The sequence below is a fragment of the Brasilonema angustatum genome (assembly GCF_059505445.1).
Genome location: NZ_JCACKO010000135.1, coordinates 1 through 50,098, shown reverse-complemented (window position 1 = coordinate 50,098; position 50,098 = coordinate 1). Strand labels below are relative to the sequence as shown.

General features: G+C 42.5%; 43 protein-coding genes, 1 tRNA gene and 3 pseudogenes. 25 read left to right on the top strand and 22 right to left on the bottom strand.

Annotation, left to right across the window (positions count from 1 at the left end; all coding sequences use genetic code 11):
- Both AC5JM2_RS24285 and ptsP read left to right on the top strand, forming a co-directional pair.
- A pseudogene (locus AC5JM2_RS24285) lies at positions 1-270 on the top strand (ABC transporter); the annotation flags it as partial.
- A 24-nt stretch (positions 271-294) separates the two neighbouring features.
- On the top strand, positions 295-2,946 hold the full coding sequence (gene ptsP, locus AC5JM2_RS24280; protein WP_495837382.1) for a phosphoenolpyruvate--protein phosphotransferase: 2,652 nt from the start codon (positions 295-297) through the stop codon (positions 2,944-2,946).
- 26 nt (positions 2,947-2,972) lie between these two features.
- Here ptsP and AC5JM2_RS24275 read toward each other — a convergent pair whose 3' ends face one another.
- The 3 genes from AC5JM2_RS24275 to AC5JM2_RS24265 form a co-directional block, all read right to left on the bottom strand.
- Positions 2,973-3,782 carry an alpha/beta fold hydrolase gene (locus AC5JM2_RS24275; RefSeq protein WP_495837381.1) on the bottom strand — a complete coding sequence of 270 codons (810 nt, stop codon included), beginning with the start codon at positions 3,780-3,782 and terminating at the stop codon, positions 2,973-2,975.
- A 39-nt stretch (positions 3,783-3,821) separates the two neighbouring features.
- The gene (locus AC5JM2_RS24270) at positions 3,822-6,251 is read right to left on the bottom strand and encodes a WD40 repeat domain-containing protein (protein WP_495837380.1); all 2,430 of its coding nucleotides are present in this window, start codon (positions 6,249-6,251) and stop codon (positions 3,822-3,824) included.
- A gap of 696 nt (positions 6,252-6,947) precedes the next feature.
- Complete coding sequence (locus AC5JM2_RS24265; RefSeq protein WP_495837487.1) at positions 6,948-7,322, bottom strand: hypothetical protein; 375 nt, start codon at positions 7,320-7,322, stop codon at positions 6,948-6,950.
- A 259-nt stretch (positions 7,323-7,581) separates the two neighbouring features.
- Here AC5JM2_RS24265 and AC5JM2_RS24260 point away from each other — a divergent pair, with 259 nt between their 5' ends.
- Positions 7,582-7,830, top strand: coding sequence for a DUF2087 domain-containing protein (locus AC5JM2_RS24260; protein ID WP_495837379.1), 249 nt, complete (start codon positions 7,582-7,584; stop codon positions 7,828-7,830).
- Here the strand turns inward: AC5JM2_RS24260 and AC5JM2_RS24255 are convergent.
- Positions 7,821-9,299, bottom strand: a complete 1,479-nt coding sequence (locus AC5JM2_RS24255) for a CoA-acylating methylmalonate-semialdehyde dehydrogenase (RefSeq protein ID WP_495837378.1) — start codon at positions 9,297-9,299, stop codon at positions 7,821-7,823. The genes AC5JM2_RS24260 and AC5JM2_RS24255 overlap by 10 nt on opposite strands.
- Before the next feature lie 964 nt (positions 9,300-10,263).
- A complete protein-coding gene (locus AC5JM2_RS24250) occupies positions 10,264-10,638 on the bottom strand; it encodes a c-type cytochrome (RefSeq protein ID WP_495837377.1) in 375 nt (124 codons plus the stop codon).
- A 600-nt stretch (positions 10,639-11,238) separates the two neighbouring features.
- Here AC5JM2_RS24250 and petG point away from each other — a divergent pair.
- Positions 11,239-11,352, top strand: coding sequence for a cytochrome b6-f complex subunit V (petG, locus tag AC5JM2_RS24245; protein ID WP_048871568.1), 114 nt, complete (start codon positions 11,239-11,241; stop codon positions 11,350-11,352).
- A gap of 136 nt (positions 11,353-11,488) precedes the next feature.
- Here the strand turns inward: petG and rsmD are convergent, their stop codons facing one another.
- Both rsmD and hisH read right to left on the bottom strand, forming a co-directional pair.
- Positions 11,489-12,034 (bottom strand): 16S rRNA (guanine(966)-N(2))-methyltransferase RsmD, encoded by a 546-nt coding sequence (rsmD, locus tag AC5JM2_RS24240; protein ID WP_495837376.1) that lies wholly within the window; start codon positions 12,032-12,034, stop codon positions 11,489-11,491.
- Between the two features lie 298 nt (positions 12,035-12,332).
- Positions 12,333-12,968 (bottom strand): imidazole glycerol phosphate synthase subunit HisH, encoded by a 636-nt coding sequence (hisH, locus tag AC5JM2_RS24235; protein WP_210612606.1) that lies wholly within the window; start codon positions 12,966-12,968, stop codon positions 12,333-12,335.
- A 59-nt stretch (positions 12,969-13,027) separates the two neighbouring features.
- Here hisH and AC5JM2_RS24230 point away from each other — a divergent pair, with 59 nt between their 5' ends.
- The 7 genes and pseudogenes from AC5JM2_RS24230 (at position 13,028) to AC5JM2_RS24200 (ending at position 19,803) form a co-directional block, all read left to right on the top strand.
- Positions 13,028-13,540, top strand: coding sequence for a peptidase C15 (locus AC5JM2_RS24230; protein ID WP_495837375.1), 513 nt, complete (start codon positions 13,028-13,030; stop codon positions 13,538-13,540).
- A 40-nt stretch (positions 13,541-13,580) separates the two neighbouring features.
- Entirely contained in the window at positions 13,581-14,969 is a 1,389-nt protein-coding gene (locus tag AC5JM2_RS24225; protein ID WP_495837374.1) for a DUF3370 domain-containing protein, read from the top strand.
- 134 nt (positions 14,970-15,103) lie between these two features.
- Complete coding sequence (locus AC5JM2_RS24220) at positions 15,104-15,805, top strand: class I SAM-dependent methyltransferase (RefSeq protein WP_495837373.1); 702 nt, start codon at positions 15,104-15,106, stop codon at positions 15,803-15,805.
- A gap of 809 nt (positions 15,806-16,614) precedes the next feature.
- Positions 16,615-16,906 (top strand): annotated as a pseudogene (locus AC5JM2_RS24215) (nucleotidyltransferase family protein).
- A gap of 86 nt (positions 16,907-16,992) precedes the next feature.
- A pseudogene (locus AC5JM2_RS24210) lies at positions 16,993-17,241 on the top strand (HepT-like ribonuclease domain-containing protein); the annotation flags it as partial.
- 153 nt (positions 17,242-17,394) lie between these two features.
- The gene (locus AC5JM2_RS24205) at positions 17,395-18,138 is read left to right on the top strand and encodes a class I SAM-dependent methyltransferase (protein WP_495837372.1); all 744 of its coding nucleotides are present in this window, start codon (positions 17,395-17,397) and stop codon (positions 18,136-18,138) included.
- Positions 18,139-18,294: 156 nt separating this feature from the next.
- Positions 18,295-19,803 carry an ABC transporter permease subunit gene (locus tag AC5JM2_RS24200; RefSeq protein WP_495837371.1) on the top strand — a complete coding sequence of 503 codons (1,509 nt, stop codon included), beginning with the start codon at positions 18,295-18,297 and terminating at the stop codon, positions 19,801-19,803.
- A gap of 182 nt (positions 19,804-19,985) precedes the next feature.
- On the opposite strand, the gene AC5JM2_RS24195 is transcribed toward AC5JM2_RS24200, so the two are convergent.
- On the bottom strand, positions 19,986-20,390 hold the full coding sequence (locus tag AC5JM2_RS24195; RefSeq protein ID WP_495837370.1) for a type II toxin-antitoxin system death-on-curing family toxin: 405 nt from the start codon (positions 20,388-20,390) through the stop codon (positions 19,986-19,988).
- Positions 20,390-20,587, bottom strand: coding sequence for a DNA-binding protein (locus AC5JM2_RS24190; RefSeq protein ID WP_495837369.1), 198 nt, complete (start codon positions 20,585-20,587; stop codon positions 20,390-20,392). The genes AC5JM2_RS24195 and AC5JM2_RS24190 overlap by 1 nt, the downstream gene beginning before the upstream one ends.
- A gap of 421 nt (positions 20,588-21,008) precedes the next feature.
- Here AC5JM2_RS24190 and AC5JM2_RS24185 point away from each other — a divergent pair, with 421 nt between their 5' ends.
- From AC5JM2_RS24185 to AC5JM2_RS24175, 3 genes are all read left to right on the top strand, one after another.
- Positions 21,009-22,106: an ATP-binding response regulator gene (locus AC5JM2_RS24185; protein ID WP_495837368.1), complete on the top strand. Its 1,098-nt coding sequence runs from the start codon at positions 21,009-21,011 to the stop codon at positions 22,104-22,106.
- Positions 22,107-22,305: 199 nt separating this feature from the next.
- Positions 22,306-23,685, top strand: a complete 1,380-nt coding sequence (locus AC5JM2_RS24180; RefSeq protein WP_495837367.1) for an aldehyde dehydrogenase — start codon at positions 22,306-22,308, stop codon at positions 23,683-23,685.
- An 80-nt stretch (positions 23,686-23,765) separates the two neighbouring features.
- Complete coding sequence (locus AC5JM2_RS24175; RefSeq protein ID WP_495837366.1) at positions 23,766-24,464, top strand: 2'-5' RNA ligase family protein; 699 nt, start codon at positions 23,766-23,768, stop codon at positions 24,462-24,464.
- A gap of 37 nt (positions 24,465-24,501) precedes the next feature.
- On the opposite strand, the gene AC5JM2_RS24170 is transcribed toward AC5JM2_RS24175, so the two are convergent.
- Positions 24,502-25,095, bottom strand: coding sequence for a sulfite oxidase-like oxidoreductase (locus AC5JM2_RS24170; protein WP_495837365.1), 594 nt, complete (start codon positions 25,093-25,095; stop codon positions 24,502-24,504).
- A 163-nt stretch (positions 25,096-25,258) separates the two neighbouring features.
- Positions 25,259-25,438: a 50S ribosomal protein L32 gene (rpmF, locus tag AC5JM2_RS24165; RefSeq protein ID WP_495837364.1), complete on the bottom strand. Its 180-nt coding sequence runs from the start codon at positions 25,436-25,438 to the stop codon at positions 25,259-25,261.
- A gap of 304 nt (positions 25,439-25,742) precedes the next feature.
- Between rpmF and AC5JM2_RS24160 the strand changes: the two genes are divergently transcribed.
- Positions 25,743-27,476, top strand: a complete 1,734-nt coding sequence (locus AC5JM2_RS24160; protein ID WP_495837363.1) for a caspase family protein — start codon at positions 25,743-25,745, stop codon at positions 27,474-27,476.
- 207 nt (positions 27,477-27,683) lie between these two features.
- Here the strand turns inward: AC5JM2_RS24160 and AC5JM2_RS24155 are convergent, their stop codons facing one another.
- From AC5JM2_RS24155 to AC5JM2_RS24135, 5 genes are all read right to left on the bottom strand, one after another.
- Positions 27,684-28,058 (bottom strand): Mo-dependent nitrogenase C-terminal domain-containing protein, encoded by a 375-nt coding sequence (locus tag AC5JM2_RS24155; RefSeq protein WP_495837362.1) that lies wholly within the window; start codon positions 28,056-28,058, stop codon positions 27,684-27,686.
- 11 nt (positions 28,059-28,069) lie between these two features.
- Positions 28,070-28,204, bottom strand: a complete 135-nt coding sequence (locus tag AC5JM2_RS24150; protein WP_256379305.1) for a hypothetical protein — start codon at positions 28,202-28,204, stop codon at positions 28,070-28,072.
- A 994-nt stretch (positions 28,205-29,198) separates the two neighbouring features.
- The gene (locus tag AC5JM2_RS24145) at positions 29,199-30,971 is read right to left on the bottom strand and encodes a ribonuclease J (RefSeq protein ID WP_495837361.1); all 1,773 of its coding nucleotides are present in this window, start codon (positions 30,969-30,971) and stop codon (positions 29,199-29,201) included.
- Positions 30,972-31,263: 292 nt separating this feature from the next.
- A complete protein-coding gene (gene dapA / locus AC5JM2_RS24140; protein ID WP_495837360.1) occupies positions 31,264-32,148 on the bottom strand; it encodes a 4-hydroxy-tetrahydrodipicolinate synthase in 885 nt (294 codons plus the stop codon).
- 238 nt (positions 32,149-32,386) lie between these two features.
- Complete coding sequence (locus AC5JM2_RS24135; protein WP_495837359.1) at positions 32,387-33,427, bottom strand: aspartate-semialdehyde dehydrogenase; 1,041 nt, start codon at positions 33,425-33,427, stop codon at positions 32,387-32,389.
- 740 nt (positions 33,428-34,167) lie between these two features.
- Between AC5JM2_RS24135 and tig the strand changes: the two genes are divergently transcribed.
- The 4 genes from tig (at position 34,168) to AC5JM2_RS24115 (ending at position 38,906) form a co-directional block, all read left to right on the top strand.
- Positions 34,168-35,628: a trigger factor gene (tig, locus tag AC5JM2_RS24130; RefSeq protein ID WP_495837358.1), complete on the top strand. Its 1,461-nt coding sequence runs from the start codon at positions 34,168-34,170 to the stop codon at positions 35,626-35,628.
- Between the two features lie 270 nt (positions 35,629-35,898).
- Positions 35,899-36,594 (top strand): ATP-dependent Clp endopeptidase proteolytic subunit ClpP, encoded by a 696-nt coding sequence (clpP, locus tag AC5JM2_RS24125; RefSeq protein WP_495837486.1) that lies wholly within the window; start codon positions 35,899-35,901, stop codon positions 36,592-36,594.
- A gap of 9 nt (positions 36,595-36,603) precedes the next feature.
- Entirely contained in the window at positions 36,604-37,944 is a 1,341-nt protein-coding gene (gene clpX / locus AC5JM2_RS24120) for an ATP-dependent protease ATP-binding subunit ClpX (protein WP_495837357.1), read from the top strand.
- Positions 37,945-38,006: 62 nt separating this feature from the next.
- A complete protein-coding gene (locus tag AC5JM2_RS24115; RefSeq protein ID WP_495837356.1) occupies positions 38,007-38,906 on the top strand; it encodes an alpha/beta fold hydrolase in 900 nt (299 codons plus the stop codon).
- Positions 38,907-38,941: 35 nt separating this feature from the next.
- Here AC5JM2_RS24115 and AC5JM2_RS24110 read toward each other — a convergent pair whose 3' ends face one another.
- On the bottom strand, positions 38,942-39,928 hold the full coding sequence (locus tag AC5JM2_RS24110) for a GntR family transcriptional regulator (RefSeq protein ID WP_495837355.1): 987 nt from the start codon (positions 39,926-39,928) through the stop codon (positions 38,942-38,944).
- 200 nt (positions 39,929-40,128) lie between these two features.
- Between AC5JM2_RS24110 and AC5JM2_RS24105 the strand changes: the two genes are divergently transcribed.
- The 3 genes from AC5JM2_RS24105 to AC5JM2_RS24095 all read left to right on the top strand — a co-directional run bounded on the left by AC5JM2_RS24105 (position 40,129) and on the right by AC5JM2_RS24095 (position 42,100).
- Positions 40,129-40,866, top strand: a complete 738-nt coding sequence (locus AC5JM2_RS24105) for a dienelactone hydrolase family protein (protein ID WP_495837354.1) — start codon at positions 40,129-40,131, stop codon at positions 40,864-40,866.
- 171 nt (positions 40,867-41,037) lie between these two features.
- Positions 41,038-41,940 carry a S1 RNA-binding domain-containing protein gene (locus AC5JM2_RS24100; RefSeq protein ID WP_495837353.1) on the top strand — a complete coding sequence of 301 codons (903 nt, stop codon included), beginning with the start codon at positions 41,038-41,040 and terminating at the stop codon, positions 41,938-41,940.
- Positions 41,906-42,100: a hypothetical protein gene (locus tag AC5JM2_RS24095; RefSeq protein ID WP_495837352.1), complete on the top strand. Its 195-nt coding sequence runs from the start codon at positions 41,906-41,908 to the stop codon at positions 42,098-42,100. The genes AC5JM2_RS24100 and AC5JM2_RS24095 overlap by 35 nt, the downstream gene beginning before the upstream one ends.
- Positions 42,101-42,261: 161 nt before the next feature.
- Here AC5JM2_RS24095 and AC5JM2_RS24090 read toward each other — a convergent pair whose 3' ends face one another.
- Positions 42,262-44,448, bottom strand: coding sequence for a DEAD/DEAH box helicase (locus AC5JM2_RS24090; protein ID WP_495837351.1), 2,187 nt, complete (start codon positions 44,446-44,448; stop codon positions 42,262-42,264).
- Between the two features lie 239 nt (positions 44,449-44,687).
- Complete coding sequence (locus AC5JM2_RS24085; protein ID WP_495837350.1) at positions 44,688-44,816, bottom strand: hypothetical protein; 129 nt, start codon at positions 44,814-44,816, stop codon at positions 44,688-44,690.
- A gap of 378 nt (positions 44,817-45,194) precedes the next feature.
- On the opposite strand from AC5JM2_RS24085, the gene AC5JM2_RS24080 reads away from it, so the two are divergent.
- Positions 45,195-45,890 (top strand): Eco47II family restriction endonuclease, encoded by a 696-nt coding sequence (locus AC5JM2_RS24080; protein WP_495837349.1) that lies wholly within the window; start codon positions 45,195-45,197, stop codon positions 45,888-45,890.
- Between the two features lie 9 nt (positions 45,891-45,899).
- On the opposite strand, the gene AC5JM2_RS24075 is transcribed toward AC5JM2_RS24080, so the two are convergent.
- Positions 45,900-46,940 (bottom strand): DNA cytosine methyltransferase, encoded by a 1,041-nt coding sequence (locus tag AC5JM2_RS24075; RefSeq protein ID WP_495837348.1) that lies wholly within the window; start codon positions 46,938-46,940, stop codon positions 45,900-45,902.
- Between the two features lie 113 nt (positions 46,941-47,053).
- Between AC5JM2_RS24075 and AC5JM2_RS24070 the strand changes: the two genes are divergently transcribed.
- Positions 47,054-47,272, top strand: coding sequence for a hypothetical protein (locus AC5JM2_RS24070; protein WP_495837347.1), 219 nt, complete (start codon positions 47,054-47,056; stop codon positions 47,270-47,272).
- Between the two features lie 81 nt (positions 47,273-47,353).
- On the opposite strand, the gene AC5JM2_RS24065 is transcribed toward AC5JM2_RS24070, so the two are convergent.
- Both AC5JM2_RS24065 and AC5JM2_RS24060 read right to left on the bottom strand, forming a co-directional pair.
- Positions 47,354-47,438 (bottom strand) — tRNA-Ser (locus AC5JM2_RS24065).
- Positions 47,439-47,514: 76 nt separating this feature from the next.
- On the bottom strand, positions 47,515-48,474 hold the full coding sequence (locus tag AC5JM2_RS24060; RefSeq protein WP_495837346.1) for a TIGR04168 family protein: 960 nt from the start codon (positions 48,472-48,474) through the stop codon (positions 47,515-47,517).
- 483 nt (positions 48,475-48,957) lie between these two features.
- On the opposite strand from AC5JM2_RS24060, the gene nadA reads away from it, so the two are divergent.
- Positions 48,958-49,932: a quinolinate synthase NadA gene (nadA, locus tag AC5JM2_RS24055; RefSeq protein WP_495837345.1), complete on the top strand. Its 975-nt coding sequence runs from the start codon at positions 48,958-48,960 to the stop codon at positions 49,930-49,932.
- Positions 49,933-50,098 lie beyond the last annotated feature (166 nt).

Genomic DNA, 50,098 nt, shown 5'->3' with positions numbered 1-50,098 from the left:
ACAGTCACAGCACCACAACCGGTAATCCCGTCATTGCCAACACCAACACTACCAACAGTCACAGCACCACAACCGGTAATCCCGTCATTGCCAACACCAACACTACCGACAGTCACAGCACCACAACCAGCAACCCCGTCATTGCCAACACCAACACTACCGGCAGTCACAGCACCACAACCAGCAACCCCGTCATTGCCAACACCAACACAACCGATACCAACAACAACTACTCAACCTTCAGTAACTCCGGTAAAACCAAGTACATAAAATCTATTTCGTGATAGCTATGGGATGAAAGAAGGTGCGTTACACTTCGTTACGCATTCTACGCCTCCAAGCCACGCTCAGCTTAAAGTAGGTGGATACGTACACGCTTCTCAAGGAATTGATGATGTGGCAGCGGTTGGAATTGTCATAGTTTCTCACAGTCGCCAGCTAGCAGAAGGAGTTCGGGAACTGGCAGTGCAAATGGTTCAGCGCAAAGTCTCCCTGGCTGTTGCAGCAGGAATTGACGACCCAAAAAACCCTCTAGGTACAGATGCTATACAAGTTTATGAGGCGATCGCCTCAATTTACAATGATCAAGGTGTCCTTGTCTTAATGGATTTGGGCAGCGCTTTGATGAGTGCAGAAATGGCACTTGAGTTTCTCTCGGAAGAACAACGCCAAAAAGTCCATCTGTGTGAAGCACCACTTGTTGAAGGTGCAATTGCAGCTGCTGTTGCTGCAGCTTCTGGTTGCAACATTCAACAAGTGATGGCCCAAGCAAGGGGAGCATTAGTTGCTAAAGCCACTCAATTGGGTGTAAACGTGAGCCATATCCTTGGGCAAAGCACAGACGTATCTACGTCATTTGTTACTAAGGGACTAATGACAAAAAAAATACGTCTTACAGTCCGTAATCCCTTGGGATTACACGCTCGTCCTGCAGCGAAATTTGTCACAACAGCAGCCAGTTTTCAATCCCAAATCAAAGTACAGAATATTACTAAGGGTACTGAAGCAGTACGCGCTGACAGTATCAACCAAGTCTCTATTTTGGGTGTGCGTCAAGGACACGAATTGCTTATTACTGCTACTGGTTCTGATGCGGATGAGGCGCTGGCAGCATTGCAAACATTAGTCGAAAATAACTTTGGCGAAGAAGATGCCACTTTAGCTCCTCTTACTACTAGTCCAGCAAACCAGATTGTTTCGTCTGTTGATCACTTTATCCAAGGTATTCCTGCTTCTAATGGAGTGGCGATCGCACCCGTTTTTCTCTATCATCCCACTCCGATTCCTATTCAGCAATACCACGTAGAAAATATAGAAGGGGAGTGGCAACGTTTACAAGTTGCCGTGAAAGCGGCTCACGAAGAAATTCAAGCTATATTCTCACAAGCATCTATCCAAATTGGAGACGCTGAAGCTGCCATTTTTGATGCTCATCTGCTTTTTCTAGAAGATCCTGTGGTACTTGAGGCAGTTCAACAACGTATTTTTGAACAACACTTAAATGCGGAAGCAGCTTGGCAAGCAGTCGTCAATGAGTTGGCAAATAACTATCGTAGAATTGAGGACTCTTATTTACAAGAGCGAGTTGCTGATATTGTAGACGTGGGACAGCGAGTGTTACGACTGCTAAGTAGATTTGAATCCCATTTGAGAAATTCTGAGGACAAACTTACTCATTTGAATCTATCTGAGCCAGTTATTTTAATTGCAACTGATATAAGTCCTTCTGATACTGCTAGGTTAGATCCAACTAAAATCCTGGGAATCTGTACAACATCTGGCAGTGCGATTTCACATAGTTCCATAATAGCTCGCCGATTAAATATTCCTGCGATTGTTGGCTTACCACCAGAAATTATGCAAGTCGCAAATAATACTATAGTAGCACTGGATGGAGAGATTGGCAGAGTTTGGATAGAACCAGAACCAGATATCCAAACTGCACTTGAAGCAAAGCGAAATCTACAACAACTTGCTCATCAGCAAGCAATCACAACGGCGGCGAATCCAGCAGTGACTCGTGACAAGACGAGGCAAATCAAAGTATACGCTAATATTGGGGGTATCTCTGATACTGAAGAAGGTTTGAGCTTGGGTGCAGAAGGCGTGGGACTATTCCGCACTGAGTTTCTTTATTTGGAAAGAACAACACCGCCAACAGAAGAAGAACAAATAGCAGTTTATCAAAGAATCGCCCAACTTCTTGATCATCGTCCGTTGATTATTCGTACACTTGATGTGGGAGGGGACAAGCCAATTCCTTACCTGAATTTCCCACAAGAAAGTAATCCTTTTTTGGGTTGGCGCGGAATTCGTTTTTGTCTGGATCATCCTGATATTTTGAAAACCCAGTTGCGGGCAATTTTAAAAGCGAGTCTCGGACATCAAATTAAGATTATGTTTCCGATGATTGCTACTGTGCAAGAAATACAAGCAGCCAAGGCAATATTAGCCCAAGTACGAGCAGAACTACGTCAAGCAGGTGTGCTTTTTGATGAAAAGATGGAAGTGGGGATAATGGTGGAGATACCTTCGGCAGTTGTTCTTGCTGAACAGTTAGCCGCAGAAGTGGACTTTTTTAGTATCGGAACGAATGACCTTAGCCAGTATGTCATGGCGGCAGATCGCACGCATCCGCAAGTCGCAACTTTGGTTGATGCAATGCATCCAGCTGTATTGCGGATGATTCAGCAAACTGTCCAAGCTGCACACAAAGCAGGTATTTGGGTGGGGTTATGTGGAGAACTCGCAGCCAATCCTCTAGCAGCGCCGATTTTACTAGGGTTAGGATTGGATGAGGTGAGTTTGAATCCGCAAGGTATCCCAGCATTTAAGCAGGCGATCGCCCAGTTGACAATGGTGGAAGCAGAGGCGATTGTAGCATCAGCATTGCAACAAGATTCTGCAGATAAGGTCAGGGCATTAGCTTGTCAAGAGTTAGCTTAAAGCTTGTCCCTACATCTACCGAGGTTTCAAGATTGCAAGTACTCCAGCAAGGTTGCGGCGTAAAGTTTGGGGTTACGTAGGTACATTATAGGTGTGCCGTGCAGAACCTTAGTAGTAGCGTGAGGAACTAGCCGAGCCGTATCCTCAATAAAAGGTGTGAACATAGTGTCACCTTCCGCCCACATCAATAAGGTTGGAACTGAGATTAGTGGTAGGCGGGTGGCTTCCTCATACCTCAAAACTGCTTCAATGCCCTCATAACTACGCTGAGTGCGAGACATGACTTCTTGAAAATATATCTCAAAACATTCAGAGGGATAACCTTCCCAAAGTGGTTTAATACGCTGCCAGTTGACGGTGTAGTGACTGCCGTCCTCTTTCACCTCTGGCGGTCCGTAAAAAAGTGGTATTTGACGCAAAGCAAAACGTGCTGCTTCATCTTTCCAACGTGGCATACCAAAAAGCACCAGCTTTTTGATTCGGGCTGGACACATAACCGCCGCTTCGCAAGCAATTGCCGCCCCAGTGCTGTTGCCCACCAGGTAAAACTCGTCAACTTCCATCGCTTCCAATACCTCAAACAGAGCCGAAGCATACTGCGAAATACTCCACTGAGTGGGTGGATTGTCAGACTCGCCCTGACCGGGAGTATCCGGCACAATGACTTGGAAATGAGGAGCCAATAGCGGCATTAACCTGATAAAACTACGAGACGAAAAGTAAGTTTTGTGAGTTAGCACCAGCACAGGACCACTCCCTGCCATTCGGTAATGCACCTGTCCCCACGACTTATCGACAAAACCTCTTTTAATCGCAATTGGTAAATGTTGACTCATTTTAGATTCACTGCTTACCTGTTTGAAACTAATTATGGTTCACCTAAGCCAGATTTTAATTGTTTTGTCAGAACTACCACTAGCAATAAAACGACCATCTGAACTAATAGCAACAGAATTTACTACCTGTGAATGTCCTATGTTAGCGTAGCGTTCCGTTCGCGTAGCGTCTGGGACAGGAGAAGGAAGGGTTTGCAGCAATTCTCCCGTCTGCGAATGCCATATCTTGATGGTTTTATCAGCACTACCGCTATAAAGAGTTTTTCCATCAGGACTAACAGCTATTGATGTCACTTCATCTAAATGTCCAGTCAGTGTATGTAATACTTTACCAGTGCAAAGATGCCAAATTTTGATAGTTTTATCTGTACTACCGCTGAGCAAGAATTGACCATCAGGAGAAATAGCTATTGCTTTCACCTCACCTGAATGCCCGCCCAGAGTACTTAATAGTTCTCCTGTGATTGGATTCCATAGTCTAATCTTATGATCACTGCTACCACTGGCAAGGATTGCACTATCTGGACTAATCGCAGCAGCATAAACTGGGGATGAATGCCAAAGAGTGGAAATGCGTTCGCCCAAAGGGCGGCTAAGAGCTGGAGGATCGCCTGTACGCAAGTTCCAAATTTTAATTTTGTTACTACCACTGGCAAGAATTTGTCCATCTGGACTAATCACTACACAGTTAATAGGTTTTTGATGCCCTAAAAGAGTATGCAATAATTTACCAGTTGCAAGATGCCATACTTTAACATTATTTCTAGGGTGTTCGCAGCTACCAACAACTAGCAAATTTCCATCAGGACTAATAGCCACTGATGAAACTTCTCCGATTTTTCCAGTTAAAGTGCGGACAACTTTTCCTGTACTAAGATTCCAAATTTTTACGGTTTTATCTGCACACCCACTGACTAAAATTTGTCCATCTGGGCTGATGGCTACAGATGTGACTTGATCAGAGTGTCCAATCAGGGTGTGACTAAGATAAACAGATTCGTGTTGACGTTTGTCTTTCTCTTGAGCAATAGCATTCAATAATTCCTCAGCATAGGTGACACTTTGACTATCACCAACGGCTGTAAAATATTCTTTTAACTTTTCAATATATTCTTCATCTTCTATCTTTATAGCTGATTGCATTGCTCGTAAAGGATGGATTTCTCTGTGTTGTGAAACTTGGCGTAGTTGCAACCATGTGTTAACTGAGTAATCCACCTGTTCCTTTGCCCATACCTCATCAAGTAAATGCGATAAAGTCTGCGCCAATTTCAATGCTAAATCAGGAATCCAGTGATGTCGCTCTACTTCCAAGGCTTGGTAAAGTTGTTTATATCCTGTAGCATACATGTAAAGTGGGTTGTCGTCAGACATCGCTTGCAGCAATTTTGAATTAATAGTGTTTGTCAGAAAACTCGGTAGTAATTCAGGTAGTAGTGGAGGAACATCATTATGAACTAAGTGATATGCATCTGCTACCCAACTTGCAGCAAGGGTATGACACGTAATCAAAACCTGGCAGAGTTTTTCAATATCTTGGCGATTCACTTGGTATTGTAAGCCCAATTGACTAATATCAATTCCTTTTTCTTTCCATTTTTCTGCTTTTTCCAAAGTTGCCAAGTTGCTCACATTTTCTCCGCCAAGATGATTAATTTCCTCTAAGCTTTCTCCCAGTGCAATTAGTTCATCTCTTATTGTTTTCCACTTCTTAGCACGACTTATTGCTGACTCATCAACAATTTCCTTGTATGGTAAACGAGAAATCGTTTTATAATAATAATTCTCTTGTCCAATTCCCCAATAACCAATACGAAAATTTAGATAATCTCCATCAGCTTCTGACTCTAAAATTAAAACAGGCTCTGTTTTCAATGTTCCAAACAGAGCCTTAATACTTGATTCACTATGAAAACGCTTACTATCCCAAGCCCCTGCTAAAAACTCTATCGGTCTAACTGGATTGTGTAGAGAATAATGCTGATTAATAAATTCTCGTAAACCTTCAGCTAACATGAACTCGATATCTAAAATATCTTCTCCTCGATTATCAAATTTATCAAACTTTATTTTAGGAGGAGCAAGAAAAATTTTGAGTGGAGTGCGTTGATTCTTAGTGTGAGACTCTAAAATTTGTGAAGGCAATAATCGTAAAGGCCAATTTTCAAAACATTTCTGTACTTCTGGTAATTTGAGCGCTGTTTCTTGCTGTTGTGTTGCTATCTTTAGTTGTGTTTTTTGAACATCAAATGCTAATTGCTGTTGCTGAATTTTTTCTTGCTCCAGTTTTCCCGAATGACTGATACTCTGACTAGCACTGCTAACAGATTGAATAAATTCTTTAATTTCTTGGGAAGCTAAGTATTTTGCGAGTGTCGGACGTTCTTCATTTCTTTTTTGTATTAAAGCTGCAATGACAGGTGTCAACTCTAATACTATTTGAAACAGTAATCTTACTCCTAGATCCATAAAAAGATATCTGCCAGGTCAATACAGTTAATACTGTTTAATGTTTGATGCTCGCCATATTTTGTGTTAATTCTTGCTATCTACACCGAAAGATAGATATAGCATATCCTACTACTAACTGGCGTTTGATTCTTTCTTCCGAAAGAAATAATATGCCATAAATCATCAAAAAATAAGTTATAAAAAAATTTAGTAATCAGATAATAATTATAAATAGCTGATAATTCTAACAATTGATATGAAAACCTAATCAATGGCTTTTCTGTTCACTCAACTATTATAGAAAAATTTTAAATGAGTTGTCAGATAATGCTTTTTGCTTCATCTCTCATAAATTGTGTTTTTTGCATCTTAGTAGTTCATTTGAGAGATAAATCACGAAAAAAATAGAAAAAACATCAATTAGCTTTAAAAAACAATACGGTTCAGTTAAGAATTGATCCTCCCTAGCCCTCCTTAAAAAGGAGGGAACTAAGCCCCCTTTTTAAGGGGAGCCAGTGCGTTGCGGGGGTTCCCCCCGTTGTAGCACCTGGCGTCGGTTGGGGGATCTTAACAAAATCAAACACCATTAACTGAACCGTATTGCTTTAAAAAAGGAGATTAATCATCTATCTTGCTGATTGGGAAAATGTTGAGGTAAGGTACGTGGAACACTATATTTCACATACCTTGGAAAAAGACGTATAGAGACAAAAATTAAAACCTGACTCCGAGTTGTCCGTTTATTCCTCGAACAGAGTTGTAACCAACACCAACAAAAACTTTATCGGTAGCGCTTACCTGAACCCCGCCCGAAAAAGCAACACCTTTATCTGCTGAATAGTATCCCAGCCCTACATAAGGTGAAACCACTGGCAAATTGATAAATTTTAATATATCTACACCTGTAGAACCGTCAGGACCAAATCCTAACTCTGCTCCCAAATTCAAAGCCCTTGCACCTACAGAATAGGTAACATCACCATCTTTGCTACCAACTGATACCCAAGGTTGCGGTATGATTTGAGCATGAGCACTTTGTGGGGCAAATAAAGTTAACAAACTGAGTGATGCGAACAGTGTTTTTGTCATTAACGCTTTTTTCACGTTCCACTCCTTCACGACCTGTGACAATGTAATCTTTTTCATAGAAATACTACTGAGAAAAACTGTTAATTAAAGTTTGTCTAGTATAACTGATGGTGACGAAATGACCCTTACTTAAGTGCCCACTTTAGCAGTGGGTTGAGTCGATTTTCCAAAAAATTGATACGAAATCGTGATTGGTCTTAATGTTTCTTTCTTTGTGACACAGCACCAAAATGATTTATGAATTACACAAGCTATCTTGATGAACACAGGACGTGTGAAAGAGTGGTTCTCCAAGCGCAATAAAGGAAAGTTTCAAAAGTTGGTGTTGGAGTATTTAGCGTCAAAATTTGAGGTTGCTATTTTTTATACAGAAAAAGAGGTGAATGCACTGCTTAATGTGCACCACACCTTTGGTGACCCCGCGATGTTGAGACGAGAGTTATTTGAAAGCGGGTTAATTGACAGAAAGCGGGACGGTTCCGCTTACTGGCGCAATTTTCAAAATTGACGCGACCAATCCTTAGGCCAACGTTCCACGACGACTTTGGTTTGGGTAAAAAATTCTACAGCATGATTGCTTTGACCGTGTAAATCACCAAAAAAGCTTTCTTTCCAACCACTGAACGGGAAAAACGCCATTGGTGCGGCAACTCCTATGTTAATACCAATATTACCAGCTTCTGCTTCATAACGGAACTTCCGCGCAGCTGCACCACTGGTAGTGAACAAACAAGCCATGTTGCCATATTGACCGCTGTTGATCAGGGCGATCGCCTGCTCAATAGTTTCTAAATGTATCAAACTTAGCACTGGACCAAAGATTTCCGTCCGGGCAATTTCACCTGCTGGGTCAACATTTTGCAGAATTGTTGGACGTATAAAGTTACCATTTTCATAACCAGATATATTCGGTTCTCGTCCATCCACTAACACCCTCGCCCCTTCATCTGACCCCTTTTGAATCAAATCCTCAATTCGTGTCTTACTTTGGGTTGTAATCACTGGTCCCATTTCTACGCCTGATTCTAAACCATTACCGACCACACGCTTTTTAGCAGTTTCACTAATAGCTTCTGTAAACGTGTGACGCATTTGTCCCACAGTCACTGCTATTGAAGCAGCAAGACAACGTTGTCCTGCACAACCAAAAGCACTATCAGCAGCAATGCGTGTTGTCATCTCTAAATCTGCATCTGGTAAAACAATCAGGGGATTTTTTGCACCACCTTGGCATTGGACACGTTTGCCATTTGCCGCCGCCCTACTATATATATATTTAGCGACAGGTGTAGAGCCAACAAAGCTAATTGCTCGAATTTTAGGATGATCCAAAATTGCATCTACAGCTTTTTTTGCACCGTTTACCAAGTTGACGATACCTTTGGGCAATCCAGTCTTTTCTAACAACTGGAAGATTTTTTGCATTGTTAGCGGTACCTTCTCCGACGGCTTGACAATGTAGGTGTTACCGCATGCTAGGGCATAAGGCATGAACCAAAAGGGAATCATCCCCGGAAAATTAAATGGGGCTATGACTGCAGCAACTCCCAAAGGTTGCCGAATCATCATTTCATCAATACCTCTGGCAATGTCTTCTAGGTTTGTACCCTGCATCATCATAGGGATACCACAGGCAACTTCTACATTTTCAATAGCACGCTGCATCTCACCTTGGGACTCTGCCAACGTTTTACCGCATTCTAATGTAATAGTACGAGCCAAATCCTCTAAGTTCTCTTCTAGCAGATTCTTAAGTTTAAATAAATACTGCACTCGTTCTGTCGGTGGAGTGCGTCGCCAACTCACGAAAGCTTCTGCTGCTGCTTCTACCGCTTCGTTTACCTCACAAGCAGGTGATAGAGGTACTTTCGCCAGTATCTCTGCTGTAGCCGGGTTGAGGACATCCAAGTATTCCATAGCACTAGATGTACACCACTGACCATTAATGTAGTTGGGTAATGTCATCACTTTTTCCATCAGTTAATTATTAAATCTGCACAGGATAAGTAGGTGGTTTGAATTAAATATAAAATGTAGTGCCAAGAGTTGCGCGTTGCCAAGAGTTGTTTGAGCGGAGGTTTCCTCCGTAGACGCTTTGCGACTTGCCGCAGGCATCAAAGCTTCGGAGGGTTCCCCCCGTTGTAGCGACTTCGGGGCATCCTGCCCGCGTGGGTTATAAAGTAGGAAGCTTTCCGGGTTCCACTACTGCTATCTACGAATCAATTACGGCTACCTGACTTGAAAATAAGGAGTGTTAGCGCAGCGTTAACATTTGCGCAGCGCCCCCTTAGGGGCTAGCGGAACCGCTCTTCGCAGCGTGCCCGCAGGGCATAGGTTCTCCCCGATAGCCGTAAGGCGTGGCGTTAGCCATAGGGTGTACACAGTTCATGATGGCTACTTAAATGCAGGAATTATGAATATCGTAGGGGCAAAGAGCAAAATATTGCAGTCTGGTACTCTCAGCCATAAACCAGAAAGGAAACCAGTTTCTATTAATCAGATGAATAAAGCAATTGAGTTAAAAGATAAGTAGGTCGGTACAAATAAAGTTAACTAGTAAAGGCAGTCATTAGTCATTGGTCATTAGGAGGCAGTACGGTGAGTCCAGCACTGCGGGAGGGTTTCCCTCGTGCCGGCTCTGGCGTATGCGCAAAGCGCACGCCCAGAGGTCTAAAGCGCAGCGAGACCGGAGGTCTTCCCCGTAAGGGTGGACGGGTTTCACAGGCTACAGGAGCCAGTGCGTTGGCCGGGTTCCCCCGCTTGAAGCACCTGGCGTCACCTGCCATTCATTAGTAAGGGTTTGAGGCGCTTTTACATTTCTTAACATAGCTCTGTTTATTTCCACCTATCTACTTAATTCTGTCTGGAGCTGTGGTGTCTTCCATTGAAAACCGCCACCTGAGGCATTATACTTGAAAACTGGCGGAAATTGGCTCTCACGTTAAAGCGTTTCTAAATAACTCAACAAATCTGCCATTTCTTGAGGCTTAGGTTGAAATTTTGGCATGGGTGGGGTTTCACCACTAATGACTTGATGAATGAGACCATATGGGGATTTATGCTTTGAGACTCCTTGTAAACTAGGACCAACGCGCCCATCTGCTTCCCAGCCATGACAGCCGGCACAGTTGATTTGAAAGATGGCGTGTCCGAGTGCTAGGTCCCCTTTGAGCGATAGAACGCTTTTGACATATGGATCGGCAGTTTTCATAATCCGAACAGCAAAAATGCTCACAAGGACTACTAGCAGAATCGCCAGCGCCGTTAATATGATTCGCCAAATCAAAGTTTCAGTTTTGGTAATCTGGTTATCCAAATGTTTACTTTTGAAGTCAAAGTGTACAAAAAGTTTTCATTTCATACACATAGCTTAAAAGTTCTTGATGGTGTCTGCAAGCACAAATGTTTTTTTGCTAACTCAGCAGGGGGATGAACGAGGGAAGGAATGAGAAAAGAAGCGGTTATTTGCTGCCTTCGGTGAGTAGTGACAAAGCTGCTTTGACGGCATTTCCAGTTCTACCTGGAAACGATATTTGAAAAGGGTTTTGGCTTAAGTTGACGTGTGCAGTATGCCTGACCGGAACGCGCGGGTGTAGGGGTATAGGGGTGTAGGGGTATAGGGGAGCCAGTGCCGTGGGCGGGTTTCCCGACTTGAGGCACCTGGCGTGGAAGAGGGGATCTTCTTTGTTGCCACGCCGCCGAACCCAGAAGGACTCAAGCCCTTCGGCTTATTTGGGCTTCTATCGGCTTATTTGGGCTTATTTGGGCTTATTGGGGATCCCCTACACCCTTACACCCTTACCCCCTTACACCCCTAGTTTGCTAACTCCTACTTTGGAAGAAGCAATTATGCCAAATTTGGTAGAATCAATAATGGGAAGAAAATATTGAACAGTAGCACCAAAGGAGATTTAACGTGGTTGAACCCTTGCTTGACGGCATTGTACTGGGTCTAATCTTTGTAACCTTAGCTGGGTTGTTTTACAAAGCTTACGAGCAATACAAACGTGGCAATCAACTCGGTTTATAAAGTCATCCAAACCGAGGACACAGGGATATAGCACCTTCAGTTGGAGGTAGGGGAGATCATAAGAAATTTTGAATTTTGTTAGCGCAGCGGTGCGCAGCACATTTTGAATTTTGAATTGATTTATCTCCTTGTCCCCTCAATCCACTACCCTGTAAAAGGTCAAAGCCGTGTTTCCGTAAACTTTTTCACGGCAAATTTCCCAATTCGGAATGACTAAAGGATTCCAATCTTGAGGATTATGTTCGATCGCTATTTCACCATTAGCATCTAGAAGCCCAGACTGAGCGATCGCCTCTATCACTGGCTGGTATAATTCACTTGCATACGGCGGATCGAAGTAAATTCTGTCAAATTGCTGTCCTGATAATTTTGGCAAAAGCTGTACAACATCTCCCCGCATTACCTGAAATTTCTGTTCAGCACTCGCTAAGTCTTGCCAATTCTGTTGGATTGTAGCACAAGCACGATGGGATTTATCAATTCCTACAACTCGGCTGGCTCCTCTACACAAAGCCTCCGCGCCCATTGAACCACTTCCAGCACACACATCCAGCCAACGACAACCTTCTATTGTTCCCTGCCAAATATTAAAAACGGCTTCGCGTACCCGCGCACTGGTGGGTCTGGTTTCTTTTCCTGGTAAAGTTTTTAATGGTCGGTTTCCGTAAATTCTTAAACTCATCAGTTATTTATAGCAGGGAACAGTGAACAGTGAACAGTGAACAGTGAACAGTGAACAGTGAACAGTGAAAACTGGTAACTGATACTGCGGGTACTTGGTAACTGGCAACTGCTATATCATTCATCATTCATCATTAGTTAGCAACCTTTTTTATAGGGTAAGCATTACCCACCAGTCACTTATCGCGGTAGGCAATGCCCATCGTGTATTCAAGTTACAAATTTTAACAATCAATTCTTAACAAACCTTTTGACTACGAACAAGAAACAATGGACTATAAACTCAACCACAATTGTATTTAGGCAGCAACTTGTGTCCAAACTTGGGAGACAAAATTAGACAGAATTTGCAGCCCAATATTGGAAGATTTTTCGGGGTGAAACTGAACAGCCATTAAGTTATCGCGGGCGATCGCAGCTGTTACCGTTTGATGTCCGTGAGTGATAGTTGCTGCACAAACTTGCGGATCTTGCGGTTCAACATAATAGGAATGAACAAAATATACCCAAGGTAGAGAGGGTAAATACTCCCACAAATGACTTTTTGGTTGAGTCAGTTCGAGTTGATTCCAACCCATATGAGGAATAGCAATTCCTGGTTCTCTACGAAATCGCCTGACTCTTCCTTTTATAATTCCGAGTCCTGATTCAGTCCCTTCTGCGCTTGATTCAAAAAGAATTTGCAGTCCTAAACAAATTCCTAAAAAGGGTTTACCGGATGCGATAGCTTCTTTTATTGGTTTTTCTAAACCACGCGATCGCAGCTGTTGGACTGCTGGATCGAACGCACCGACTCCTGGCAAAACGATCGCATCTGCCTTTTCTAATTCTTTTGGAGAATCAGTAATCTTGGGAGTTGCCCCAGCTTTTTCCAGTCCTTTACAGACAGAGTGCAAATTTCCCATGTCGTAATCTACAACTGCAATCAACGTCATTTACTCGCTCCCTGTTAACTTTATTATGGAGAGTATCTCTATTTTAAATAATATTTCTTATGAAGAAAAGCATTCTATTAACATCTTTTGACACTTGGCTACCTGAACAAAAATCAAATTCTTCTGATGATTTGTTGATAGAAGTTTCCCGACTTAACTCGTTACCTTATGATTTAACCTTCTTGCGACAGTTGAGAGTGGATGTGCAGCTTGCCAGTTTTCGGGTTATAGAAAAAATCCACCAACTGCAACCAGACTGCATCATTTGCTGTGGGATGGCGCGAAGACGAACATTATTAAGTGTGGAAGTTGGTGCTAGTTCTGGGGAAATTGTGTTGCAGACAACAGTTAATTTAGAAAAGTTAGTGGCGGGGGCAAGGGCAGTTGAGATTAGTCACGACTGCGGTAAATTTGTTTGCGAAGGACTTTACTATTCTGTTTTAGATGAACTACGCCAACGCGAACTCACAACCCCTTGCATTTTTGTCCACGTTCCTATTTTGACTGAAGAAAATCTCCCTTTAATTCTTGATGATTTTTTATTGATTATTCACAGGCTGGCACTTTGGTAAATCTACTTACGTCTGTTTGAAGAAAAAAATATGTACACAGATGTTTCCATTCTTACTAATTTTTCCGCTCGCTCAAATTACTCCTTCTGCACCACCGCCGCCTGAAGAAATTGTCCAACAGCAACAAGTACGCCCTTTACTTGGGACTGTGGATAGCATCCCAGTGTTTAACAGCAATAGTCCTGAAAAAGTTCTCAAGGAAGGAATTTTGCTTTCCACCTTTCCAGCGTCAGGCAAAAAAGTCCCAACCGCACACTTGAATTTTCCTTTTAAAGGACGATTTGATGTTTTCGCTCACCATGTTGCCCAAGCACCCACACCACAAGACTCGCGGACACTTTATCTGGGGATAATCCTGCATAACCCAGGAAAACAACCAGTGACAGTGAATATCTTGCAGGCGGCGAGTTATTTAAGCCAACCAGATGCACCATTTATAGAGTTGCCATCTAGGAGTGAGAATATTTTAGGTACAATTTTTGCTGGACCAGGCGATCGCGTGGTGGATAATGTTCTGCGAGGACAACGACAAGATACCTTTCCTCCTCAAATTATCATTCCACCTGGTGAAAGCCGGATGTTGTTGAATGCACCCATTCCTGTCAGTGGACTGACACCACCTTTAAATGGTCGATCTACACTCATGCGACTGTGGAGTAATGACACAGTGTATGCAGCCAGCCTAGCAATGTTTGCACCAAAAAATCCTGATGAGAGTGAACGTGTGCCTACTTTAGAAGACTGGCAAAATTTGCTCAATAATGGTGATTTATCCGGACCACGCGATAAAACACCAACCCCTCTCGAAGAGACTAACAAACCAATAATATATGGTCGCGTTGCCGGAGTCACACAAGGATCTGAATGGAAAGCCTTACTCATAGATGATCCAAAAGCTCAGCATTTAACCATACCCACTTCCGGACAAGCCTTTTCCTACCCTCTGGGTGCCCTAGATCGCGGTACCTTAGGAACGAGTCAAATACAAAGTGCACCGATGATGGTGCGCTATCCTGACACAGCATATCGTGCTCATGGAAACTACGCTTTACAATACAGTTTAACGCTACCATTGTATAACAATACACAAAAACTGCAAACAGTTATTGTGTCAATGCAGACACCAATAAAAGAAGACAAATTAACAAAATCCGGATTGCGCTTTTTGAATCCACCAGCACCGCAAGTATTATTCCGGGGTTCTGTCAGAGTACGTTACAAAGATGATCAGGGTTTACCGCAAACCCAGTACTTGCATTTAGTGCAAAAACAAGGACAACAAGGAGAACCATTAGTAGTACTCAATATGAAACCAGGCGAAAGAAGACTTGTAGAAGTTGACTTCCTCTATCCGCCAGACGCCACCCCGCCACAGGTGCTGACAGTGCAAACTTTGGATAACGCTAGTTCAACGAGCTCTGTGAAATAACTACCACTTTTCTTATTTTATGAAGAATAGACCACAAATCGTAGGGTGGGCATTGCTCAGAAAGCCATGTAATGGACATTTGAGAGATTAGTGAGCAATGCCCACCTTACAGAAAACCAGTATAAATACATCCCATGAACAAACGGCGAGATAACGTCCCCTTTGATCCTTACTACTTCGAGAAACAGGCATCGCTAGATGTGACCTTTTCACTCAGCAACACGTTCCGCCACATCTACCAAACTAATCATTGGTGTGGACTCGATTCAGTTTCAGGGGAGGGCGCGAGTAGCAGCCAAACACAACAGATAGAAGCTAAACTTCCAGCACTACTTAAGACATTACAGGTGGACGTACTCCTCGATCTACCGTGCGGAGACTTCAGTTGGATGCAGTTCATTGACTTACCTGTTTCAGGTTACATCGGTGCAGATATTGTGTCCGAACTTATCCTAGAGAATCAGAAGCGGTACGGAAGCCATAATCATCAGTTTCTGACACTGGATTTGACAAGTGAACCTCTACCAACAGCAGATCTATTGTTATGCCGAGACTGCTTTGTGCATCTTTCGTTTAGAGACATTTTCTCTGCTCTCAATAACATGAAAAGGAGCCAGATTACTTACCTACTGACGACTACTTTTCCTAATTGTGAGGAGAACGAAGATATTACCACAGGTGACTGGCGTTTACTAAATTTAGAAAAACCCCCTTTTTCTTTTCCGACACCACTACAGCTGATCAATGAGCAATGTAGTGAGGGAGGTGGTATTTTTCGAGACAAAAGTTTAGGATTATGGCTTTTACAAGATATTCGCTTGGTGAAGGGACTGTAAAACTCGCCGTATTTAATTGCCCGATTTAGATGATTATGAAGTGAGTAAGAAAATAATGATTGAGAAAATCAATAAATAGGTTTACTCGTGAAGAAAAAATCCTACGCTTTCTAAGCGTGGGATTATCAGTCTGACCTTTCGTTTACTACAACTCGGACCTTGACAACAACATCATCATTGACTTTGACATAGACCTTTACCACTAACCCAAATGTGGAGTTGACTTTCACTAAAACATTAACCTTGACCACAATTAGTAAGGAACCCCGGTAGTTAACCGGGGGAAAAGGGGTTTTGTCGTGTACTTTGAGTCTTTTGTGCAAGACCGCATTAATTAATAAGATAAGCTTGTTTCAACCTCATTAGTTGCCAAATTGCCAAATGAATTAGGTAACAATAGACAAAATAAAACCCCAGGTTTATGACCTGGGGGACGGTGTTTCAACCACGATGTGCATGACGGCTTATTGCCCTAATCTATCTTTTCATGCTTTAGAAAAGTAGCCAAAATGCCAATAAAAGTTAATACAGATCGCTAGTAAGTTCAAAATAATGACTTCAGCAACTATATAGCAGTCTGAAATCATTTGTGAGAAACAAGAGCCCCAACTTCTCACCAGAAGTTGGGGCTCTTGGTTTTTGAGGCGATAAGCCCGCTTGCTTTAGCTTGTGCGATCGCCCTAGGCAAATGAGCCATCACTCCTGCTTGAGATGAAAGTGCGTAAGCATTACTCCTTTGATAGGACGTTCTTATGGTCAAACATGGCTGTTGATTTGGCTAAACTATTTCGTAAGACGGGAGTTAAACCATGAATATTTACGAGCTTTTGCAAGCAAAACGAGAAGAAATCCTCCGCAGTGCGGCTAAATATGGAGCATATAACGTACGTATTTTTGGTTCTGTAGCACGCCGAGAGGCTGATGCAGACAGTGATGTTGATTTTCTGGTAGAAATGGAACCGGGACGAAGCCTTTTTGACTTAGGTGGATAGAGGAATGGAGTTGCAAGAGTTATTGGATCGTGATGTAGATGTAGTCACTGAAAAAGGATTACGACAGCGTATTCGGGAGCGGGTTTTAACAGAGGCTGTTCCGTTATGAGAGACGATCGTGAAAAGTTACGTGATATTTTAGAAGCAATTGAACGTATAGATAAGTACGCAATTTAAGGAAGGCAAAGCTTTGAACAAAATGAACTGATTCAAACTTGGTTTATTCAACATCTGCAAATTATCGGTGAAGCATCTCGCGCCTTATCTGCTGACATTAGATTACAACATCCCGAAGTACCTTGGTCACAAATGATCGGGATGCAAAATATTTTGACTCACAATTACTTTGAAATTGACTTAGACGTAGTTTTTTGGTCTGCTATTGAGCGAGATTTGCCAAACCTGAAGCAGCAAATAGAAGCAATTTTACAAGTATTATCCTGATGGAGCATACAACGTACGTATTTTTGGCACTGTGGGTAGCATTACTTGTAAAATAGTCAAGTAGGCGATAAATTTACCCGCCACTAGAACCTTACCAAGAAGATAGTTTATAAGTTTCCGCTCTTCACACCATTCATTTGACATCCTGACAATATGGAAGATAATAACCCTCAGCGTAAAATGTCTGAAGAAGAACGTTTTCAATCAGACAGTTATTCCTACTTGGAACAGCCGGAAAATGCTACTCGCTATACACTACCAATTCATTTTCTAGAGGATGCTTTTAAAGAAAGGTCGTTCTCTTTGTTGGATCTGGGGTGTGGGAATGGAGCTTTGCTCAAATATCTGCCTTCTCAATGCGACTACGTTGGGGTAGATCACAGTGAATATGCCATTCAATACTGTTCAAACCTATACCCCAAGCGAACCTTTGTGTGCGAAGATTTATGGGTATTTCTGCGGAAACTTGCTACAGAAAATAAAAAGTTTGATGCAGTGGTACTATGCGGAATGATATATCACACAGTTGATAAGGAAAGCCAACAACGCAAAAATGAGCAGGAAATCATTCAATTTTGTCTGGACAAGATAATAAGCGACAAAGGATATCTGATCATAATTATAGGACTTAATTATGGCAACCATCCAAATCATAGTCTGTTTGTTCGAGCGGAATGGCTACAAAAGTTAGTAGAAAAAATGCTGGAAACTGCAAAAGCAAACATTGTTTACGAGAATCTGTGCCTACAGATCGGCTTGGAAAAAAAAATTGCACAGCAAAAAGTTATTCCTGAGTGGTTTGTTCAGGATGCCTCTACTGACTATTCAAGTAAGTTCGTTGGAACATATTGGGCAAGTTGGACATTTATAGGCTCTCCCGCATGTGTGACAGGTTAAGAAAATTGCTCGCAGAAATTATGGTTAACTAGTCAAAAACTCGCTTTGCTTAACCAGGTTTTTTGTATACAACTTGTTCTCTGGAAATTTATCGCCTGAAGGAATGAGCAATAATCCTTTAAATGAAACTCCAGAGATGAGAAAAGTCTAAAAAATATGCAAAGGTTGACTGTTATCCGTTGGCTAGTTCTTGGCTTAAGCTGTCTATTTCTACTTTGCGGTTGTAGTTTCACGAACGGTTCCACTGCTGGTAAAACACTTACTGTTGCTACAGAACCAACGTTTCCGCCTTTCGAGTTTCAATCTGCAACTGGTGAGTTGCAGGGTTTTGACATTGACTTGATGAATGCGATCGCGCAATCTGCTGGATTTCAAGTTAAATATAAAAATATACCTTTTGATGGTATGATTCCAGCGTTGCAGACGCAAACTGTAGATGCGGCAGTTGCGGCGATGGCAATTACTGCCCAACGAGTCAAGACAATTTCCTTCTCGCGCCCTTACTTCAAATCGGGCTTAGCGATCGCCACCCGCACAGACAATCAAAACATTACCAATTTAGACAGTCTTAAGAACAAGATTATTGGCGTGCAAATCGGGACGACTGGCGCACTCAAGGCTAAAAGTCTTCCTGGATCTGAAGTTCGCACTTTTAATGATTCACCCTTAACCCTTCAGGCATTACTCAATGGCAGTGTCGATGCCGTTCTTAATGATCGCGTCGTTATTTTATATGGTATAAAAAGCGGCAACCTTAAGGGACTCAAAGTGGTCGGCAGTCTGCTTACAGAAGAATTTTATGGCATTCCTACACCTAAAGGATCGCCCAACCTAGACCTGATTAACCAAGGTCTGGCAACGGTGCTGAAAAATGGCAGTTATACTAAAATTTACCAAAAGTGGTTTGGTACTCAGCCGCCACAACTTCCAGAAAAATCACCCATTGAAAACCAGACTAGCGAAAAAGGCGTATCCCAGCTATTTAGCTCACTAAGCATTATCTTGAAGTCACTACCGGTTGTGCTGCGTGGGGCTTTGGTAACACTTGAACTCACAGCACTCTCAGTATTGCTGGGTATGATCGGGGGTTCACTAATTGGGATTGTTCGCCTACAAGCATCTGTTCCTTTGCGCTGGATTGCTAGGGCGTATGTAGATTTTTTCCGGGGGACGCCGTTGCTGGTGCAGATTTTTATGATTTACTTTGGGTTGCCTGCTGTAGCTCAGAATTTTGGTTTCACCTTCAACTTAAATCGTCTGGCGGCAGCAGTGATCGCATTGAGTCTCAATAGCGCTGCCTACATTGCTGAAATTGTCCGCGCAGGCATCCAATCAATTGAGCCGGGGCAAGCAGAAGCCGCCCAATCACTGGGCTTGAGTTCAGTGCAAACGATGCGCTATGTGATCTTTCCTCAAGCCCAAAGGCGGATCTTGCCACCTCTGGGCAATCAGTTCATTAGCCTGCTAAAAGACACCAGCTTAGTCGCTGTCATCGGGTTTGAAGAGTTGTTCCGCAAGGGGCAGCTGATTGTAGCGGAAAACTATCGCTCGTTTGAGATTTACGCCACTGTCGCCCTGGTTTATTTATTCCTGACGCTGCTTTCTTCCCAAGCATTTAGTCGCTGGGAGCGATCGCTTAATCCCGTTAATAAAAAAAGAAATTAATGCTTCTTGACTGGATAATGGTATTGCCAGAGGAGTTTGTGCGTAGTTTTAAACAAGAATTGAGAAGTGACGAGGAGGCATATAGAATGTGGTACGTGACAAGTATTGAGCGCTTGGCAAAAGTTATGTGATATTTTAGAAGCGATTGAACCAGACACTACAGTGTAAGGAAGCGAAAAAATCTATACAGAATTAGCAAAACCTGATTTAGGTGTGATATGACTGCGAAGCCATTCAGTAAATTCATCTCGACCTAATTCACCAGATGCTACTTGCAAAATTACCTGCTCTTGCTCATCTACTGCTGCATTAATCTCAAAGCCATTTAACACTAAGAAAACTTCCATTGCAGCGTGACCGATGCGTTTGTTACCGTCTACAAAACAGTGGTTTTTAATCAAAGAAAAACCAAGTGCTGAAGCTTTTTCAACTATAGTTGGGTAAAGTTCTTCCCCGGCAAATGTCATCTGTGGTTGAGCCAAGGCGGATTCGAGTCCGCCGATGTTGGAAATACCTGCCGAGCCACCAGACTGCTCGATTATGCGATGATAAAGTTGTAAAACCTCTTTTATGCTGAAATAGCGCATTAAGCTAGCCGTTTGTACAGTTCAGCATTTTTATTGAGTACATAGTCCATAGCATCTTGAAAGGATGCTTCTGGCTGATTAAGCAATTGTTCTACACCCATTAGCACTAATTCTTCTATTGATACGCCAAGACGAGAGGCGGTTTCTTGCAGCTTCACCAAACGGTCGTTGGAAATTTGGATAGTAATGGTGTTCATTGCTAGCTAAAGGCTAAAGGATATCACCACAGTAGCATTGGAACTTATTTCACGATATTTAAGCTATTTGGGAAGGCGATAAGCCGGAGGCTTTAGCTTGTGCGTATCGCCCACTTTCTTCAAAGATCGCCTCACTTCTGCCGCTTTTCAATCTCCGCCATAGGTAACAGCAACGTATCCTCAATTTTTTGTCTGACTTCACGGCTGACATAACAATCGCTAAACTCCTTAACCACTTGCTAAAAAAGCAGATTCTCTTACTCTACTTTCATTGGGTTTTACTCAAAACACCGCAAAAATCTTTACCTAAGCAACCACAACAACATAATATCCACATAAGTGAGTAGTATTGGTTAAGGGGAAAATAGCAAGGGCTAAAGCTATTTTCTTTCTTGTGGAATGAGCGTTTCTTCAGTGCTGTATGTCTAAATCTTCTAACTCTGACAAGATTTTGGTTGTAGATGATTCTGCTGATAATGTATTTTTGGTGAAAACGATTTTGCAGGAAGAAGGCTACACGGTTAGCACGGCAGCGAATGGTGCTTCAGCATTGGCACAACTTGAAAGATCGACTTGTGATTTAGTGTTGCTGGATCTGATGATGCCGGGAATGGATGGTTATGAAGTTACTAAGCGTATTCGGCAAAATATGACTTTGCCATTTATCCCAATTTTGCTGATTACCGCACATGACTCACCTAATGTTGCTCATGGATTAGATTTGGGTGCAGATGATTTTATCCGCAAGCCTGTGACTGTGGATGAATTGTTGGCACGAGTGCGATCGCTTCTCCGTCTCAAGCACAGTATAGATGAACGCGATGAAATTGCCCGTCAACGTCAAGATTTTGCCTCTCGCCTCACCCACGACTTGCGCACACCCTTGGTAGCAGCGGATCGAATGCTGTTGCTGTTTGCGGAGGGTGCTTTGGGAGAACTGTCACCGCAAATGCAGGAAGTGATAGAGATCATGGCTCGCAGTAACAGCAATTTGCTAGCTATGGTAAATACCTTACTGGAAGTTTATCGCTTTGAAGCAGGTCGCAAAACTCTGGCGTTTCAACCAGTTAATCTCAGTCAGTTACTAGAAGAAGTTTCACAAGAATTGAGTCCTCTAGCAGATCAAAAGCAGCTTGCAGTCAATTTAGATTTAGGTGAGGACTCAGGGAGTAGTACAGTGATGGGCGATCGCTTAGAACTCCACAGACTATTCACCAACTTGATAGGTAACGCTGTCAAATTTACTGACACCGGCGAAATAACCATCAGCATCACTCCAGCGACTCCTTCAGATAATTGCATAACAGTTAAAATCACAGATACAGGTCGAGGCATTTCTCCTAAAGAACAACTCACTTTATTTGAACGATTTCGCCAAGGAAGTCATAATCATTCTGGTAGTGGCTTAGGACTGTACCTTTCGCGACGAATTGTCGAAGCACATCAAGGCACGATTCTCGTGAATTCAGAAGTCGGCAAAGGGAGTGTATTCATTGTACGTTTGCCCATCAAACAGTAATTATTATTGCTTATCTATAATTCGTTATAAATCAGATATGGGCAAACAACACACTTTCACTCAAACAATCCTGAGTACTGAATATTAAGTACAATTTTGAAAATTAGCAAAAAGAACTTCCGTACTCATCGCTCAGAATTTTCATAAAATTTAGCACTACTGAAGAATTGATTAAACTTAGCTAACGAGGACAAGAACAATGATTTCTCAAGAACTGTCAATTGCCGATATTATCCACAAACAACGCACTTATTTCAATACTGGTCAGACAAAAGACATTAATTTTCGACTTGAGCAACTGAAAATTTTAAAACAAGCAGTCACTGAGCACAAAGACGCAATTATCAATGCACTAAAAGCAGACTTAAATAAACCAGAATTTGAGAGTTATGCCACAGAAATTGGAGTCATCCAAGAAATTAGCTATGCTATCAAGCATATTAAAACTTGGACGAAACCTAAGAAAGCACCTGTTTCCCTACAATTATTTCCTGCATCGGCACGCATTTATCCAGAACCGCTAGGAGTGGTTTTAATTATTGGTCCTTGGAACTATCCATTTTCTTTAATTATCTCACCATTAGTAGGTGCAATTGCAGCAGGCAACTGTGCAATTCTCAAGCCTTCAGAACTTGCACCAAACACTTCTCATCTTCTCAGTGAGATGATCAAACAATATTTCGAGCCAGCTTATATTACAGTTATCGAAGGAGGTGTGCAAACAAGTCAACAGTTACTAGCAGAAAAGTTTGACCATATCTTTTTTACTGGTGGTACGGCTGTAGGTAAAATAATTATGGAAGCAGCTGCAAAAAACCTGACACCTGTCACCCTAGAATTGGGCGGTAAAAGTCCTTGCATCGTAGATTTTGATATTAACATCGAACACACTGCCAGACGTATTACTTGGGGAAAATTTCTCAACGCTGGACAAAGTTGTATCGCACCAGACTATCTTTTAGTAGACAAAAAAATCAAAGAAAATTTCTTAGATGAAATTCAGAAAACCTTGCAGGAATTTTATGGAGACAATCCTGCAAGGAGTTCTGATTATGCAAGGATTATCAATAAAAAACATTTTGACAGGTTATCTAATTTCCTGAAAGAGGGCGAAATTCGCATTGGCGGAGAAACCAACCCTTCAGAACTTTATATTGCCCCAACAGTCCTTGAGGATATTTCTTCAACAGCCACCGTAATGCAGGAAGAAATTTTTGGTCCAATTCTTCCTGTGATTGAATACACAGACATAACCGAAGCAATTGACTTAATTAAGTCTAAACCAAAACCTTTGGCTTTGTACTTATTTTCTAAGAATAAAAATTTCCAACAAAAAATCTTGAAGGAAACTTCCTCTGGTGGAGTTTGTCTTAACGATACAATGAAGCATTATAGTGTTTCATCTTTACCATTTGGTGGTGTAGGTGATAGTGGAATTGGCAAGTATCACGGCAAATCCAGCTTTGACACTTTTTCCCATTACAAAAGTGTCTTCCACAATTCCTTTTTACTTGATTTAAAATTACTGTACGCTCCTTATAAAGATAAGCTATCTATACTAAAGCGAGTTATTGGTTAGCAATTTTAGTTATTAAGATGGAATTGTCTTATTAACGTCCAGCTATGGGCGTTTCTTTGTAATAGAACAAGTACTTCATAATGAGTGACAACTACATCACACAGCAAAAGAAAATCATCCAACAGGTGAAAGACAATATTTATCAAGGGCAAAGTCAATTGAGCATTCTTGAAATGCGAAGTGATTATGAAAACGATGACGCTATTTGTCTAGCATCATTAACATTTCCGCCAAAAGACATTACCCAAACAATATCAAAAGAAATTATTACTCCGTTACAAAGCTTAGATTCTCACCATTTCTATTATTCGAGTGAATGCCTGCATATAACTATTAAAAGTATACGAACTGTCCACAATCCTCCGCTTTTTAAAAACGAAGATGTGGTGAAAGTCCATGAATTATTTACTCAAATAGTTCCAAAATTTCAATCATTCACTTTTAGTTTGGAGGGTTTAATTTTATTTCCAACGAGTGTTTCTCTAACAGGGTATTGTGATGAGACGCTAAAAAAGTTAGTTCAAGCCTTAGATTTGGGCTTAAGAGAAATAGGTGTACCAGATAATAAAAAATATATCTCTAATACAGTATTTTTTGGAAACATGACCTTATGTAGATTTACAGATGAGCCGAGCGCATTATTTCAAAATAAAGTCAAAGAACTGGAAAATATTTATATTGGAGAAATGCGGGTGACTGAAATTAGCCTTGTCATATGCAACGCTGTTTGTCATCCCAAAACAAAAAAAGTTATAGGTACTTATAAGTTAAGTCAGTAGGGCGGGGACACCAATGGGGTAACGCCCCACTAACCTTTTAATTGCTGTAACGTTCCTCAGCCCAAGGTTCACCACGACGGTGATAGCCATTGCGTTCCCAAAAACCCAACTCTTCGCGTTCCAAGAACTCTAAACCATTGATCCACTTGGCACTTTTCCAAGCGTAGAGATGAGGAACGACAAGCCGCATTGGACCGCCATGTTCTGCTGGTAAGGATTCTCCGAAGACTTGAAAGGCAAAGAAGTTTTCTTCTCGCACAAAGTCTTTCATTGAGATATTAGTTGTGTAGCCACCGTAGCAGTGTTCCATAACATAATCTGCTTTGGTGTCTACCTCAATGAGTTTCATAAAATCTGTAACCTTGATACCAGTCCACTTGACATCAAGTTTTGACCAGCGCGTCACACAATGGAAATCCGCTGTGAATTCGTGCTGCGGAAGCGCCAGAAAATCCGGCCAAGTAAAGGTTACAGGTTTTGCCAAACCCCATACCTGAAACTCCCATTCGTCTGTGCTAACTTGAGGAGTCGCACCGTAGGTTAATACAGGAAACCCCTTAGCCAAGTGCTGACCGGGAGGAACGCGTTCTCCTTCTTGTTCTGTAGGCTTGTGAAAAAATTTTCTCACCATAGTTGCAGAAAAATAACTTTTGTTAAAATACTGTAATTTTCATATGAATATTAAGTAATCAGTCAGAGGTAAAGGGCAACGGTAACCAGTTAGTGGTTAGTGAGATAATAACTAACAACTAACATCCCACAAGCAACCAGTTACCAATTACCGAATAGTCGTCTTATGATTCCTCTTCTTCTTCCTCTTCTTCAGCATTTGGATAGACAAAAGTAGAACGTCCAGTCAAAATAGACTTGCCTAGAGAAAGAGCTTTCTGAGCTTCAACTGTGGCTTTGTGCCTCCATGTAGCTCGACGTTTATCTCGTTTGGACTTCGATGTTTTCTTCTTAGGAACAGCCATAGTAACGGGTACTCTAAATGTAGACAACCTTTTTATTCTAAGGCATACAAACAAATGTAGTGAGTTGTTGAGTAGAAATCGCTATCTTATGGTTTGCGTCGGTCTTTCTCCTTGAAGCAACCAAAAAATTGCAACTCCTTAAGTTCCACGCTTGTCTTAGACTCTGAGGAGACCGCAGATCCTATAACGGTTGAATCAGAATCACTTAGACTATTAGACAAGGTTAGTAGACATAGGTTAGCCTTGTTCCTTACAAAGTCAATCACTTTCCTAGGCAATTAAACAACGAGTAAGAAAAATCGCGATGGCAAAAAACTGGGCAATCGCAATTGGTATCAATCAATATCAGTTCTTTCAACCTTTAGACTGCGCTCAAGCAGATGCTGAAGCAGTCAAAGATTTTTTGGTGACGAATGGTGGTTTTTTGCCGCAACACTGTCTGCTGATTACAGAGACTTCGCCACCGTTTGGAGATAGATCTACTTATCCCACTAAAGAAAATATTTTACTACTGTTTGAAGATTTTGCTGCGACTTCCTGGCAGCCGCAAGACCGATTATGGTTTTTCTTCAGCGGTTATGGCGTCAACTATAAAGGACAAGATTATTTAATGCCCGCCGAAGGCGATCCCAATCGCGTTGAACAGACGGGTATAGAAGTGCGATCGCTCATGCAGAGTCTGCAAGTTGCGAACCTTGATGCATTATTATTGCTTGATATCAACCGTGCTTTCGGAACTTACACAGATGCTCACATTGGCAAACAAACAATAGAACTAGCTAAAGAACTACAAATTTCTACTATTCTTTCTTGTCAACCAGAGCAATTTTCCCACGAAAGTCGCGAACTCGGGCATGGATTCTTTACAGCCGCGCTGTTAGAAGCTTTACGTTACGGTAATGGCAGTAATTTAACGCATTTAGAAAAATACCTGAGTTTTCGCACGCCAGAACTGTGTCAACATTACTGGCGTCCCACACAAAATCCTGTCATTGTTTTTGTACCCAAGCGACAGACACAAGTTGCTGCCTCCCCACAATTGGAGGATAAACGTGAAGCAACAGTCAAGGAAGTAGCAAGGGAAGTCGCAGAAGTCGCAGGAAAAAATACTCCCTCATCTTTCTCATCTGATCCATCCCCTCATCCTCACAAAAAGTCGTCGAACAACCAATTTTTGCCGCTGGTTCTACTGTGGAGCATAGCTACAATGCTTGTTCTATGCTTAATTGTGGTTGTTTTGTTGCGCGATCGCGCAGGATTGCGGTTAGCGCATATACTACCACCATCTTTCACAAGTGTGGCTAACAACAGAAAGATTGTTAATGTATCACCACAACCTAGTCTGACACCATCACCAACCATACTCACCCAACCAGAAACCCAATTAATCCCCGAAGTCACTTCTAGTCCACAAGTCACTCCAACTCCTGACGAATCAAAACAATCCAACCAAGCAGTGTTGGAATTGCAGAAAATGTCCCTGAGTCAAACTCAAGCGAGTGATTTGAGACAAGCAATTAATACGGCTGGTAAAATTCCTCATGATGATCCTAAGTATGAACAAGCTCAGGAAAACATCAAGATTTGGAGCCGCATGATTTTAGATTTAGCACAAGCTCGTGCTAAACAAAAACTGTATGCAAATGCTATTTCCGCTGCACAGTTAGTCCCCAAAGACCAAGCTGTATACTCAAAAGCACAAACATCTATTAAGCAGTGGCGGCTAGAAGCAAAGCAGTATGTAACCAATACAACCCTTATTGATGCTGCTGTTGGCTTAATTCGGGATGGACAGGCTTCTACCTACAATCGCGCTATAGAAGTTGCTAAAAAAGTTCCACGAGATGAACCAGGTTTTGATGTTGCTCAAAAATCTATCAACTCATGGAGTGAAAATATTTTGCGTCTTGCCAAACAACGAGCAAACCGAAAAGAATTCAAAGCTGCGATTGAAACCGCTGCTTTAGTTCCAGAGGAAACAGCCACATACAAACAAGCGCAGAATGCAATTGCACAATGGCAAAAAAACGGTAAATAGTTATTAGTACAGGATGACAGAAATAACTAGACGGTTAGGAATAGCTTAAAATCCTGATTCTGGAGGAATTTTTCTCTTGTGAGTTGGTGAGTTGGTGAGTTCTGACTCCTTGCACTAGTTTTTGGTCATGAGTAGAGACGTTGCGTGCAATGTCTCTACACGTGTGAAATCTCCGAAAACAATCCTTAACTAAACGGTACTGATTTATTAGCAGTACTGTGTCACATCTTCGCCGCATTCATCAGCTAGATAGCATAGCGCTCGAAAACGTAAGCCAACCAACTCTTCGTAAACAGGGTTGAGCTTGCACATTGGCGGAATATGAAACAGGGTTTTCCCAAATAATTTCACATCGCGCTCAAAAGGACACTGGGAAGGAATGAACTTGCACAAGCGATGAGCTAGTTGGCGATCGCGAACTGGAACATTGTCTAACCATCGCCGTATGGATTGGAGAATACCAAACTCAGGCTTAGGCGAAGGACGATGCATCTGGGCGGCTGGGGCGTCTTGTTGTGCTTGATTTAGCGGCACCCAGCTTGCCAAAAATATTTTTTTTGTGGTATTATGGTATACCTTCATGGTTCACTCCTCTATTTCGACTGAGGCTCTTGAACTACCCGATGAACATTTACAACTTTGCCACGACTTGTTCCGGAAGAACCTTGTCCTGACTGAGATACAATCTGATGATTTGTCTGATCTGATGACTGAGTAGCTACTGGCATCAGAGCCTGTTCTATATTACGTCAAGTTAAGCGCAATTTCCTTTTGATCAGAGGTGCAGTAGAGATATCTTCTTTTTCACTTGACGTAATTAAATTTTTAGTAAAGACATCTACCTTTGGGTAGATAAAGGTGTAACGTTTACTAAAACTTTGTCACAAAATAAAATACATTTGACATCACTCTTGATTGCGTAAGTAGAAATACTACAGTTTTGCATTCAGGTAGTCATTAGCTAAGAGCAAAACTGTGTAAATTCGACGCTGATAGTGACTTTTAAATATTACAACCTTCCCCAAAAAAATACTTATAGATAAGAGAGACTAAGTAGGAGAGAAAAAGAATACAAGGAAGAAAATTAATTAAGAATCAAGAATTTCAATTTTTTAAAACCCATTTTTCCGCGATTTTACCCATATTTTCACTCTCAGTGGAAAAGTGGTGAGCTGACATTGGAATATGAGTAATTTTGCTGATAGCTACAGAACTGTTGATAACAGCATCATAAATTTGTCATCCTCCTCGGACAACTTGCAATCTATGACGTATTAGGGTTGACTTACCTGGCGTCTTTAAGCTCTACTTCACGTGAATAGTAAAAATTAGGGTGGATAGCAGCACCATTCCACCCATGCATGAGCGGGATAATCCCCTTCGGGGAATTCAAAATTCAAAATGGACTGCGTCCCGCTGCGCTAACAAAATTCAAAATTGAAGACCCCACGGACGCCAGGTGCTACCCTACGGGAAGCCGCCCTATGGCTAACGCCACGGCTGTGCCTAACGGGCGTCTACAAGTCGCTTAACCCGGACGCCAGATACCAAGTGAGGGAAACCCTCATCAAGTACTAGCTCAACGGACAGGTGCGCGACTGTCGGGAAACCCTTTCGGCAGTCGCTCATGGGGGAAACCCCCAAGACCGCGCTGCCTCACCCCGGCACTGTCCTCCCCAACGCACTAGCTCATGAATCCAGGGGCTTGAATAAAGATGTCAGCTACGATGCAACTTGAGCCGCAGTACGAGTACGCCGCCTTCTACCGTCAGAAACTTTTACTGGTGGTTCATCAGGAATTTGCATCAATAAAGTTACGGACGGTTGACAATGCAGTTCCTTTCGTAGTGAGCGTGCTAATTCCCGCTCCAAAAGCCCTTGCAATCCACCCCAGTCCACCTCTTGATTTTCACCATCAAAAGAGGGAGCAAATTCTGACCAGCGAACGCTGAGGATTTCTTCAATTCGCTGTTGTACCCACTTTTGCAGCAAGGGGCGCTCGATGCTCGTGACAACACCTCGCAGGTGAATTTCTGGCTTCGCTATCAGCTTGCCATTCCAATCTAACGCCATCGCAATTGTGACGATACCTTCTTCTGCCATACGTTGCCGTTCTTGGAGCACTTTGGCACTAACCATACCACTACCGGAAGTATCTACCAGTTCCAGACCAGATGCGACTTTACCAGCAACACGGATTGATTCCTCAGTGAGTTCAACGATATTCCCATTCTGAATAATCACCATGTTTTCTGCAGGAATCCCCATACTCTGAGCTGTTTGGGAATGCTTGACGAGCATCCGATGTTCTCCGTGAACTGGTAGGAAGAACTTGGGTCTAGTCAAAGCTATCATCAGCTTTTGGTCTTCCTGACATCCATGACCAGAGACGTGAATTCCTTTATCCCGACCATAGATGACATTTGCTCCCTGCATCATCAACTTATCGATGACGGTGACTACAGCAATTGTATTTCCAGGAATGGGGTTGGCTGAGAAGACGACCGTATCTCCTTGGCGAATTCTAATATGGGGATGTTCTTGATTGGCTATCCGGGTCATTGCGGACATTGGCTCACCTTGAGAACCAGTCGTCAAAATCAACACATTTGCATCTGGCTGATTGCGCAGAGCATGCAACGGCTGAAGGAGATTCTCATCACACTTGATGTATCCTAAATTACGGGCATGGGCAATCAGATTCAGCATGGAACGACCTACCACGCCCACGACACGTTTATACTTTTGCGCCAGTTGCAAAACCATGTTAATGCGATGCACGCTGGAGGCAAAGGTTGTCACAAATAATCGCCCAGTGGCTTGACTGAAGACTCTGTCCAGATTTGGATACACAGAACGTTCTGAAGGCGTGAATCCTGGTACTTCTGAGTTTGTTGAATCGCTCATCAAGCACAGTACGCCTTTCTCCCCGTGTTCGGCTAGTCTTTGCAAGTCAAAATGCTCACCATCTACAGGCGTATGGTCAATTTTAAAATCCCCTGTATGGATAAGTATTCCAACTGGTGTATGAATTGCTACAGTAAAGCTATCAGCAATGGAGTGGGTATTGCGAATGTATTCCACAAAGAAATGTTTGCCAATTCTCACCACATCGCGGGGGAGGACGGTTTTTAACTCAGTGCGATCGCGCACTCCCGCTTCTTCCAATTTCCCCTCTAGCATTGCCAGTGCTAGTCTTGGACCATAAATCGCAGGAATTTCAAATTGCTTTAGGTGAAAGGCTATCCCACCGATATGGTCTTCATGACCGTGGGTGACAATCATACCTTTAATTTTGTCGCGATTTTCCCGTATATAAGTCATGTCTGGGAGTACTATATTAACTCCATGCATTCCGTCTGTGGGAAAAGCCAACCCTGCATCTAGCAGGATAATTTCATCCTCATACTCAAAAACACAGGTATTTTTACCAATTTCATGCAAACCGCCCAACGGAATGATTTTTAGGGCGGCTAAAGTTTCGTTTTTAGCCATATTCTCCTTAGAGTGTTCTTTGTTGATAAAAATGTGAAATTTAAAGATTGTTCTTTGCCAATCAATTGTTGTAAAACTGACAAGACAAACAGGTTATGAAATCAGTCTGAAAACAGCTGATTTTTTATCAGATGTTCAATTGTTGCTTCATTAATTCGGCTTTAAAAGCTCAAAATTCATAATATATTTATCCAGTCTTAGCACAGGGTTTTACCCATATTTTGGTAAAATAAAGCACTTTTTTTATAAAAATCTTCAGAAAATTACCCCGTCTGCCTTCATTATATTCCTATTAAATTAAACCAAGTTCTTTGAGAACGAGTTTTAACTTTTCACTTATTTGTGAGTCCGGTTCGCACAATGGGGGACGAGTTGAACCAACCTCCCAACCTAAAAGATTTAATGCTTTCTTGACTGGGATGGGGCTTGTCGTTGCAAATAAAGCTTTAAACAGAGGAAAGAGTTGGAGATGTATTTCCCTAGCTACTTGAATTTTACCCGAATCAAAGGCTTGAATCATCTTTTGTAGTTCGTTTCCTACCAGATGAGAAGCCACACTGACAACACCTTTTGCCCCTATTGCCAACAGAGGCAGAGTCATGTAATCATCACCAGAATAAATCTGGAATTCTTTTGGCGTCAAGCGACGAATTTCACTTGCTTGATCTATATTGCCTGTAGATTCTTTAATTCCAACAATATTGTCAATCTCAGCTAACCGAACAACAGTTTCCGGTTGGAGATTTTGACCTGTACGACCAGGGACATTGTACAACAGCAACGGTAAGTCAGGTGTTGCCTGAGCGATCGCAGCAAAGTGCTGATAAAGCCCTGCTTGGGGGGGTTTGTTGTAGTAAGGAACAACCTGCAGTACACCATGTACTCCTATTTTAACTGCCTTTTGGGTAGCAGCAATTGCTTCTTTTGTTGAATTAGAGCCACAGCCTGCTATCACAAAAGCTTTTCCCGCCACCGCCTGCAATACAACAGAAAACAACTGGTATTCTTCCTCCCAACTCAGGGTAGGAGATTCTCCCGTAGTTCCACATACCACAATTGTATCTGTACCATTGTCAGCTAGATGTGCTGCTAGTGCTGCAGCTACATCATAATTCACATTGCCGTCTTCCTTAAACGGCGTAATCATAGCGGTTAGAACTCTGCCAAAATCTACCACCCTCTTTTCACTCCTAAATATTCTTCTTTATAGATAGTTCTTTGTTCTTTGCTTTTTGTTGATCTTGGTGGTGTTATATTGTGATAACTTATTTGACTATTACTTTCAAGCGTAATTTACACATTCTTTTTATGTCATTTGTCCTTTGTCTGGCACTCATAACCAAATCACTTATGACTAACAACCCAACGGCAGAGCCAGAACTGGTAGGATACCCTCAAAGCAGCAGATTGTCTCACTAATGACTAACCGCTACTGCCCCTTTGAGCAGATTTTTTTCTACTAATAACTCAGCAATTTGTATTGCATTCAAGGCTGCACCTTTGCGGACTTGATCCCCACACAGCCACAGTTCCAAGCCACACGGGTGAGAAATATCCTGACGAATTCTCCCTACCAAAACTTCATCTTGACCTGTGGCTTCAATTGGCATTGGGAAATGGTTTGCCTTCCAATCTTCTACCAATTTCACACCCGGTGCCTGAGTGAGAATTTCTCTCGCCAAATCTTGGCTAAATGGTACCTCAAATTCTAGGTTAATCGCTTCCGAATGGCTACGTAGTACGGGAACCCGTACACAAGTTGCAGTGATTCTGATCTCCTGAGTCCCAAAGATTTTGCGGGTCTCGTTAACCATTTTCATTTCTTCCTCACAATACCCAAAGTCGTTCAAAGGGGTGTTGTGCGGGAATACATTAAATGCTAATGGATAGGGAAAAACTTCAGCAACAGGTTGCTTGCCTTCTAAAATAGCACTTGCTTGAATTTTCACCTCTTCCATTGCCTTAGCACCAGCACCACTGGCTGATTGGTAAGTTGCAGCCACAAGGCGCTGTACTGGTGATACTTTATGTAGGGGCCACACTGCCACTGTCATTAGAATCGTTGTACAGTTGGGATTAGCAATGATACCTTTGTGGTTCGCTGCTGCTTCTGGATTGACTTCCGGAACCACCAAAGGAACTTCCGGATTCATGCGAAACGCACTGGAATTATCAACCACCACAGCACCCGCCGCGACAGCTTTTGGTGCCCAAATTTTTGAGATGGAACCACCTGCACTCGCCAACACCAGATCCACATTCTCAAAGGCTTTTTCACTCACTGGTTCTACTGGCAAATTTTCCCCTTCAAAAGGCAGTGTTCGTCCTGCACTGCGAACGGAAGCCAATAACCTTAAATCAGAAACCGGGAAATGACGGTTCTCCAATAATTCCAGCAACTCTTGACCAACAGCACCCGTTGCTCCCAAAATAGCTACCCTGTAGGATTTAGACAAATTGACTTCCTCCTTTACGAGATGTTCTGTGCAATTTCTTGTAGAAATTCAAAGCTTAAATGGCAATAGCAGACATTAAATAAACCTTTTAATAGTTTTCTTTGTTGATAAAATAGTTGTCATTTTTAATCTAATACATTTATTTTAATCTAATACATTTATTTTGTTACTCATCCTGATTCGTATGGCGATTTACAATACTTTATGACGAAACTTTTTGTGAAAATTAAGATTTCTATTATAGAGTAGATCATCTTTTAATATTTGGATGAGCTAAACTTTTGCATAACTGAAAACAGGTTTTATCCTTGAATAGATGCGTTGTCAAGATGATTGGTGTACTATGATTCAATGGACTTTAGAGAGCATTGCGATAAGCTAACCTATTCTCACAACACAGGAGCTAGGCAAAAGCAGGGCTCAGTTCGATATAGCAGCCAGCCCCAATGCGACAACCTTGGCGTGCAAACTGCTAGTTGAGAACCAGGATATCACGGTGTTAGCCCTTTGGGAAAAAACAATTTGGAGTTGAGAACAGGAAACTAGTTTGCGCTCAAATGTCAAGGTTTTTGACAACAAAAGTAAACTGATAAAATGTTATAAGGAGACCCTGGCGCACTTGGATATAATCAAGCCATGTAGCCACTTTTAATCCAAGTCAGGAAACTTTAACTTAAAGACGCAAATTTTGGCGTCAGTAGACAACAAGTAAAAAGAAATACAAATAATAGAGACGAAGCATGAAAGTCACCCAGGAAAAACTTCCCGCCAGTCAAATTGGTCTGGAAATAGAGATTACGCCAGAAAAGACCAAGGAAACTTACGAAAAAGTTGTTAAGAACTTAGCGAGTACTGCAAATATTCCTGGGTTTCGTAAAGGCAAGGTACCTCGGCAGATACTCCTGCAGCGCCTTGGCACAACTCGAATCAAGGCAGCAGCGCTAGAAGAAGTTATTCAAGATGGCATTGAGCAAGCCTTAGAACAAGAAAAAATCCAGGTGCTCGGTCAACCACAGCTACGCTCTTCATTTGAGGAATTGATTAGTAATTATGAACCAGGAAAAGCGCTGATAATTTCTGCATCTGTAGATGTGGAACCAGAACCAAATTTGGGTGAATATACGGGCTTGCAATTCAAAGCTGAGGAAGTGAAGTACGATCCACAGCAGGTAGACAAAGCCTTAGAAGACGAACGCCAACAAATGGGAACATTAATTCCTGTGGAAGGGAGATCAGCGCAAATAGGTGATGTAGCTGTGGTAGATTTCAAAGGGGTTATAGCTGCTACTGAAGGCGAAGACGAAACTGGTGAACCCCAGCCAATACCGGGAGGCGAAGCAACTGATTTCCAATTGGAGATGCAGGAAGACAAATTCATTCCTGGCTTTGTCACAGGGATAGTGGGAATGAATCCTGGAGAAACCAGAGAAGTCTCTGCTCAGTTTCCAGATCCTTATGTTAACGAAGATCTAGCAGGAAAACCTGCTCTTTTCACTGTCACCGTCAAAGAACTCAAGGAAAAAGAACTGCCTGAATTGAATGATGACTTTGCGCAAGAAGTCAGTGATTATGATACTTTGGACGAATTTCGCAGTTCTTTGGAAGAGCGTTTTCAAAAAGAAGCCCAACAGAAAACAAAATCACATCAGCAAGAAGCCTTGTTAGCTGAACTGCTCAAGCACGTAGAAGTTGACTTGCCTGAAACGATGATTCAACAAGAAGTCAATGAGATGCTGACGCAAACAGCTATGCGGCTTTCTCAGCAGGGGCTTGATGTTAGAAAGTTATTTACTCAAGATGTGATTCCTCAATTGCGGGAGCGTTCTCGTGGTGAAGCAGTTGAGCGTATTAAACGTTCTCTAGCGCTGCTGGAAATTGCTAAACGCGAGTCCATCGAAGTGTCAGCAGATCAAATCGAAGCCAGAGTCAAAGAATTGATGCAGCAGTACTCTGAAAAAGATGTTGATGAGAAAAGAATGTTTGAGGTTGTAGAAAACGAATTGTTGACCGAAAAAATCATCGATTGGCTTCTAGAACGCTCAACAATTGAGTTGGTACCTGAAGGTTCTTTGAGTACAGTAGAAACTGAGACTGAAGAAGTCACGCTAGGTGAACCAGTCGCAGTAACTGAAACTGTTGAACAATCTCTTCCAGCCAGTACTCAAACTGCGTCTGTTGACACAGAGTCAACAGAGGGATAATAGATGATAAGGGGATAAGGATAAACATAGTGAGAAGTTTCCCTCCCTCACTCCCTGACTCTCCCCCATCTCCCTGTCCTAAGGTAGAAGTTTAAGAAACTTTATTTGAGTACCAGTACACATCACCGTCTTGGTTTGATACTGTTTTACACGATAAGAATTTATATGAGGCATAATGGTTAACACATAGCCACATCAAAAATCAGGCTGATCAAAAAGGCAGCAGTTGCTGTGGAAATTATTGTTACACTTAGTGTTAAACGTTCTTTTATGCTTGTATCGCAGTCGGGAAACTACCAACCTAACAGTTTGAATGACTTTAAACTCTACTCCCTAAACAGTCCTAGCAACATCGTCCCGATGGTGGTAGAACAATCGGGTGTGGGAGAACGTGCCTTTGACATCTACTCTCGCTTGCTACGCGAACGGATTATCTTTTTAGGAACGCCAATAGACGATAACGTTGCCAACTCAATTATTGCCCAGTTGTTGTTTCTAGATGCTGAAGATTCAGAAAAGGACATTCAACTGTATATTAATTCTCCTGGTGGCTCCGTGACAGCAGGTATGGCAATCTACGATACCATTCAGCAGATTCGTCCTGATGTGGTCACCATATGTTTTGGATTAGCCGCAAGCATGGGGGCGTTCTTGTTAACCGCAGGAACCGCTGGTAAACGGATGTCTCTTCCTGATTCCCGGATTATGATTCACCAACCACTAGGCGGTGCACAAGGGCAAGCCGTTGACATCGAGATACAAGCCAGAGAAATTCTTTATCATAAGTCTAAGTTGAACCAGTTACTCGCTCAGCACACTGGTCAACCGTTAGAAAGAGTTGAAGCCGATACTGAGCGCGATTTCTTTATGTCGGCCCAAGAGGCAAAAAACTACGGGTTGATTGATCAAGTCATCTCCAGGCAAAATCTTCCCTCACCAGGGGAAAACGTCACCATTCTGAAATAAGAGGCTGGTATGTCTAAGTACGACTCCCATTTAAAATGTTCGTTTTGCGGAAAGTCTCAGGAGCAGGTACGTAAATTAATCGCCGGACCGGGAGTCTACATCTGCGATGAATGCGTTGACTTGTGTAATGAAATTCTGGATGAGGAGTTACTCGACACAAATGCGGCTGCATCGTCGCAGCCAGCACCCAAGTCAGAACCACCACCAAAACGCCGTGCCCGCTCCTCTAATCTCTCATTTAATCAAATACCTAAGCCACGAGAGATTAAAAAGTATCTAGATGAACACGTCATCGGTCAAGACGAAGCTAAAAAAGTACTTTCCGTCGCAGTTTACAACCATTACAAGCGGCTGTCACTGGTTCAGTCTAAAGCCAGTGGCAAAGGTTTGGATGATGCGGTAGAACTGCAAAAATCTAATATTCTGCTTATTGGTCCCACAGGCTGTGGCAAAACTTTACTAGCGCAAACTCTGGCAAAAATTCTTGATGTGCCTTTTGCCGTTGCTGATGCCACAACCCTAACAGAGGCAGGCTATGTGGGGGAAGATGTAGAAAATATCTTGCTGCGATTATTGCAAGTTGCAGACTTGGATGTCGAAGAAGCGCAGCGCGGAATTATCTACATCGACGAAATAGATAAGATTGCTCGCAAGAGCGAGAACCCTTCAATTACCCGAGATGTCTCTGGTGAAGGCGTACAGCAAGCTTTACTGAAGATGTTAGAGGGGACAGTTGCCAATGTACCACCCCAAGGAGGACGCAAGCACCCCTATCAAGACTGTATACAAATTGATACGAGTAATATCTTGTTTGTCTGCGGCGGTGCTTTCGTTGGTTTAGAAAAAGTTGTAGAGCAGAGAACTGGCAAAAAGTCAATGGGTTTTGTACAACCAGGAGAAGGTCAGTCCAAAGACAAGCGTACAGCCGACACTCTCCGCTATTTAGAACCGGATGACCTCGTGAAATTTGGGATGATTCCGGAATTTATTGGACGGGTGCCAATGGTGGCGGTGGTAGAACCGCTGGATGAAGAGGCGCTGATGGCAATTTTGACCCAACCGCGTAGTGCCTTGGTCAAGCAGTACCAAAAGCTATTGAAGATGGATAACGTCCAGTTAGAGTTTAAACCAGACGCTCTGCGAGCTATTGCTCAAGAAGCATACCGCCGCAAAACCGGCGCGAGAGCGCTGCGGGGCATTGTGGAAGAATTGATGCTGGATGTGATGTACGAGTTGCCTTCGCGTAAAGATCTCACTCGTTGCACAGTCACGTCGGAAATGGTAGAGAAGCGTTCTACTGCCGAACTACTGATGCACCCATCCACACTACCTAAGCCAGAATCAGCTTAATTGTCATCAGTCATCAGTCATGAGTAAAATACTGTTAACTCTTGACTTTTGACTTTTGAAAAATGTCCTACACAAATGTTCGTGGTACTGAGCATTACTACGAGTGGATAAAGAAGCCATCAGATAGTGAGGACAAACCTGTGATGGTTTTTATCCACGGCTGGGCTGGCTCTTGTGGGTATTGGCAGGGTACTGCTCATGCTTTATCAGAACAATTTGATTGCTTACTTTATGATTTGCGGGGATTTGGGCGTTCCTATGGGCAACCAAGCGTAACCAAAGCGAGTGAATCTGTCGTTGAGTCTATTGAGTTGGAGTCACCGCAGGCAGAATCAGCAATTCAAGAGTTAACTTATGAGTTAGAGGAATATGCTGACGACTTAGCAGCTTTGCTAGATAAGTTGCAGATTCAACGCGTATATATTGCTGCTCATTCGATGGGCGCATCCATTGCTACTTTGTTTCTCAACCGTTACCCACAACGAGTGAAAAGAGCGATTTTGACCTGCAGTGGTATTTTTGAGTACGACGAAAAAGCATTTACAACTTTTCATAAGTTCGGTGGCTACGTGGTCAAATTTCGTCCAAAGTGGCTGGGTAAAATACCGTTTGTTGACCGGATGTTTATGGCACGATTTCTGCATCGTTCCATACCAGCGGCAGAACGTCAGGCTTTCTTAGAAGATTTTCTTAAAGCAGACTATGATGCAGCTTTAGGCACAATTTTTACATCTGTGAGTAAAGCCGCAGCTGAATTGATGCCACAGGAGTTTGCTCAACTGAGTGTGTCTACTCTACTCGTGGCAGGTGAGTATGACAAAATTATTCCAGCCGAGATGGGTCGTCAGGCAGCTGCACTCAACGATAAAGTTGAGTTTGTCATGATTCCAAAAACGGCTCATTTTCCAATGTTGGAAGATGCAGCTACTTACCTCAAACGGGTGCAAGAGTTTTTGCAATAGTTAACAGTTAACAGTTAACTGTTAACTGTTATTTATTACCCCAACCCTAACTCCCGTTTGAGCAAGTTAATCGAGTTACTACCGATAAAATTGTCACCACACATCAGCTTGGGTGGACGAATAATGTCTTCATGAACGACTTGTATAGCTGCTTGCACCGCAGCAAAACTGGGTTTGTCGGTGCAAAAAATTACCTGTGCCCGCTTCACCATCGCCTGAAGTTTGTAGGCATCTTTTGGTTGCGAAGTGATAACCAGTATTTCATCACCTCGTAAACCGTGGATGATAACTTCAGCAGCTCGAAGCCAGCCAGGACTGAGGCTGACGATCGCAAGACAGCTGTCTTTTGGTAGATTTTTAAATTGGTTATACTCTTTGGCATAGTCTTGTATGTCAAGGGGAATGACGCGCACAGCTTTTGGCGCTGCGATCGCTTCCACTTCCCCAATAAAATACCGATGTGTGACCACTGTAGCTGAGGAAGTTTGATTTAGCACAGCAGCTAATTCTTCCATAGCTACCAACTGTACTGGTATTTTGAGGGATTCTTCCAATTCATGCACCATCAATTCTCCAGCACCGATGTCTTGAGTTGGAGCTGTTACTAGCACCCTCGCACTACAACGCAAGCGCCAATCAATTTCAGCTAAGAATATCTCACGCGATTGATTAAGCGAGCAACCTTGGGAGAGCAGTTCGTCAACTGCTTGCTGGACAACTTTGTATGCTTGAGGATATTGTTTGAGAATTGGCGATTGCAGCTTACTACCACCCTCATGACCTTGAGCGCGAACGTAGATTCCTGAGCCAGCAAGACTTTCTACAAATCCTTCCTCCTCCAATTGACGATAAACTTTGCTGATAGTGTTGCGGTGCAACCCAGTCTGCATTGCCAACGCCCGCGTACTCGGCAGTTTGTAACTGGGTGGATATTGTCCAGAGGCGATCGCAAATTGGATTTGATTAAACAGCTGGGTTGATGCGGGGATTTCACTGTCTGGCTGAATACGAAACTGAATCATTACCGAATCTCCTGCGTGATAATGGCTCTTATTGACCAGCTGTGACTGCTAAGCGTCAAATATTTTACTCATATATTGAATTTCTCTATTGAAAAATTCTGGTGCGATTGTTACTTGTAGTTGATAATTTGATTGGACATTGCTTTGAGCGATCAACATAGCTATATCTATATAGTCACAGAGAACTGGTAAAAACTATTATGGCAGAGCGAGCAATACATACCACAACAGTTAATCTTTCGCAAGATCATTTGCAAATAGAGGCATATCTGGCACAGCCTTCTGAACAAGGTTCTTACGCAGGAGTTGTAGTTTTGCAAGAGATTTTTGGAGTCAACTCCCACATTCGGGACGTAACAGAACGTATTGCCAAGGAAGGTTATCTGGCAATTGCACCCGCACTTTTCCAAAGAGTTGCCCCAGGATTTGAAACTGGCTACACCAAGGAAGATATAGAGGTGGGTAGACAATACGTACAGCACACAAAAGCTTCAGAACTATTAAGCGACATTCAAAAAGCCATTGACTATCTGAAAACTTTACCGAATGTAAAGCAAAACGGCTTTGGTTGCATCGGCTTCTGTTTTGGTGGTCATGTTGCTTATCTTGCTTCTACTTTACCAGAAATCAAAGCCACCGCTTCCTTCTATGGTGCTGGTATCACCACTCGCACACCAGGAGGTGGGAATCCCACGATCACGCTTACCCCAGATATTAAAGGCACGCTTTACACCTTTTTTGGCATAGAAGATGCTAGCATCCCACAGGAACAAGTAGACCAAATTGAGGCAGAGTTAGAAAAATACAAGATTCCTCATCGTGTGTTTCGCTACGATGGAGCTGACCACGGATTTTTCTGCGACCAACGTCCCAGTTATAATTCTATAGCCGCAGCCGATGCTTGGGAGCAGGTAAAACAACTGTTTAAACAACTATAACTATTCAATTGATTTACGTCCGCTTTGCCTTAAGCTAGTCCCTAGTCATGAGTCATAACAAATGACTAAGGACAGTTTTTATAAGCAATCATAGTCACTCGAATAGTGTTGTTTGGTGTTGAATCAAACTTCAGTGGCGTTAGCTAGAATAGCAATTTATCTTTAAGAGTCATGGATTCCGAAGCCAAGTTTTCTCAAAAAGCCGATTCGTCATTTACAATGGACGACTTTGCCAAAGCACTCGAAACACACGATTATCAGTTTCAAAAGGGGCAAGTGGTGCATGGCAGAGTATTCCAACTTGATTCAGATGGGGCATATGTCGATATTGGTGGCAAATCGTCAGCGTTTATTCCCCGCGATGAGGCTTCTTTGAGAGCAGTAACCAATTTATCGGAGGTGCTGCCACTAAATGAGAGTTTAGAATTCTTAATCATCAGAGATCAAGATGCAGAAGGTCAAGTCACCCTTTCGCGACGGCAATTAGAAATCAAGCAGATTTGGGAACGACTTGCGCAAATGCAAGAGAATTCCCAAACAACACAAGTGCGGGTAATGAATTTAAATAAGGGTGGAGTGACTGTTGATGTGCTGGGTTTACGGGGATTTATTCCGCGATCGCACTTGGTTGAGCGAGATAATTTAGAAGCACTCAAAGGTCAATCTCTCACTGCTGGCTTTTTAGAAGTTAACCGTACTAACAACAAGCTTATTCTTTCCCAGCGCATCGCAACCCAATCTGCTAGCTTCAGTATGTTAGAAATTGGTCAGCTAGTGTCCGGAAAAGTAACTGGTATCAAACCCTTTGGCGTGTTTGTAGATTTAGATGGCACAAGCGCTTTGCTTCATATTAAGCAAGTGAGCCAGAAATTTATTGACAATTTGGAAAAAGTGTTTCAAGTTAGTCAACCAATAAAAGCTGTCATTATAGATTTAGATCAAGGCAAAGGTCGGGTTGCTCTTTCCACTAGAGTTCTGGAAAATTTCCCTGGTGAGATGCTAGAAAATATGGATGAGGTGATGGTATCAGCCCAGGCGCGTGCAGAACGAGCAAGGAATAAGATTTCAGAATAGATATTTGTTAGTCAAGAAGATTGCTAAGGGTGCGATCGCTCTTTGGGGCGATGGCAACGAAGCTGCCCTACGCCCCAATCCGGCTGCGCTTTCAGCACGCCCGGAGGGTTTTCTGGAAGAAAACCCTCCGGGCGTGATACGGGCCATCGCCCAAGGGTAAGTGTCGAAGGCGATAAGCCGGAGGCTTGACCCTGAGTCCCAAGGGGACACGCGCAAGAGACGCGTATCACCACTTCCCCTTTCCGTAGTCACTATTGCACAACGCAGGTTCTAAGAGAACTTGCCAGTATTCATTGGCAAAAAGTTCTACTACATCCGTTGTTAGACTGCTTCCCCATCACCAATATCCCGTTTAGGTGGTCGCTTGTAGGTAAATGTGAAAGTATCACCACTAGCAATCACTTGCCGCATTTCATCATACATCGGATAATGACCGACACCACTCAGACTTGCCCAACCCCGCGCCCTAGTTAATGCGACAAACAATTGGTTACGGCAATTGACATCACTTTCATTGCGAGCGACATTATCAAAGCCAACCACATAGACCATATCAGCTTCATGTCCTTTAGCGCGATTGATGCGGGACACCGTAACCCCACCTTCATGCCAGAATTTATCTGGGTCGTTGTTGGGCCATTGGGGAACTAAATCATTTAAAGTCAAAGCAGTGGGGATATAGACATCGATTTTTTGGTCCATTAAGAAACCCGCAACTTCAGTTTCTAACTCTATTGCTTCGGAAGTAGAACCTAAAATGACGACTAAGATATCACGGCTGGGATTAAGACTATCATGAACAATATTATGCATAATGTTCTGCGCCAGAACTGTCATTTCTTGTTGGCGAGAACCGTAAGTTTGAAATTCTAATATAGGGTTGCCCCAAAGTTCAGCAATAGGGTTGGGTGAATATTGAGACGGTCGATGTACAGTTATCGGCTTACCAATACGCCGGAAGTCTCCCTTAACTTCGTAACCAATTTTGTTCCAATCATCTTTATTAGTGATACCTGCAAGCATCCCCTCTGGACGTAGCAAACCCATACCAATTGCATGCGCAGCTGTGAGAATTGGTCCAGGAGTGCGGTAACAGCGGCGCATCACTTCAGAACGTTTAATACCACCAGAGTATTGCGGTTGCTTGCTCAAAAGATTGCTCAAATTTTCGCCAAATACCTCTTTGGCTTTTGGTACTACGATACTATCGAGACTTTGTGCTTCATCGTAAGCCCAAATTAAGCGGCGTTCCTCTGGTTTTTCCTGACTGACAGGTTGTAAAGCTTGATAAGCCAACCAATAAATTGCTTGTTTATCTTCATATTTCAAATCATCTTCGGCTACTAAATCTTGACCTTCATCAATCAAGATGGCATCGAAAATCGGCTCAATTTTTACCTCTTCTTGTAGCCGTTTACATAAGTCTGCTAAACCCCGGTTAGGTTGTCTTTGTTTTGTGTCTACAACCGTTCCGCGTCTTTTGCCGTGGTAGTCGCAGATGATACTGTACAAACCTGGATGTTCTTTTGCTCCCCACGCATGAAGCACTCGCAGCTTGAGATTAGTTTTGGGATCATACTGCAACTCACCACCACTGAAACGGCGTATCCACTGATCCAGCAATCCAATTATCAAATCGTAGAGCGATCGCGTGAAAAACACCAAAGCAATATCCCAGTCTGGATGCTTGAGGTGCATATGAGCGGCTTTTTGGCATAGCAGCACAGTTTTGCCTGAACCTGCAATACCCCGAATCCGCTGAGGACCTGGGGGAATTTCTTTTCCTATGTGTTCTTGCTGTAAATCTATTTCGTATAGTCTTTGACGCAAACAGTCCATAATACTGGCGCGGGTTTTGCCTGTGGTCGAAACTGTCGCACGAGGAGGTTTACGAAACACGGGTGTCCCACTCATAACTGACAGTAGCAATTCCCAGTCTTTATCTTCCAGGTTTTCCCCTGGAACTACATGATCAGTTTGTTGAATGCATTCGGTAAAACCAACTTTACCTAACTGGTCTTGGAAAATCACAGGAGGACAGTTGGGTAATTGGTCAAAGCCTTTTTGTTGCCATTGTTCTTGGGTAATCAGAGGTAATGCAGCGATCGCTCGTCCGGTAACCCTGCGCCAGATAGCAGGTTCACGGTCTGTATATGCAATTAATGCTCGCAGTTGATGTTCGGCTTGTTGATAAGGGTTAGCTTCTGTGGTGTGATAGTTTTGCAACTGCCAAATATCACCATTAATAGCAACAACTTGCTCAATCGCAACTGGCAACACCTCAATAACCACTAAACCAAATTCTCTATCAGCAATGAGAATGTCAGGTTCCTTACGAATCTCTCCCACCTTCGAGAAAATTGGATAACGCCAGTAGCCAATACAGTTTCTATCAGAAAAAGCACTCTTAACAGCATCCCAAACTTTCTGCTCACCTGCTTCACTGCTAGCTTTTAACGGTTCCGTCGTGATAAATTTGCTACTTTGTTCCTCATGCCCAACAATCATTTAGTCCCTGCCTGTACTAGTTCAAATTCTTATACAAGAAAAGTATTTTGAGTAATGCTGTCAGGCTAGCACTGGCAATCTGATACTTACTAGTGCGAATACACGGAACTACGTAGTTGGTTGAGTTCAGCAGATATGCGGAGTTAGCTTAAATTTTTGTAATATTTTTTCAGAAAGTGCTCAGCAGTGAGGTTGCAGATGAGGTGAGGGTAAGTTACATCTGTCAGGGTCTTCTCGGATTAGACTGTACTATCGGGCCATTCGACATCAGTCCTACGACTCTCACGACGACGACGTATTTGTTCCAAAATTTTTGGTACATCTCGTCGCCTCTGTTCTTCCCTGCGCTGTATCTCAACTGGTGACAAAGCATTTCGTAATAGAGTGATGACTTGAGCGTTGATTGAGCTGTTTTCGGCTGTTGCTATTTCTTGTAGTTTTTAATACAATTTATCAGGTAAATCTAGGTCATGAAGGATAGCCATCTGTCAAACTCCTTGTTGATATTGGACATGATAGCACGATGCAATTGGCGTGGGTTGGAGGGGAAAAGGAGGGCGATAGCTTAGCTTGCCTCACGCGCAAAGCGCTCAGCATGAGCGTGAGGCAGATCGCTCTCAACAGCGCAATGGCAAATTTCTACTACACAAAGTTTGAACTAGTCGAACCCATTACCCTGATTGTGCTGAGGTATAACTGAGGATTGGTTAGTATATACAATTGTTAGAACTACTTAATTATTGACCATGAGTTATCTTTCTTATATAGCCGATGATGACCTTAAAACTGCCGTCAAAAAAGTTGTTGACTGTATTCTTGAAACTCAACAAAAAGCTGAAGAAGCAATGTATAAAAATGTGCTCGATCCATTTTCAGCTATTTTTGATGGTGCTGTGCAAGGTTTTAACTTAGATGATTGGCTCAAAATGGAAAGAGCTAGACAAACTCAAAAAACTGTACAAAATCAAATAGGTTATTTTCATCAGAATATTTTAGGTAGTATTCCTGGCTGGCGAGTACTTCCTAAAGGATTCGATATCTGTAACGATACAAAGCAAATTTTTGCGGAAATTAAAAATAAACATAACACGGTTAAAGGAAGCGATAAATTTGGAATATACGATTATTTATCAAGCCGCTTAAACGAACCAGATTATCAAGGTTTTACAGCATACTATGTGGAAATTATTCCTAGTAGAAAAGAACTATACAATAAACCTTTTACTCCTTCAGATAGGACTACTGGCACAAGAAGACCTTTAAATGAAAAAATCAGACAAATCAGTGGTCAAGCATTTTACGATTTGGCAACTGGTGTACCAGGAGCATTAAGTATGCTTTTTGATGTATTACCAGACGTGATCTGTGAAGTTTCCGAACTTGATAGACTCAGTAAGCAACAGCTAGCAAGCTATAGAAGCATATTTGATAGGGCTTACTGACGTAATAAATCAATGGCATGCATTTTCTAGCACGTTAACTATAGCTCTTCCTAAGTGATAAGCAAAATTTACAGGAACTGCATTACCAATCTGTTTATATTTTGAGCCTACACCACCGATAAATTCCCAATCATCGGGAAAAGTTTGAATTCGGGCATACTCCCTTACTGTAAAAGGTCTAGTTTCTTCCGGATGACAGCGTTCCGTTTGTTTTTGCGAAGGAGAGGTAGTCAGAGTTAGACTTGGCTCATCCCAAGAAATTCTACGTGCCATGCCAGTACGTCCACCTGTGAGATAGTAGCTTTTCATCATGTAGCTTTTTTGAATATCTTCAGGTAAATCTCGCCAGCAGCCGCCTGGTGGAACTAACTCTAAAACTTGAGATCTCTTAGGACTGTATTTCATTCCTTCAGAAGGTGGAACATCTTTCAAGGCATCTCTCAAAGTCAGAATTTTAGAACAAGGACCAGGGTACTGAAAGCGAATATCTGGACGAGTTCCGACAATGATGACTCTTTCTCGCTTTTGAGGAACATCATAGTTAACTGCATTTAGTAAACGATACTGGACGTTATAACCAAGAGATTCCAGAACAGATAGAACTGTTTTCAGTGTTTTTCCTTTCTGATGACTTATTAAACCTCTGACATTTTCAGCCAGAAATAGTTTAGGCTGTACCTCTTTAACACAACGAGCAAATTCATAAAATAAGGTTCCACGGGTATCTTCAAACCCTAAACCTTTACCTGCCAAGCTGAAAGGTTGGCAAGGAAAACCTCCAGTTACAACGTCTGCACTCATTCCTGCATAAGAAACTTTAGACACATCAGCCTGAATGACATTCCATTTTGGACGGTTATGCTGAAGTGTTGCTGCTGCGTCTTTGTCAATTTCAATTAGTGCTTTGGCTACCAGTCCAGCCTTTTCTAAACCAAGTGCCAAACCACCAGCCCCAGCAAATAACTCAATGACGGTTTTTGTGGTTGTAATAGGTTCAAGAACCTTTGGTTCCAGGTAGGGCAGTTCAAACAAATCTAGCTGTTTATACATACTTAGGCAGAGGTAAGCCGTCTCTTCATTATTAGATTAGCTAATTAGCCAATTGTCAATACAGCTATTTAGCTAAGGTATACTGAGAAAAACTATTTATCCTAAAAGGGCAAATGGCACAGACACAAAGAAAGCCCGTATATATTCAGCCAGAACATCACGATATTCTCAGACGAATTGCATATGAGCAACGTTGTAATATCTCTGATGTGCTGGATGCAGTATTAGAGCAAGCAGATTGGGAAAAAATTGCTCAGGAGGCAACTAACAAGCCTGTGCAAAGAGCTAAGGAACGCGGAGGAAGCTATAAAGTTTTAAGGGAAACAACTTAAATCTCACCTAAATATTATTACAGGTGATCAAATGCCTAATTTGTGCTGTTACGCTCAATCAAGTCATCACAAATCTTTCAACGGAGAGGGGGAGATTCGAACTCCCGGAACCTTTCGGTTCATCCGATTTCAAGTCGGACGCAATCGACCACTCTGCCACCTCTCCAGTAAAACTGTCAGCGTTTAGCTGTCAGCGGTCAGCCAAAAACTAAGCCAACCAGATACGAATTATATCTCATTCTCTATGCAGTTTGCACTACTGGACTAGGTTTTTTATAAAGAATTTCCTCAGATATAATGCTCAAATCCTTTCCAACCCAGACGAGGGAGACTTGGGAGACCACACCATCTTCCAGCAGCACAATGGAAAAGTTACGCTGTTTATGGCTGCCATGTTCTACAATCCTGGGTACACTTGCGGCGTTCAAGTAAACTATCCCCTCTGGACTTCTAAAAATGCGCTTTCGCGGCTCTTTCTTTGTATGTCGCAGGCTGTGGTGCATATGACCAAATGTGACGAGGGGAATAATTTTACCAGTTGTGATAGTTTGAGATATCGCCTCAGCTAAATCTGGATCGCCAAAGTCACCCCCTATGGGGTGCCAATCTTTGCCGCAGGGATCTTCTGGGCGATCGCCCAACCCTGTAGGACCGTTGTGACCTATAAAAATTATCGTTTGGTAAGCTGCACTTTTAACTGCTGACACGATTCGCGTTGTGGACTCTTCAAAACTAGTCACACCATACCACTGTTGGTAGAAATCACTATATTTCCACTCTGATCCACCCCAACTAAACGGACGACCTCCAACAACCGTTAAATTTAGATCTGGAAAATCTAGCTTACCGTAACCGATTTGGCTTTCACCCAATAAATCTAGTTGCTGCTGTACCCAGTCTTCCTTGGTGCGGTCGTAAGGACACTTCTTGCGTCCCCATTCTGTGGCAGTGTACCAGGCATCGTGGTTCCCCATGACTGCTGCTTTGGGAATGTCAAGGCATGCGATCGCTCTTACCACTTCCACCGACTCATTGCCAAAATCTCCAACAAACAGTACTAAGTCAATACCCAGATGCTTGAGTGCAATACCGTCTTCTTCTTCCCATTGGTCGTGAACATCTCCTACTACAGCAATTTTCAAATTTTTTGAGTTTGTTTTCTGACTGGTCATGCCACTTTCCTTGCCATCTGTTTCCAGCATAGGAAAATTAGAGGATTTTGACCAAGACAGAACGCACCAACTCAGAAAAATAAAAGAAGTTTAGATATCACCGATTGCTGCATGAGTTCTGTGCGTAAGGCACAAACATGCGAAAAAATATCCAACCTTGTTTCCAGCCCTCTGGGCTGGAAACAGCCTAAACTCGTTAATTAGTCGTAGTCTCGTTGTTGTTCGCGTAGCGGGCAAGGGAGGGCTTAGGTTGGATATTTTTTTTGTTGGATCTCCCTAATCAGTGCGATGTAGGAAGGTACAAGCTTTCAGCAAATATTTGATGCATGTGGTCAACATGCTGAGTCGCGGGTCACCAATTGCTCATAACAAGTGCCCAAGCTGAGTTGGTGCGTTCTGAATTATTCTTCACACAATTTCACAGAGGAGCATTACCCCTCAAACATTTTTGGTAAAAACTACTATAATTAAATCCACCAGACAAAAACTTGTAACATTCAGTAACGTCTAACTGTGTTTACGACTGCACTTGCTCAACGAGAAAAAACCGAACAGGGTGATCTACCACTAGACTTATTTGCAGCAATTGAGACTATTAAACAAGAACTCAATGCGGTTATCCTGGCACACTACTATCAAGAACCCGACATTCAAGATATTGCAGATTTTATTGGAGATTCGTTACAGCTTGCCAAAGCTGCAGCTGATACAAATGCAGATGTCATTGTCTTTGCTGGTGTCCATTTCATGGCAGAAACTGCAAAGATTCTTAATCCCGACAAGATGGTTCTTTTACCAGATTTAAATGCTGGTTGTTCTTTAGCCGATAGTTGTCCAACAGAGTCGTTTGCAGCTTTTAAAGCAGCACACCCAAACCATTTGGTGGTTTCTTACATCAACTGCTCTGCTGATATTAAGGCAATGAGCGATATTATCTGCACTAGTTCCAACGCCGTCAAAATTGTCCAGCAGATTCCTATGGATCAGCCAATTATTTTTGCCCCAGACCGGAATTTAGGACGGTATGTTATGGAAAAAACTGGGCGAGATTTAGTGCTTTGGGAAGGGAGCTGTGTTGTCCATGAAACCTTTTCTGAAAAGAAAATTGTACAGTTAAAAATCGCACACCCAGAAGCAGAGGCGATCGCCCATCCAGAATGTGAAACTAGTGTCTTGCGCCACGCAAATTTCATCGGCTCTACAGCGGCTTTACTCAAGTATTGTGAACAAAGCCCTTCCCAAGAATTTATCGTTGCTACAGAGCCTGGAATCATTCACCAAATGCAAAAACAAGCGCCTTACAAGCACTTTATACCCGCACCACCATTGAATAACTGCGCGTGTAACGAGTGTCCTTTTATGCGGTTAAATACCTTAGAAAAACTCTACAGTGCGATGAAAAATCGCTCTCCCGAAATCACCTTGCCAGAGAATATTCGCATGGCAGCATTGCGACCAATTCAACGAATGCTAGAGATGAGTGTATAAAACTCTTATGAAAATAACTACTGAGGGGCTAGTAGAGACGGTTGGTGTCAGTTTGAAGGAAACTTTTCCGCTCAACTGCGCGTTTACTCAGTGAGTTTCTGGGTTCTTTAGTTTTGTGGATATTGGATGTCAAAGTAAAACGAACAAAAGGCAGTTACTAAATTTA

Bases quoted from the DNA above. Each gene is read 5' to 3' on its own strand.
- ptsP (WP_495837382.1), top strand. From the start codon at position 295: ATGAAAGAAGGTGCGTTACACTTCGTTACGCATTCTACGCCTCCAAGC.
- AC5JM2_RS24275 (WP_495837381.1), bottom strand. From the start codon at position 3,782: ATGAGTCAACATTTACCAATTGCGATTAAAAGAGGTTTTGTCGATAAG.
- AC5JM2_RS24270 (WP_495837380.1), bottom strand. From the start codon at position 6,251: ATGGATCTAGGAGTAAGATTACTGTTTCAAATAGTATTAGAGTTGACA.
- AC5JM2_RS24265 (WP_495837487.1), bottom strand. From the start codon at position 7,322: ATGACAAAAACACTGTTCGCATCACTCAGTTTGTTAACTTTATTTGCC.
- AC5JM2_RS24260 (WP_495837379.1), top strand. From the start codon at position 7,582: ATGAACACAGGACGTGTGAAAGAGTGGTTCTCCAAGCGCAATAAAGGA.
- AC5JM2_RS24255 (WP_495837378.1), bottom strand. From the start codon at position 9,299: ATGGAAAAAGTGATGACATTACCCAACTACATTAATGGTCAGTGGTGT.
- rsmD (WP_495837376.1), bottom strand. From the start codon at position 12,034: ATGAGTTTAAGAATTTACGGAAACCGACCATTAAAAACTTTACCAGGA.
- hisH (WP_210612606.1), bottom strand. From the start codon at position 12,968: ATGACGTTGATTGCAGTTGTAGATTACGACATGGGAAATTTGCACTCT.
- AC5JM2_RS24230 (WP_495837375.1), top strand. From the start codon at position 13,028: ATGAAGAAAAGCATTCTATTAACATCTTTTGACACTTGGCTACCTGAA.
- AC5JM2_RS24225 (WP_495837374.1), top strand. From the start codon at position 13,581: ATGTTTCCATTCTTACTAATTTTTCCGCTCGCTCAAATTACTCCTTCT.
- AC5JM2_RS24220 (WP_495837373.1), top strand. From the start codon at position 15,104: ATGAACAAACGGCGAGATAACGTCCCCTTTGATCCTTACTACTTCGAG.
- AC5JM2_RS24205 (WP_495837372.1), top strand. From the start codon at position 17,395: ATGGAAGATAATAACCCTCAGCGTAAAATGTCTGAAGAAGAACGTTTT.
- AC5JM2_RS24200 (WP_495837371.1), top strand. From the start codon at position 18,295: ATGCAAAGGTTGACTGTTATCCGTTGGCTAGTTCTTGGCTTAAGCTGT.
- AC5JM2_RS24195 (WP_495837370.1), bottom strand. From the start codon at position 20,390: ATGCGCTATTTCAGCATAAAAGAGGTTTTACAACTTTATCATCGCATA.
- AC5JM2_RS24190 (WP_495837369.1), bottom strand. From the start codon at position 20,587: ATGAACACCATTACTATCCAAATTTCCAACGACCGTTTGGTGAAGCTG.
- AC5JM2_RS24185 (WP_495837368.1), top strand. From the start codon at position 21,009: ATGTCTAAATCTTCTAACTCTGACAAGATTTTGGTTGTAGATGATTCT.
- AC5JM2_RS24180 (WP_495837367.1), top strand. From the start codon at position 22,306: ATGATTTCTCAAGAACTGTCAATTGCCGATATTATCCACAAACAACGC.
- AC5JM2_RS24175 (WP_495837366.1), top strand. From the start codon at position 23,766: ATGAGTGACAACTACATCACACAGCAAAAGAAAATCATCCAACAGGTG.
- AC5JM2_RS24170 (WP_495837365.1), bottom strand. From the start codon at position 25,095: ATGGTGAGAAAATTTTTTCACAAGCCTACAGAACAAGAAGGAGAACGC.
- rpmF (WP_495837364.1), bottom strand. From the start codon at position 25,438: ATGGCTGTTCCTAAGAAGAAAACATCGAAGTCCAAACGAGATAAACGT.
- AC5JM2_RS24160 (WP_495837363.1), top strand. From the start codon at position 25,743: ATGGCAAAAAACTGGGCAATCGCAATTGGTATCAATCAATATCAGTTC.
- AC5JM2_RS24155 (WP_495837362.1), bottom strand. From the start codon at position 28,058: ATGAAGGTATACCATAATACCACAAAAAAAATATTTTTGGCAAGCTGG.
- AC5JM2_RS24150 (WP_256379305.1), bottom strand. From the start codon at position 28,204: ATGCCAGTAGCTACTCAGTCATCAGATCAGACAAATCATCAGATTGTA.
- AC5JM2_RS24145 (WP_495837361.1), bottom strand. From the start codon at position 30,971: ATGGCTAAAAACGAAACTTTAGCCGCCCTAAAAATCATTCCGTTGGGC.
- tig (WP_495837358.1), top strand. From the start codon at position 34,168: ATGAAAGTCACCCAGGAAAAACTTCCCGCCAGTCAAATTGGTCTGGAA.
- clpP (WP_495837486.1), top strand. From the start codon at position 35,899: ATGCTTGTATCGCAGTCGGGAAACTACCAACCTAACAGTTTGAATGAC.
- clpX (WP_495837357.1), top strand. From the start codon at position 36,604: ATGTCTAAGTACGACTCCCATTTAAAATGTTCGTTTTGCGGAAAGTCT.
- AC5JM2_RS24115 (WP_495837356.1), top strand. From the start codon at position 38,007: ATGTCCTACACAAATGTTCGTGGTACTGAGCATTACTACGAGTGGATA.
- AC5JM2_RS24110 (WP_495837355.1), bottom strand. From the start codon at position 39,928: ATGATTCAGTTTCGTATTCAGCCAGACAGTGAAATCCCCGCATCAACC.
- AC5JM2_RS24105 (WP_495837354.1), top strand. From the start codon at position 40,129: ATGGCAGAGCGAGCAATACATACCACAACAGTTAATCTTTCGCAAGAT.
- AC5JM2_RS24100 (WP_495837353.1), top strand. From the start codon at position 41,038: ATGGATTCCGAAGCCAAGTTTTCTCAAAAAGCCGATTCGTCATTTACA.
- AC5JM2_RS24090 (WP_495837351.1), bottom strand. From the start codon at position 44,448: ATGATTGTTGGGCATGAGGAACAAAGTAGCAAATTTATCACGACGGAA.
- AC5JM2_RS24080 (WP_495837349.1), top strand. From the start codon at position 45,195: ATGAGTTATCTTTCTTATATAGCCGATGATGACCTTAAAACTGCCGTC.
- AC5JM2_RS24075 (WP_495837348.1), bottom strand. From the start codon at position 46,940: ATGTATAAACAGCTAGATTTGTTTGAACTGCCCTACCTGGAACCAAAG.
- AC5JM2_RS24070 (WP_495837347.1), top strand. From the start codon at position 47,054: ATGGCACAGACACAAAGAAAGCCCGTATATATTCAGCCAGAACATCAC.
- AC5JM2_RS24060 (WP_495837346.1), bottom strand. From the start codon at position 48,474: ATGCTGGAAACAGATGGCAAGGAAAGTGGCATGACCAGTCAGAAAACA.